Source organism: Geitlerinema calcuttense NRMC-F 0142 (assembly GCF_030285425.1).
Genome location: NZ_JASVEJ010000033.1, coordinates 1 through 44,157, shown reverse-complemented (window position 1 = coordinate 44,157; position 44,157 = coordinate 1). Strand labels below are relative to the sequence as shown.

The following is a 44,157-nucleotide window of genomic DNA, read 5'->3' as shown; positions in this document are numbered from 1 at the left end:
GGGAGTTAGGAGTTAGGGGTTGGGGAAGAAGGGAGTTTTCTACTAACTCCACACTCTTTTCCCACTCGGCACTCGGAACTCGGAACTTTGCACTTTTTTCCCCCCACCTCCCCATCTACCCATCTCCCCATCCTCTTCCCCACTCAGCACACCGCTACGCGGAAGCAAGCTACAGCACTTTACACTCAGCACTAAGTAAGGAGGGGAAACAAGCCTAAACACAGATAAACGAGTAAAGTCCAAATCCCAGACATCCATTCAAACTGCTTTCCACGTTTGCGGCGAGGGGAGTTGAGGAAAGAGACTGCAACCGTAATGCTGCCTGTGGCTAGAGCGAAGAGAACGCCAAGAGTAGGCCAAAGGAAATGGAGATGATAAGATGCGATCGCGCTTAAGATTGCCATCCCCAGACAAATTCCCAACCAGACGCGGACAGCATTGCGTTGTCCCCAGAGATAGGTATAGGTTTCGACACCCACTTCCTCATCCTTGGGAGAACGAATTTTGCGGCCCACTTCAATCATTAACCCGCCAACGAAACTCACCCCCAGAACCCAAGGAAGTCCAACCGGGGGATGCATTTGGGCCACCAACCAGTCACACGCCGTTGCATAGAAATAAATCAACGGCATCACCACCATATGACTCAGCATATAGATAATCGGATGCGCCTTAATCCAATCGCGGACAAAAAACTCCCGACTCATCAAGCCGATATACAGCCAAGTGACAACCAATGGTAAGACTAAAACAGGCAACCCCGTTTCACCATAACCGCCTAAGCCAACCGCCATCCCCAACTGAAGCACGCCGCTAGCGACTCCAACCGTCGCCAATTCTGGTAAACTGACTAAGCCGCGAGGAACCGGACGATAGGGACGAAACCGCATATCCTCCTCAAAATCCTTAAACTCATCGGCAATTCGCAGTTGCAAAAAGAAAATCAAGCAAGTTACAAAAGCTACCAGAAAACTCGCGAAACGGGGAACATTTCCATGCATTAGCGCCGAGTAACTGACAGCCGAACTGCTAAACGCTGCAACTAATAAACCATTTGTCACCAAGGGAAACCGTTCCCGCTGGTAAATCCACCATCGTAGAGGAGACTGTTGTACAGGGGTCACTTTAGTCGGACTTGAGATTAATTTCATAAAAGATAGCTAATTATTAAGCAAAACTCAGCACTTAGAATCGATTCAGCCTCTCGATCTACTGTAGAACGGGTTAGCGCAGTGTCACCCATCTTTGATAATGCGTTGTGACGGTATCGCTAAAATTTTCGATAGGGTGGTGGTAGGATGCAAAGTGCGTTAGCGAGGTTATCCGTAGGAATCGCACTTTACTCTTTGACCAAGTTCGCTTGACTTTCTGGAAAAACATTAGGCTAATCTATCGCTACACTGTTAAGTTTTGACGATGGGTTCATACTTTTAATGTACTTTTGCCAAGACGGTATGGATCGCGACATTGTGCCAAGATTTAAACTGGATACCCAAGTATAAAGGTAATGTTAGCGCGAAGCGTGCAAGTTACCCCATTTTGAGTTACCTTGTAATTGCGATCGCAACTTCAACAGCCAATAGTGCTGTTATATAGATAATCCATAGGGTAATAGCGGCCCTTCAAGCTTAATAAACTCTACTGTATTCTCAGCAGCATCAAAGATGCCGTATCTTACAAACTTTCCACCTCCACGCGAATAACCAATAGCTCCAAAAGAGACAATGTAACTATCTTGAGTGTTTAAAACAAATTTACCAGAATCAACAAAATAAGAGCAGGCTTCTCCGAACTCGTCATGCTGTGCGCCAAATAGAGCAGGAAAGTGAATATGTCCGATAAAACAGACTTGAAAACTGACCTCATCAAAAACATTCCAAGCCTCAATGCTATTGCTAATAGCACATTTCTTAAGGCGAGGAGAAATATGGGTAAAGATGTAATTATTTTCAATCAGTAAATCCGGTAATTCTTTTAACCATTTTTGATTATCCTGCTTGAGTTGACAATCATTGAATTCATCATGGTTACCTCGTACTGTTGCTATATTATTTTCTCGAATGAATTCAACAACAGCATCATTATGTTCGCCACCCTCAACCAAATCTCCGAGACAAACAATTTTATCAATACTCTGTAACTCGATATCTTGTAAAACCACTTTCAGACCTTCCCAATTTCCGTGAATATCTGAAATTATGGCGATTCTCATAACAACTCCTCAGCGAACTATATAACCACAAGTTACACCGACTAAGAACTGCTGAAATGAGCGAAACACTTACTGCGCTAACTGCTCGACAAAAGCAGTATGTTCGGGCGATATCAGACCTTCTTGCAATACAGCTAGCACTTGCCCCATATTGCCAGCCAGTAGGTGATTAACAGCTAACCACAAGCCGGGAAATACTTGACTGCGAATGATTCCCTTCTCATCAGTTGGCAGCAGAATATACTCCCCTTGTTGTAGATAAAACCAGTCTAATTTTCGCTCAAATACTTGCCAGACAATATACTCCCGGATGCCGTTGCGACGATAAGCCCGTTTTTTATCGCCTAGATCGATCGCGGCACTGCTGGCTGCAATTTCTGCAACCAATTCTGGGGCCCCTTCTATGTAATCATCCTCGCTGAGGCGTGCTTGTCCTCCAGAAGATTCGTTAATGATTAGCACTGCATCGGGTTGGGGTTCATTGTCCAAATCTAAGCGAACAGTTGGTTCAATTCCTAACTCAATACCGGGGGTTGCTACTTGATAATTACCAAGCCAAATGGTTAGATTTGCGTGAGGTTGACTATGACTTCTAAAACGCAGCGCAGCAGGCACGTAGACCACTCCTTCAATAAGTTCGGCTTTTCTGAGATGGGGGGTGGCATTGTAGCGTTGCTCAAACTGATAGCAATTTAAGCGATCGCCACTTTCAAGCGGTGGAGTGTGCTGCTGTTGCGAGGAGGTTTCGACCATTGGTTAAAGCAGTCTGTTTTTTGGATCTTCCCCAATTGTATCGGCTAGGCTCTGTAACCCCTAATGGCGATCGCCTACTTAGCACATCTGGCTAGTCGTTGATGGGCGCGGGTAAACTCACCAGAAGCCAAAGCGCCGATAATGGAGAGTTCGCCTGCTAACACCAAAGAAGCACAAACCTCAGCAAACGCCCGCGCCTTACCTGTTCCTGCTAATCCTAGAATTTCTAAACAAGCCTGTTGACTGGGTAAACCTGTCCCGCCTCCCACTGTTCCTACCATTAAATTCGGGAGAGTGACGGCTGCATATAACCCGCCAGTCTCCGTCAGTTCAAAACGGGTGACACCTACGGCTGACTCTGCAATACAGGCCACATCCTGTCCGCAAGCCAGATACAGGGCCGCTAAACCATTCGCATAATGCCCTTGAATGCCGATTGTACCGCTGAGAACACCTCCCAAGGCAGACATCCGCCAGTAATTGACCATCTGTTCTGGTGTTGCATGGAGACGCTTGCGAACGAGTTCTGAGGGAAGCGTGATTTCTGCGGTTACTTTTTTACCGCGAACGCTAATAAAGGATTGAACGCTTGCCTTTTTATCGCCGGAAAGGTTGGCTTCAACGAACGCATATTGTGGCTTAACGGGGGCAAAATCGCGAATATAGTTACAAATGGCTTCAGTGGCAATTGTCACCATATTTTGTCCGGCCGCATCGCCTGTCGTAAACTGGAAATCGAGATAAACGTGATTTCCCTCGACTGCCATCCGCATTTCTTTTAACTGACCGTAGCGGGTAGTGGCTTCTGCACAGCGCTTGAATTCATCTTGTTGGTTAACGACCCACGCCAGAAAGATTCCCACTTCTGGCAAGTTTGCAAAGGCAAATCCGGGGGTACGGTTTACGCCTTCGTTTAATACCATAGCGCTGCATCCCCCGGCTTCGGAGATCAGTTGCGCCCCTCGCGAGTAGGAAGCAACTAAAGCGGCTTCTGTGGTGGCTAGCGGGATGTAATAGTCGCCTTGGGCAAATAAGCCATTAACGCGCAAAGGGCCTGCAAGACCCACTGGAAGTTTCACCGTACCGATGAAGTTTTCGATATGGTGATGGTAGGATGCTAGGTGCGATCGCGTTTGTTCATCTAGCAAGTTTGCTTGAGTCTCTGGAGAAACCTGCAACAGTTGCCACTGTTGTTCTACGCTGGAAATGGTAAAGCGCCTCGATGTTCTCACTTTTGGGGGTAAATTCTCTGAGTTGCAGGCGAGTTGCTGGCTAAATTCATCTAAACTTTTAGTTTCTAATAAACTAGCAAGGTAATTTCTGGCTTGATGGGAGTGAGTAGACATCTTAGGATTAAGTCGTAAATTAGTATAATTGGGTTCAGTGTGTCTCGTTAAAATAAATGAGACACTCTTCTCGAAGGCACCCTGAAACAGTTAATCTCTGCCAACTGACTTATACCTTTAATGTACGTTTGCAACGACGGGAGGGATCTAAGCATTGTGCCAAGATTTAAACTGGATAAAGAGGAAATGAGTGCTGAGTTGATTAAGTTATCAAGTTTTCTATCTCTTCTTCCCCAACCCTAACTCCCAAGTCCACTTCCTTCTTCTTCCCCCATCCCCCACCCTCTTTCCCCAACTCCCAATTCCCAATAAAAACAATGTCCTCTGCAACTCCTTCTTGGTATTCAAAAATTGGCGCACAACGCGACTGGGCTTGGCGGGGTTGGCAAGTTCGCTACACTTATATTCGTTCAACTGCTGCTGCAACGAACCCGCCGTTACTGTTTTTGCATGGGTTTGGGTCGGCGTTGGGTCAGTGGCGCTATAATTTACACCCCTTAAGCGAATCTCATACGGTGTATGCAATGGATTTGTTGGGGTTTGGCGCATCGGAAAAAGCGCCAGCCGAATATGGGGTGACGCTATGGATGGAACAGGTTTATGATTTTTGGCGAACTTGGATTAGAACGCCGGTGATTTTGGTGGGTCATTCTTTGGGGGCGCTGGTGGCGATCGCAACGGCTGCGGCGTATCCTGAAATGGTAGGAGGATTGATCCTGCTGACAATTCCCGCTTCTCGTCAAGAGGTTTTACCCGCCAAATTGCAACCGCTAGTAGGGAGTTTAGAAAGCTTTTTCGCTTCCCCGCTACTGCTGCGTCCTCTATTTCAACTCATCACCCGCAAACCGGGAATTATTCGTTCTGTCCTCAAAAAGATTTATGTTAATCCGGAGGTGGTGAACGAGGAACTGGTTGCTTTGTTTACCACTCCCCCCCTCGATAGAGGGGCCGCTGGGGTGTTTTGTCGCTTATCTAAAGCGCGGACTCGGCGAGATTTTGCCCCAAATGTCAAAGATTTATTGCCCCAAATTACGTCACCCACTTTAGTCTTATGGGGTCAGCAGGATAAAGTGATTCCGATTGCTTGGGGACGACAACTCACCGAACACAGTCCCCATCTGAAGTTAGTCGAAATTGAAGATGCGGGTCACTGTCCCTACGACGAACACCCAGAACGGGTAAACCAAGAAATTGCCCATTGGTTGAAAAAGTACGGGTCTGGGGAATGCAGCTATGCGTAGCGATCGCGAATCCGTAATTACAAATTACCCTGAGTCTCAATTACAGTTTTGTAATTTTTGTCTCTATCGGCAAAATTGAGACTTGATGGAGAATCTCGATGTCTTGAATTCTGCCATTTGTGTGCTACTGTCTTAGGTAAGGCTTATTTTCGGTCATGTAATTCGTTCTAAAAACGTCTCTCCGAATCTAATTCTCTAATTCTCAAAGATGAGGCTGGTAGGAGACTTCTTGATGATGAGAAAGACGCTCATCAGCCTTAATTAATTTATTGAATAATTGACGAGGATCAATGACCCAAATTATTCTGGGTGAGAACGAAGGCATCGAGTCTGCATTGCGTCGGTTTAAACGAGAGGTTTCCAAAGCCGGAGTTTTTCCAGACTTGAGAAAAATCGTCATTTTGAAACACCGAGCGAAAAACGGAAGCGTAAGGAAATTTCTAGACACAGACAGAGTAAGAGCAGGTTTCGATACTAACTAGAATTGAGATTTAGGACTAAGTGCGATCGCCCCATGATTTCTAGGAGTCTTCTCATTATGAATATTAACGAATTCTATAGCCGATATGCCGCCGGTCAAAGAGATTTCAGGAATTTGAACTTAATGGCAGCCAATCTCAGAAACCTGAACTTAAAAGGCATTAATCTGAGTGGTGCTAATTTAACAAAAGCGAATCTGACTAGAACCAACTTAAGCCGCGCCAACCTTTCTGGAGCAATCCTAATCGGGGCAAACTTAACTGAAACAAACTTTACTCAAACGAATCTAAGAGATGCGAACTTAACGGATACAAATCTGGCTGATGCCGATTTAAGAAATGCTTATCTAAGTGTAGAGGTTTGCGAGAAGTTAAAGTGAATTTGATTTGATGTATCCCGGCGCTGAACGCAGATGACAGCGCCGGACTTTATAGTTGCGATCGCCACTTTCAAGCGGTGGGGTATGCTGCTGGTAAGTCCTTCGACTCAGCCCTTACTCGCCAGCAGATTGTCTCTAGTGGATCTCGCGCCCCCCTTCTCCGGGTCAACGTCCGCCCCCACCCGCGCCTCGGTTTATGACTCAGCAAACGGCTAGCGGGCGATGGCGCATTGGGGCCGCGACAACGCCTTTTGCTCAAGTGGCGATCGCAGTCAGCCTGAATGCTGTTACCCAAGAGATGGCGATCGTCCGCAACATCTTTGCCGTTACGATCCCAGGGGTGTTGCTGCTGGTGGCTGGAGGTGCGTGGACCATTGCTGGAAGTAGCTTATCTTCTATCCAACGCTTAACTCAGGTGGTTGCCAATGTCACCGCTAACGGTTTAGAACAGCGCGTTCCCATCGAGAGTGCCGATCTAGAATTTATTGAGTTAATTCAAGTGTTTAACCAGATGTTGGAACGCTTGGAACGCGGCTTTAAGCAAGCGTCTCGCTTTAGTGGCGATGCGGCGCACGAACTGAAAACCCCCCTCACCATTTTGCAAGGAGAACTCGAACGCACCCTGCAACAAGCCGAACCGGGTTCGGAAATTCAGCAAAGCCTGAGTCATTTACTTGATGAAGTCCGCCGCCTCAGCGAGATCGTGCGGAAGTTGTTGCTGCTATCCCTCGCCGACGCCGGACAGATGAGCTTGCATTGCACAAAGATCGATTTATCAAGCTTGCTAACTGAAATGTTAGAGGATATTGAACTGCTAGCACCCGATCTGGAGGTGCAAGCCAAGATTGCTCCGGGGTTGGATGTTTGGGGCGATCGCGATCTGCTGATTCAAGTCTTGCAAAACTTGATTAGCAATGCCATTAAATATAATCTCCCCAAGGGGTGGATTCAGATTACTGCCAACCGCCACACCCAGGGAGTTTCGATTCAGGTGAGTAATGCCTCAAACGAGATTGCTCAGAGCGATCGCAATCGGATCTTTGAGCGTTTCTATCGCGGCGACCCAGCCCGGACGCGCCAAGTGGAAGGTCTGGGTTTAGGATTGAGCCTAGCACGGGAAATTGCGCGATCGCATCAGGGAGATTTAACCCTCGATCCGCCCTTACCCGGACAAACCTGCTTCACCCTGACCCTGTTTTCTACTACACTAAAACACCGACGCACAGACTGAGGGACTAAGCTCGAAGATTCGGCGTAGGTCGCCGTACCTCTAGAATCTGCTCTATATCGGGGGAAATGAATGGCAACACACCGCGTCTCAATTTGGTCTCTCCTGTGGCAAATGCTGAGTTACGCGCCACGCTTGTACGGGACTGATACTCTTCTGTGGCTTTTCATTGCGGGATTGCCTGCTATCCCAGGCTTGATTATTCGCGAATTCTTTAATACTTTAACCGCCAAATCTGACTTTAGCCTTTCACCGTGGGTTTGGATAGCCCTATTTCTAGCAACGGGTATTGCTCGGATCGTTGCGATCTTGACCGGCCGAATTACCAAAACTCAACACCGCTTCACCATGAGTGCTTTGATTCGGCGCAACCTCTTGGCGAAATTGCTGGAACGTCCTGGGGGCGAACCTTTAATTGCAAGTGGCAAGCCAGATGCCTTGCTTTCTCCTGGAGAAGCGATCGGCTTTTTTCGGGATGATGCTACCCAAATTGAGGATACGGTGGTTGGGACAAATGAAATTTTGGGCGAAGGGCTGTTCGCGGTGGGTTCGCTGCTGCTTCTGTTGAGCGTCAATGCTCAAATTACCCTGTTTGTTTTTCTACCCCTAGCGTTCATTGCTGCGCTCGTTCACTTGCTGACCAATCGGATTAAACGCTATCGCCGCGCCAGCCGTCAAGCTACTCAGGAAGTGACGGGATTGATTGGAGAAATCTTTAGCGCGATTCAAGCAATTCAAGTTGCAGGGGCCGAACCTACGGTATTAGATCGCTTTCAGCGCTTGTGCGATCGCCGTCGCCAGTTGATGGTGCAAGATCGATTCTTTTCCACGCTCTTAGACTCCAGTTTTGAAAACTTAGTCAGCTTAGGGACTGGAGCAATTCTATTTTTTGCCGCTCGCTCGATGCAAGCTGATGCCAGTGCGCTCTCTGTGGGAGATTTTGCCCTATTTGTGTATTACCTATCCTATGTCACCTATTTTCTGGGCTTTTTGGGAAGTTTTTTAGCGCTTTCCAAACAAACAGAAGTGTCCTTTGAGCGGATGGAAGGATTCTTAGGTTGCGAGGCTGAAGCGATCGCCTCCCACCACCCCCTATACTTACCCACCCTCACGGGAAATCGACCGCAACTGAACGCCCTGCAACCCCCTCAAGCGTGCGATCGCCTGCAAGCGTTAGAGGCTCTCAACTTAACCTATCGCTACCCCGGTAGCGATCGCGGCATTACCGATGTCTGTTTGCGGCTTGAGCGCGGTAGTTTTACCGCAATTACAGGCCCCATTGGATCGGGCAAAACCACGCTATTAAAGGCGTTAATCGGTCTTTTACCGTTGCAAGCCGGAGAGATTTATTGGAACGCTCAGAAAGTCACCCATCCTCATCAATTCTTTGTTCCCCCCAGGAGCGCCTATACCCCGCAAGTTCCTCAGCTTTTTAGCGGCACGCTGCGAGATAACATTACCTTGGGGTTAAACTACACTGACGAGCAACTCCAATGGGCGATCGCGCTGGCTGTCTTCGATCGAGACTTAGCCATGATGCCCGATGGACTTGATACTGTTATTGGTTCTAAAGGAATGCGCCTGTCTGGGGGGCAACTGCAACGCGCTGCGGCGGCCCGCATGTTCCTCCGCCAGCCAGAATTACTGGTGTTTGACGATCTTTCCAGCGCCCTTGATATTGAAACCGAACAAACCCTTTGGTCGCGCCTGTTTGCTTTAACAGCAACTTGGATGCCAACTTGTTTGGTTGTTTCCCATCGTCGAACCGTTCTGCAACGCGCCGATCGCATTATTCTACTCAACAACGGCAGCGTGGAAACCATTGGACGCTTTAACGATCTGCCCTCCATCTACGTACATTGATATTCTTGACACCTTTCTCTAGTAAATGAGAACATCTAGCAACTGCTTAAACCCCTTCTTATCTAGTTTCTCAACAGAGGTCAGGCGATCGCCATGAGGATGAATCTCACCGGGCAAAACTGCAACGATTTATGGGAAGAAAGCCAACAAGCTGGCAGCCTGGTAAGTTACAACGATAGCTCGACCATCGGATGGCAAGGTTATGTTCCCCATCTAGGCAAGGTGCAAGAGTGGATCGTTTCCCTAAAAGAGGGTTTGAAACTGCGGTTTTATGAGTACGTCCCCCAGAGCAATCTCCAGTTGAGCGAACATTATGGCGAGGGCAACTGGTCAACCCTCAGTTTTTTCATTGTCGGGGATGTGAGTACAACGATCAAAGGCGTCATCGATCGGGTAGACGAACGATCGGGGCGTACCTACTTAAGCTCTTCTCCCGATACCCTAGAGATTGAAGATTGGCCCGCAGGGGAACAACTAACCCGACTTCAGGTTGCATTCGCCCCATCCTATTTTCTCAACAACTTCACCCAAGAGCAGATCGCATCGCTCCCCCTTGAAGTTCGCCAAGCCATAGAAGGCAAAATCGAGCCTTACTATTACCCAGGCAGCATCACGCCTGCCATGCGAACCGCGATTCACCAAATTCTGCATTGTCCCTACCACGGTGCCATGAAGCAACTCTATTTAGAAGGGAAAGCGTTGGAATTAATGACCCTTCAGTTTGGTCAGTTTGAGCGATCGCTTTCTCATCGACGCGAGGGCGTTTCTCTCAAAACCGACGACATCGATCGCATTCATCAAGCCAAAGATATCTTAATTCAGAATATCGCCAATCCCCCATCGCTCCTAGAATTGGCGCGTCAAGTTGCAGTGAATGATTGCAAACTCAAGCAAGGGTTTCGTCAAGTGTTTGGTACCACCGTTTTTGGCTATCTGCTGGACTATCGCCTGGAACAAGCACGACACTTGTTAGAAAGCAGCAATCTCAGCGTAGCAGAGGTGGCGCGACAAATTGGATTAAGCGATCGCAGTTACTTTGCAGCCACCTTCCGCAAAAAGTTCGGCCTCAACCCCAGCGAATACGCGCGACAACATCGAGTCACCTTAGCCGCGTTCTCTAACATCAAGTGCTGTAGCTAACAGGCATACAAAGCAGAGTTTCCCTCTTCCTCCTCCCCCACCCTCTTCTCACTCGGAACACCGCTGCTTGGTGTGCAAGCTACGGAACTCGGTACTTTGCACTCCTTTCTCCCCATCCTCTTCTCACTCGGTACTCGGTACTCGGTACTTTGCACTTGTTTCTCCCCACCCTCTTTATCCGCATAGCCGTCTAAAAACTCCAGCTAGCCATCAAACTCCAACTTTAGCGAGGGAACTTTCCCGGTATATTCTTAGGAACTGTTCTCAATTAAACAATTGCTGGCTCTGGGGATAGAGATTGCCCCAAGCAAAGCGTGGTGTCTGGAGTGGCAATAAAGATGGATTACGTTTTTCCTTCGGTACAACTCGGTCTAGTCATGGTGCTATCTAGCACGCTCCATATGGGGTGGGCGCAAGCAGTAGAGAGCGAGGAAGTTGCAGAAATTCCGCCTCTGACACTCGATACCTACACCGCAAACCAACCCGCAACCACCGTGCAAGAATGGGTGGCACAACTAGAGGCTATTGCAGTCCCCGTTACAGGCGTCAGACTGAACCAAAGCGACTCTGGCTTAGAAATTATCTTAGAGACCGCAGAAGGTCAAACCTTATCTATCGATAGTCGCCAATTTCGCACAGAAGGCGATCGCCTCATTGCGGATATTCCCAATGCAACCTTAGCGCAAGCATTCAACGCCGATAACCCAACAGCAGAAATTGCCAATATTCGCGTTGTGCAAATAGGGGCCAACACCCTTCAAGTCAGCGTCACCGGATCTAACGCCCTACCCACAGAACCCATTATTTTAAGGGCAAACGAGTTTGCTTACCGTCTCAATCCTCCTACAGATCGACCGGGAGAGGAAATTGAAATTGTAGTCACAACCGCCCAAGAAGGCTATCGCGTACCCAACGCCACCAGCGTCACGCGCACCCCTACCCCGATCCGCGATATTCCACAGTCGATTCAAGTTGTCCCTCAAGAAGTATTGCAAGATCAAAGAGCAACCAATCTGCGGGAAGCGCTCCGCAACGTCAGCGGCGTCACCTCCGGGGGGCCTGCATTTGGCACCTACGACCAACTAATTTTACGCGGTTTTCTGGGCAGCAATACAGGCAACTATCGCCGCAACGGGGTAGAATTTCCTAACTTTGTCGGATTTTCCTTAAATCCGAATACCGAGCGCGTGGAGGTGCTGAAAGGACCGGCTTCCGTGCTGTTTGGCGATTTAGCTCCCGGTGGCGTGGTGAACCTGGTAACGAAACAACCGCTATCGGTGCCTTTTGCCGAAATTGAGGCGAATGTGGGTAGCTTTGGCTATTATCGCGGGGCGGTCGATCTATCCGGCCCATTAAATCCCGAACGTACTGTTCTGTATCGCTTAAACGTCGCTTACGAGGATGCCAATAGTTTCCGCGACTTTATCAACAATCGTACCTTTTTCATTGCCCCGGTGATTAGCTGGCAAATTACCGATCGCACGCGCTGGACTGTTGAGTTAGAGTACAACCGAGACGATCGGATTACCGATGTGGGCTTATCAATTCCTGGCGTTCCGTTTTCCCGCATTCGCCAATTGCCCATTCGTCGCCTGCTGAATGAACCGGGGGATGAGTTTGAGTCTCGCTACCTCTCGATTTTGTCCACGTTGGAGCATAACTTTAGCCAGAACTGGCAAATTCGCAATGTGCTTAACTTTGTAGATGCCAGTCGTAATTTTGTCCAATACACAAACCCCGATGCTTTACGAGAGGATGGACGAACCTTAGAGCGATCGCAAAGTGCCACCGAACAAGATATCACCTACTACTTAGGTCAAATTGACGTAACGGGCAGGTTTGCTACAGGACCAGTGCGCCATGAAGTTGTCTTTGGTACCGACTATCTGTATCGCAAGTTTCCCTCAGTCAACTTTAACGGACAAGAGGAAGTCTTGTTAGATATCCTCGATCCCGACTATGGTAACGATACCGAAACCTTCACCGTTGGCAGTTCCTTCACCAACCCGGAACGCCGCTTTGGGGTCTTCGTGCAAGATACCATTTCCTTTAGCGATCGCTTCAAGCTGCTCTTAGGGGGACGTTACAATAACGCCCTGCTGCAACAAACCAACCGCCTCACCGATACCTTAATTCGCGATCAAACAGTGGAAAACTTTAGCCCTCGCCTGGGTATCGTCTATCAGCCTGCGGATTGGCTCTCATTGTACGCCAGCTACAGCCGTTCTTTTGAGATTAACTCCGGTACCGATGCAGCGGGAAATCCCTTCGATCCCACCTTTGGCACCCAGTATGAAATTGGAGCCAAAACCGAATTTTTCAATGGGGCTTTGGGCGCAACCCTCTCCCTGTTTAAGATTAAACGCGATAACGTCCTCACCCCCGATCCAGCTGATACCCGCTTCAGCGTGCAAACGGGCGAACAGGAAAGCCAGGGAATTGAGTTAGATATCAGCGGGCGCATTACCTCCAACTGGAGTATTGTTGCCTCCTACAGTTACCTAGATGCCAAAATTACCCGCGATAACCGCTTTCCCGAAGGAAATCGCCTGCCTTCAGCGGCTCCCCATCGCTTTAGCTTGTGGACGAAATATGATTTTGATGGCAGTTTGCAGGGTTTGAGCTTAGGCGGCGGGATCTTTTATGTTGGCGAACGGTGGGAAAGCTTAAACAATGTCTATCAGCTACCGAGTTACACCACCGTCGATCTATTTGCGGCTTACCGTTTTAACCCCAATCTAACCGCCCAGATTAACCTTAAAAATGCCTTCGATCGACGATACTACGAGGGGACCTTTGGGGCCGTGCATCCGGGGACCCCTCGCAGTATTACGGCAAGTGTTGTCTACCAGTTTTAGAATATGCGGCGCTGGATTAAGTTTTGCCTGTGTCTAGTTTGCACCCTTTTGGCGATCGCTGCCTGTCAGCGTCCGGCGGTGCAGGAAACGGCCTTACCCCCCAATTCTTGCCAGGTGGTGCAGCATGTTATGGGTGAAACTTGCGTTCCGCTGAACCCTCAGCGGATCGTCACCCTGGATGGATTTGGACTGGATGCGCTGCTCGCCTTGGGGGTTCAGCCGGTGGGGGCAGCCAATCCCTTTTCATCCTATCTTGACGATCGCCTGGTGGATATCCCGTTGTTGGGCCGACCGCAAGAGCCTTCCCTGGAAAGGATTGTAATGCTCAAGCCGGATCTAATTCTGGCGTTTTCCTGGTATCACCAACCCCTTTACGATCGCTTATCGCAAATTGCGCCGACGGTGGTTTATGACTTCAATCATGGGCGAGAGGTGCGAGAAATTGTGCAGTTCATCGGTCAGACTATTGGTCAACCGGAAAAGGCGACTCAGGTTCTAGCAGACTACGATCGGCGCTTGGCTGCATTGAGAGCAAACATGACGAGTCCCCCAACGGTTTCTTTAATTCGGATTCATCAACAGGGAGTGGGGTTGATGCAACGGGGTTCGTTTCCCGGTTACATCTTAGAAGAAGCCGGACTTTCTCGCCCTGCTAATCAACAACATATTGACATTCATCAGGAAAATGGGATTTGGCGGCATATTCAAATTAATATCAGTAAAGAGCAGATTGCTGAGGTTGATGCTGACGTATTATTTGTATTTAACGATGTCGATCCTTCTTCTGAGCAACGCTTACAACAGATGAAAACCGATCCGCTTTGGTCGCGATTGGATGTCGTTCAGCGCGATCGCGTCTACGAAGTGCCCGCCTATTGGGGCTGCTGCGGACTAATCGCGGCGAATCGGGTAGTTGACGATCTTTGGAAATATGTTGTGGAGCAACCCTAAAAACGATGGCAAAACACGTTATGTCAGTGTGCAAATATTGCAATGCCGTTCACTCTAAAGAGGTGAATTACGAACAGTCTGAAGGGGCAACTCTTTACCAAGAATTGACTAAATTACATCAAGATTGGGTGCATAAAAATGATTTAGAAATTCGGTCGGTTGGGTGTTTATGGACTTGCGATCGCCCTTGTTCGGTTTCCTTTTCGGCAACGGATAAAGCTACCTATGTTTTAACGCAAGTCCCCCTTTCGCAAGCGGCCGCCTTGCTGGAGTTTGGGGAACTCTACCTGAAGAGTAAGGCGGGGGATATTCCCTGGAAACAGATCCCTGAAGCATTACAAGCAGTCGATAAGGCTAAAGTTCCACCGCTATCCGCACTCACTTCTCAAGATTAGTTTAGTACCCGTTTTCAACTGAGCGACGCGCATCGCCTCAACCGTTCCTTGACTCCCCTCAATACCCGTTTTCTTGCATCTATTCGGCAGACGCGGTATGAATAATCAAGAATCTTTTTCAATAGGAGTTTAAAGCGGCATGGCGATCGCGCTTCAGCATTGCATGAGGCGATCGAAGCTGCCAGTTCCTCCCAAGGGTTGCCTTTTCCACCGCAAGTGTCGGTTGTGCGAATCTATCCCGACAGCATCAACCTCTATCTACACGATTCGTTTGTGGGGGTTATTTTACAAGATGCGGGACTGGCACGACCGGAGGTTCAAAACATTCCTGCTTCTGAAGCTCAACAACAGTTTGGCAACCCCATTCAAGTCTCGATTAGTTTGAAACGCTTAGAACAAGCCGATGGCGATGTCCTATTTGTTTGGACTGGGGAAGATACCTCACAAGCCAGTCAAGCCGCACAATCCCCTGTGGCAACAACTCAAAGCGATGCAAATGCAGCGCGTCTACCTCGTTCCCGACGATTGGATTGGGTGGGAAACAATTACCGCCAAAGCCACCCTTGATGACTTGTGCGATCGCTGGGTAGAGCCAAAACCCAAAAATTCCGTTTAGGAGTCAAAAAACTCCGGCTAGGAGCCAAAAAAGGTTTACGTCAGAGTTGGAATTTACGATATTCTGAACGTTCGGGTTATGCCGATTCCTTGCTTCTTTAGCCCCAGTTTACTGACCCATCTTCTGTTTGAGGTTGGGTATAGCTCGATTCAATTCATAACAGAAGCAAGGGTTCAGGAGTTCGATCGGGCGATTCCCCCAAGAATTGCCCCCTCCCCTCAAACCCCCTTCTGGGCTACTCAGTGGCTTACAGAACCCAAATTTTCAACAATGTCATTCAATTCCCCGCCCGGACGCATCGCTCTTTACCAGGGCAAGATTGCTGTTATGGCGTTTTTTGATTGAATGAGATACGGCTCGATCCCGCTAAATTCCCTTCGTCAAAGGCTGTACAGGGGGGAGGCGACAGTCTTAGAAGGCTTGCGGATCGGGGGTGAGGGGGATCGCTCGATCGTCAATGAGTTTCCCTCGATCGATGTTAACGCGGATTTTTTATGCAAATTCCCCTTCAGCAATATGGAGCGCTTTTAGCCAATTATCTCAAGCCACAATGGGGCGCAGTTGTGGGCTTAACGATCGCGCTTTTGACTAGCATTGCGCTGCAAATTATCAATCCGCAAATTCTCAGTTATTTTATCGATACGATCTTTACCGGAGGCGAAGCGCAATCGCTCCCTTGGGCTGCACTGGCGTTTAGCGCGATCGCGCTTCTAACGCAAGTCTTCTCACTCAGCGCCACCTATTGGGGCGAAACGGTTGCTTGGACTGCTACAAATGCGCTGCGATCTGACTTGGTTGCCCATTGTCTCCAACTCGATTTATCGTTCCATAAGGCTCACACGCCAGGAGAATTGCTAGAGCGGGTGGATGGCGATGTCAATGCTTTGTCGCGATTTTTCTCGCAGTTAGTGATTCATGTCTTCGGTAACGGTATTCTCTTAATCGGCATTCTAGTGGTTTTGTGGTTTGAGAACCCCTTTGCGGGGATGAGTCTCACCCTATTCGCCGGGGTGGCGCTGTCGGTGTTATTGGGGTTGCGTTCTGGTGCGATCGCGCCTTGGGCTGAATATCGTCAAATTAGCGCCGAATTTTATGGCACTTTAGGCGAACAAATTGCTGGACGCGAAGATATCTGTGCTAACGGTGCAGTTCCCTATGTCATGTATCGCTTTTATGCCTTGTTGCAACACTGGCTTCCGGTTTATCACCAGGCCCGGTTTGCCAGTACGGTACTGTGGTTTAGCAGCGTGGGCTTATTTACCCTGGGAAATGCGATCGCCCTCACTCTTTCTGCCTATTTGTGGCAGCAAAACGCGATTACGATTGGCACCGCTTACCTCATTTTTCACTACACCAATCTGCTCTCGCAACCCATCGAACGCATTCGCGAAGAACTCGAACAACTGCAACAGGTAGAAGCCAGCATCTATCGCATCCGCGAGTTATTGAGTATCCAGCCTCGTTTAAAGCAATCAGTGGGCGTACCGCTACCCTCAACAGCTTGTGCAGTCACCTTTGAAAACGTGTACTTTCGCTATCAGGGTCAAAACCCAGACGAGTGGACGCTACATAATGTCTCGTTTTCACTTCCCCCCGGTCAAGTCTTAGGCATTCTGGGGAGAACGGGAAGCGGTAAAAGTACGATCGCCCGTTTGCTATTGCGATTTTACGATATTCAATCGGGTGAAATTCGGTTAGGAGAGGGCGCGATCGCCAAAACTTGTCTGTCTCAACTCCGCCAGCGCGTCGGCTTAGTCACCCAAGATGTGCAGTTATTTCAAGCCAGCGTCCGAGATAATCTCACCTTTTTCGATCCGCACATTAGCGATACTGTGATTCTGGAAGCAATGGAAACGCTGTTGTTAAGTCCCTGGTTAAAGTCGCTTCCCAACGGACTCAATACGCAACTGGGTGCCGAGAGTAGCGGACTTTCCGCCGGACAAGCCCAGTTACTGGCTTTAGTGCGCGTTTTTCTCAAAAACCCCAGTTTAGTGATTTTAGATGAAGCCTCGTCTCGCCTTGACCCCCAAACGGAAGCTCTTTTAGAACGGGCTATCGATCGACTGTTGAGCAACCGGACGGGGATTATTATTGCCCATCGCTTGCAGACCTTGAAACGAGCCGATCGCATCCTAATTTTAGAGCAAGGCAAGGTTGTGGAATATGGCGATCGCCAAACCTTACTCTCTCAAAGCCAATCTCAGTTTGCCCAATTGCTCAATGCTCAAACTATTGAGCATCCTTGAGGTAGCTCATATTCTTCTGAGGATAGGTTTGGCACAGTAGAACTATCGGCTACTGGGAAACCAACCATGACTCCATCAACCCTGAACTTCCAAACCGCTAGCGCTCATCAAGTGATGGCGGCGGCGGGTAAGAAAATTTTGCGTCCGGGTGGTAAGGCTGCAACGCTTCAACTGTGCCAGTGGGCGCAATTTCAGCCGGAGGAAACTGTTTTAGAACTGGCTGCCAGTTTTGGTTATAGCGCGATCGCTCTGGCTCAACAATACGGCGTTCGGGTGGTGGGCGTTGAAAAAAATCCCGAAAGTGTCGCCCGCGCCCGTGTCAATATTCAAGCTGCGGGTTTAAGCGATCGCGTTGAAGTCATTGAGGGGGATATTTTTCATTTAGAACGCATTCCCGAACAATTTGATTGCGTGCTAGCTGAAGCGATTCTAACAATGCAATCCCCTCTAGGGAAAGCGAAGGTTTTACAAGGGATTTGCGATCGCCTCAAGCCGGGAGGACGGTTTCTTTCCCATGAGTTGCTGGCGCGTGCGAGTCAAACCGAAATTCACCAAGCCTTAGCCGCAGCCCTGCGCGTCAATTCTACTCCCCTATCGGAACAAGAGTGGATTGAGTTGTGCCAAACTGCCGGGTTTGAGGTGGTACAACGCCAAACGGGGGCGATGGAACTGCTGAACCCCACTCGCATTATCCAGGATGAAGGATGGGTAGATGCGAGTCAGTTTTTCTGGAACGTACTGACTCAACCCGGTTTGCGCGATCGCCTCTTCGCGATCCGGCGCGTCTTTAAGCAATACGAACGGGAACTAGGCTACCTGATTTTATCTGCTGAACGGAAGTCAATTTAGGAGAAAAGTTATGAATACCCCAACAGTGCGATCGCAAAGCCTCTCCCCAGGAGAATCCCTCGTTGCTCAACTCCAAGACAAAATTGAGTATGCAGAAACAGGCGTACTCAGCAAAGTCTTGCTCAAAGTTCCCGGTTGTCAATACACGCTCTTTTGTCTAGCGGCGGGTACAGATATTACCGAACACACCTCAACGCGGAATGCTGTTGTCTATGTCCTTGAAGGACAAGGAACCCTAACTCTAGAAGGAAAAGAGATACCCTTAGAACCTGGCGTATTTATCTTTATGCCCGCTAATGCCCCCCACGCCCTGAAAGCAGAGGCGAATTTAGCCTTTCTCCTCACCTTGTCTGAGGGCTAGGAGGATGGGGAAATGGGGGGATGGGAGGATGGGGGGAGGAAATGAAACTCCCCTCTTTTTCAGGGCGCAGTTCGGGAATTTAGTAACCTAACAGCAGCCAGGGTTGTGTTGGGTTTCGTACCTCAACCCAACCTACACGATTATCTTGATTGTTAGTCAACCAGGAAATCTTTTTAAATCCCCCATTTGGCGAGGGACTTTGACTCCGGTTCCCCCCTTTTGTAAGGGGGGTTAGGGGGGATCGAAACCTAGTAGAACAATACTAGAAAACCTTTGTTTCCTGTAGATTCCCAAGAATTGGGGAGTGCGTCAATATAGCTAACCCTTGGGATTTTTTCGCAGGGCTTTATGGATTTTTTTCCATTTTTCTTTTTCTACTAAAGCGGCTTTTTTGTTTTGTCGTTGATCGGCATAGTCTAACTCTTGTTGCAGCTTTTGGTAACTGGCAAAGCGTTGTTGGCTCAGAGTTCCTTCTAAGAGGGCTTGTTGGACGGCACAGCCTGGTTCTGTATCGTGTTGGCAATCGCGAAAACGACACAAATGAGCGAGTTTGTCAATATCAGAAAAGGTTTCTTGCAATCCTTCTTCACCCTGCCAAAACTGGATTTCTCGCATTCCGGGAGTATCAATTAATAAACCCCCAGAGGGAAGAACAATTAATTCCCGATGGGTGGTTGTGTGTCTCCCCCGCGCATCTTTGCGGAGGGAATTGACGGCTTGCATTTCTTGCTGGGCGAGTTGATTGGTAATCGTCGATTTGCCCACGCCAGAAGAACCGATTAAAGCGACTGTTTTCCCGAATTCTAGATAAGGCAATAAGGCTTCAAGTCCTTGTTTGTTCAAGGCGCTAATGCAAATGATGGGGACGCCTAAAGCAATTGTTTCTAGTTCTGCTTGATGTTGTTCTAAATTGGGGCATAAATCGGCTTTATTTAAGATGATGACAGGCGTTGCGCCGCTTTCCCAAATTAAGACCAAATAGCGCTCAATTCTTCTGAGGTTAAAATCTCGATCTAAGCCAGAAACGAGAAAGATGGTGTCGATGTTGGTAGCAATAATTTGCTCGTCCGTTTGAGTTCCGGCGATTTTGCGGGATAGCTTACTCTTTCTGGGCAAAATATCGTAGATTTTCGCTTGCTTCTCGCCAATAACAACCCAATCTCCTACGGCTGGAAAGGAGTTTTGGTAATGCATTCTGCCGCTAATTTCGGCGGGTATTTCTCCCGATTGGCTGGAGATGATATAGCGATTTTTCTGCTGTTGAATGACTCGACCAACGGTGTAGCCTTGTTCTTGGTACGAGCTAAAGTTATCTGCGAAAAAATGATTCCAGCCTAAAGATTCTAAGTTCACTTTTAGTTACCTCAATGCTTGCGATTGCGTGCCGCAACGCTCGCAGAGGAACGTTCTCGATCTCAGAATTGAATAAATCGAAAAACATTGGAGGTTGCGGAATTATGAAGGGATATGAGTAACGGTCTTAAGGGTGACAAGCTCTTTCATATTGTTTGCTCCTGTTAGGGCGATCGCACTTAATGTAGTATTATACTACAATTCATCGATAGATGACGATTTAATCCATAATCTTAATCTTTAGAGACATGAGGGAAACTGCGAGGAGCGAAAATCGCATCATTGCCCGGTCAAATTGTTATCATAATCTGGACTAAGGGAAAGAAAACCCATTGGACTAGGTAGATGTATTCATTAGAGTTGTCGCGCGAATCTTCGTGGGGAGCAATAGTGAACGTCCTTTTAGGCAAAGCCAGAGTAATCTTTTTCCCCAACATTCGCCGCAGCGCAGCCTATGAATAATCTATGGCGGAAAATCGAGTCAATTCAGACGAAAGGGTTGAGGCTTGCTAGCCAACAACCGACCTCCATAAATGAGTATTCTCACCCCCCCCATACCAATAGCCGGATGCTGTCCTTAAGGTGGTATTTAGTGTTACTGGTTGCCGGAACCTTAGTGCCCGTAATGTTATTCGCCGTTACAGTTGTTTATCAACTCTCGCGCCAAGAGCAAGCGGCTTCAGAACGACGCATCCTTCTCGCGGCCCGCAACCTCGCCACCGCCGTAGACCGAGAACTGTCCAGCACCACTCGGACGCTTCAGGCCCTAACCGCCTTAGAATCCCTCACCTCAAACGATCTGCAAGCCTTTCATCAGGAAGCCACGCAAGTCGTCCAGACGCAAGCCTCTTGGGTGACAATCATTCTCCTCTCCCCAGACGGTCAACAACTCGTCAACACGCTACAACCCTTCGGTCAACCTTTGCCCCAAGCCTCAGAACGAGATAGCTTGCAACAGGTGGTAACAACCAATCAGCCTGCAATTGGGAATTTTTCGCCCTCTATCCTCAAGCGCAACTTATCCGGCGTTCCCGTCCGCATTCCGGTGATCCGAGAGGGTCAGCTTCAGTATATCCTCACCGCCATCCTCAATCAGGCGGCGATCGCCCAAGTAGTACAAGCCCAAACCAGCATTGAGGGCGAGTGGACGCGCACCATCGTAGACGGCTTAGGGGTTGTCGTTGCCCGCACCCGCGAACCCGAACGCTTTGTCGGTCAACGCGGTACGCCTTCCTTTCTCCAGCGCATTACCCAATCCAAGGAGAGCATTTACCGAGATACAACCTTAGACAACATCAGCGTCTATATTGCCTTCAGTCAGATTGGCAACTCCCCTTGGACAGCAGCCGTTACAGTTCCCGTGGATGTCATTCAAAGCCCCACCCGGCAAGCAATGGGGCTAGCTGTGGGTTCGGGTTTTGCCCTGCTTTTAGTCAGCGGTATCGGCGCTTTTATCCTCTCGCGGCAAATTTCGCGCAGCATTACCTTAGCAGCCGACGCGGCGGCAGCCCTAGCGAAGGGGGAACATCCTCAAGTGAGTTCGCTATCGATCCGAGAGGTGGTCTTTCTCGGTCAGTCTCTCGAATTTGCCGCGAATCTGCTGTCGCAGCGGGAACGGGAACGGGCGGAAAACTTGCGACGGGCAGAAGCGGCTAGGGAAGAAGCGGAGGCGGCTAACCGCATTAAAGATGAGTTTTTAACGGTGTTATCCCACGAGTTGCGAACGCCTCTCAATCCGATTCTAGGGTGGTCTCAATTGCTCCGTAGAGGCAAGTTAGATGCGACCATGACTGCGACGGCGTTAGAAACGATTGAGCGTAATGCGAAGTTGCAAACCCAACTGATTGAGGATTTGTTGGATGTTTCCCGGATTTTGAAGGGGAAGCTGGCGCTGAATATGGCTCCGGTGAATTTAGCCTCGACGATTGAAGCGGCGATCGCAACGGTAGAATTGGCAGCAGAAGCCAAGTCTATCAAGGTGCAAGCGCAGTTCCCTCCGGTTGCAGTACAGGTGCTAGGGGATGCGGCGCGTCTCCAGCAAGCGATCTGGAATTTACTCAGCAATGCGGTGAAGTTTACACCCCCTGGGGGACAGGTGGAGGTGCGGTTGGGGCGCGTTGATGCGATCGCTCAAATTCGGGTTTGCGATACGGGTAAGGGCATTCACCCCGATTTTATGCCCTATGTTTTTGAGTATTTCCGCCAGCAAGATAGTACGACGACGCGCCAATTTGGGGGTTTGGGGTTGGGGTTAGCCATTGTGCGGCATTTGGTGGAACTGCATGGGGGAACGGTGCAAGCCGAGAGTTTGGGAGAGGGGCAAGGGGCAACGTTTACGGTAAGTTTGCCTCTATTGCAGGTAGAAGGGGTGCGGGAAAGGACGAATGCAGGGGAAGGAGGCGATCGCAATGGCGAATCTTTGCTTCTCAAAGACTTGCGCGTTTTGCTGGTGGATGATGATGCGGATACGCGAGATTTTTTGAGCTTTACTTTAGCGCAGAATCAGGCAATTGTGACGGGGGTGGGTTCGGCTCGCGAGGCGTTGGCAGCGATCGCGCAAGCCTCGTTTGATGTGTTAATTAGCGATATTGGGATGCCAGGGATGAATGGCTATCAATTGATACAGGCGATTCGGGCGCGGGGTTCTGCCCCTAACGCGCAACTGAAGGCGATCGCGCTGACAGCCTATGCGGGGGAGACGAACCAGGAGCAAGCGCTGCGGGCGGGCTTCGATCGTCATCTGGCGAAGCCGATAGAACCCGATCTGCTGGTCAGCGTTATTCTAGATTTAGTTTCCGCTCCCGCGCGCGATCGCCTCTAAGCCTTCCCAATCCAAAATCGTAATTTTCCCCCCGCGACGATAGGAAACGATCGGCTTGAGTTGCTTAAACAGGCGCACGCATTCCTCGTAGGTAATGCCGATACTGCGGGCAATCTCATAATAGGAAAGGGGCTGGCGCAGACAAATTCCCTGCTGAGAAACCTGCATTCCGGGAACTCCGGCGGCATATTGAATCAAGCGGGCTAACCGGACGATCGCCCTTTCGGAAACTAACCCATGCACCATTTCGTGGAGTTGCTGGAGTCGCTGGTTAAATACGGCCATCATCTGCAAGGCGATTTCAGGATTTTCTTGGATCGCCGCAAGTAAGGCAACGCGATCGACCATTAGCACTTGCACTTCGCTCTCTGCAATCACCGTTGCGGGGGCGATCGCGTTGCCAAATAGGGCGGGGGCGGCGAAGATATCGCCATTGGCGAGGGTTCGCAGAATCGTCTCTTTACCGTTGCTGGCGGTTTTGCTGACTCGCAACAATCCTGCAATTAGGGCATAGAGGCGGGGAGAGAGGCGATCGCCCTCATGGGAGATAATTTCACCCGTTTGATAGGTTTGCACCACGCTATGAGGCTGCAAGCGGGTTAGTTGTTCGGGCTGGAGTTGAGTAAAGATGGAGATTGAAGCAAGTTGATCGAGAGTCGCTTTCATGGCTAGAATCTGCTGAGAAAATCAATCGATAATTCCCCTAGGAATGCCTGCGGGAATTGCATTTTTATCAGTCCGAGGAATATACACTCTAAACCTTGTCCCTTCTCCCACATGACTGTTAACTTCAATCCTTCCCTTTTGAATTTCCACGCATTTGCTAACCACAGCCAATCCCAAACCGCTGCCTGAAATTCCCTCAACATTTTGTCCGCGATAAAAGGGGTTGAAAATATTCGCTTGTTCGTCTTCTGAAATCCCCACCCCTTGGTCTTCTACTTCAAAGACAATTTGTTCTGAATCGCCCTCAAGCTTTAATGTTACTTGGGTTCCTGACGGAGAATATTTAATCGCATTAAGTAATAAGTTACTCATAATGGAATACAATAATTTTTCATCCAGGTAAACTCGCCCAAATTCACCTTGACTGGTATTGAAGGTCATGCTGTACCGCATGAGAAGATTGAAAATCATCTAGTAAATTCAGACAAAACTCTTCAATATCTAGCCATTCGGGTTGATGTTCCAGCTTTCCTGCTTCTGCTCTCGTCAGGGTGAGCAAATCAGTAATTAACCGATTCATCAGTTTTGCTGAATTTTGAATCCGATATAAATTCTTTAACTGACTCGGTTCAATCTTAAACTCTAAAATCTCAGTTAACAGTTGAGAAGAAACTAAAATGACGCTCAACGGCGTGCGAAACTCATGAGAAATCATGGAAAACAAACGCAATTTAAGATTGCTAAGTTCCTGTTCCTGAGCCAAGGTTTTTTCCAATTCTTGAAATTGTTGTCTTCGTCGTTGTCCCCAATAAAAGACCCACACGACACCGCAAGCCACCACCACAATTAAAAGGATTCCTGCCCGTTCAATGGTAGAGCGATATTGTATATTTCGTCGGGCTTGTTTTAAAGAATCTTGCAGTTGTTGATTTTCGGTATTTTTAATTTCAGTTAATAAGCTTTGGATCTGTTCCCGGATCTGCACGCTGCGATCGGTGATTGCGTGCTGAGTTTGCATAGCTTCTAAAGAGCGATCGCGCTGATATAGTTCAATAGACTGCTCAAAGAGTACCATCCGCTGTCGGGTTAATTGCTCCAACTGCTGGAGGCGTTGCTGTTGAACCCCGTTGAGAACCGCATATTGCTGGAGTTCGCTTAACTCCACTTGCATCTCTTCTACTGCTGTCTGATGGCGGCTTAATTCCTCCTCCCGGCCCGAAAAAATATAGCCGCGCCTTCCCGACTCTGCTACGCTCATAGCAGCGTAAAAATCGGTTAGCGTTCCCAAGACATTGTAGGTCGATTGAACCTGGTTGGCGTTTTCTACCAACTCTGTTGTATTTTTAGAAGACACCAGGTTGACCAACCCTAACAGCAATAAGATTGCTGCCAAACTACAGGCGATCGCCTTCTCCTCAAGCAGCCATTTCATGAACACTAGAAATAAACCCACTTTTTAATCGTGGCATAGTCTATGCGGATTTTGATTGCTGAAGACGATGTGCAATTATCAGAGGTCTTAACAGAAGTTCTCACTCGCCGCCAGTATGTCGTAGATGTGGCGCGGGATGGACTCACGGCTTGGAACCTAACTGAAATGAGTGCCTACGATCTAATTATTCTGGATGTCACCCTCCCTAAGATGAACGGGATTCAATTTTGTCAGCAGTTGCGAATGGCAGAAACGAAAAAACACCAACACCTCAAAGGTGCAGTTCCCGTCCTGATGCTGACTGCGCGGGATACCGTTGCTGATAAAATTGTGGGTCTAGATGCAGGTGCCGATGATTATGTCACCAAACCCTTCGATCTTGAAGAGTTAATGGCCCGCGTTCGCGCCTTGCTGAGACGGGGACTTTCAACCACTGAGTTGACGCTGCATTGGGGCTGTCTCCAGTTGAATCCTAGCACCCATGAGGCAACTTACGCAGACCAACTCCTCGCCCTCACCCCCAAAGAGTACGCGCTGCTAGAGTTACTGGTTGCAAGTGGTAGGCGCATTTTAAGCCGATCGGGCATTATTGAACAATTATGGTCAGCAGATGAGTCACCCGTCGCAGAAACCGTGAATTCTCATATCCGGGGACTGCGACAAAAGCTTAAAGCTCAAGGCGCACCCGATGATTTCATTCAAACGGTACATGGGTTAGGATATCGGTTAAAGTGACCGGAAGTTTGCACTGTATCTGCACCATTTCTGCATATTTTCTGCACAAGAGATGCATAACGCTACAGTATTGTGGGTCTAGAGAAGAGCGCAATTCATTCTCTAGACAGATGCAAGCAAAGTGCTGAGTCAAAAATCAGTCAGGTTAATTTTTGAGTCCCGTTCAGCTTGTTCTAAGCGCTCTGGCTACATCTATATTGCAGAAATGTTATAAACACAATCGCTATGATCGTTGAAGAGTTCTATCACGGATGGGTCATTCAAGTTACCCAACAACCCGATGGTTATATCTTTCAATGTTGGATGTCAGAAAAACGTACAAGTGTCACTGATACTCAATCTTATCCAACAATCGATCGGGCTTTTCGGGCCGGACAGTTACGCGCAGACTTAGAAAGCGTGCGTTTGTCCTTAAGAAACTTTATTCGAGGAAAGCTGAAGCTTCTACAACTTTATCCCGATGAGCAAAACGCCTTAGAAAATTCAGTGGCTCAGTACATTGATACGGCTACTCATCAACTCAGTTAATCTTAGAGGGTTGGATAAGGCGATCTACAAGGACATGAAACTATTATGTTACATTTGTGTCCCCTAGTTCAGGGTCTCCCGTTTGGGGAGTTTTTGCAAGGAGACTGCGTTCAATATGTCGGTTCAGATTTGCGAATTCAGCAAGATTATGGCAATCAAGAGTTGCGAATTCTAGCAATCGATCGTAGCGGTATGACAGTCTGCGAAGATAAAGCAGGAAACCGTCTTGTCGGTGTTTCTTCTCATCATTTGAAACATCTTTAAGAATGGGGTTTAACCGCTTCCATAATTCCTATAAAATACTGAAATAAAACCCGAAGCCGTAGGTTGGGTTAGCGTTAGCGTAACCCAACAGCAGCCAGGTTTGTGTTGGGTTTCGTACCTCAACCCAACCTACTACGCAACTACGTAAAAGATTTGTCAGTCAACCACGGTTTTAACTGAAATGGCAACAAAAACATTAGTTTGTGTTGGGTTTCGTACCTCAACCCAACCTACGAAAAAGATTTGTCAGTTAACCACGGTTTTAACTGAAATGGCAGCAAAAACATTAGACAATTAAGGGTGGACCTTTGCCCACCCTGAGAGACTATTGTAAGCCTTCAGTTAGCTGTTTTTTGGCGATTTCTAAGGCTTCTTGAAGCTTGCTAGGATCGCGTCCGCCAGCTTGTGCTAGGTTGGGTCTACCGCCGCCGCCACCGCCGCAGAGTTTGGCAATTTGTCCGATAAATTTACCGGCTTGTAAGCCTTTTTTATTCACTTCGGGACTAAAGGCTGCAACTAAGCTAACTTTATCGGGTTCGGGGATAGAACCGAGGAAAACGGCGCTATTTCCGAGTTTTTGTTGGAGGCGTTCGGCTGCGGTTTTTAAAGAGTCGGCGTCAATGTCTAATTGTGCGATTAGGATCTTGAATTCGCCAACACTTTCAGCTTGGGTTAGTAGTTGGTCAGATTTGGCGATCGCTAACTCCTGTTTTACCTCATCTAAGGCTTTTTGCGTGGCTTTCAGTTCGCCTTGCAGGTTTGTCACCCGTTGGGGGAGTTCCTCTGGTTTTACCTTAAAGCGATCGCTCAATTCGCGCACGACCTTATCGCGCACATTCAGATAATCTAGCACGGCCGCACCCGCTACGGCTTCCACACGACGCACCCCAGAAGAGATCCCGGTTTCCGAGATAATCTTAAATACGCCAATTTCCGCCGTATTGTGAACGTGAGTTCCGCCGCACAACTCCATTGAAACGCCGGGATAGTCTACCACGCGGACTTCATCGCCGTATTTTTCGCCGAACATGGCGATCGCGCCTTTTGCTTTCGCCTCCGCGATCGGCATAACATTAACTTCAGCGTCGTGTGCTTCCGAGATCCAAGTATTCACCTGTTCCTCAACTTGCTGTATTTCTTCAGGCGTTAGGGAACGCGGTAAATTAAAGTCAAAGCGGAGACGATCGAAATCGACTAACGAACCCGCTTGAGAGATACCTGAGTCTACAATCTTTCTCAGGGCCGCTTGTAACAGGTGCGTTGCGGTATGATTAGCCTGGGCGCGACGGCGACAAGCGCGGTCAATTTGCGCCATGACAGGCATTCCCACTTCTAAGTTACCGCGTTCGATGCGACCCACATGGATAAACAGGTGGCCGTCTTTTTGCACATCTTCGATCCGAACAAGGGTAGTATCGCCGGATAGATAACCGCGATCGCCAATTTGTCCCCCCGACTCAGCATAGAATGGGGTACGGTCTAAAATTAGCTTCACTTCCGTTCCCGCTTCCGCCGATTCCACCTGTTGACCGTTGGCTAAAATTGCGGTTATGGTGGCTTGGGTCGAAAGTTGCGTGTAACCTAGGAATTCTGTATTCCCAATGGCATCTAAAGAAGCTTTCGCCGTTAAGTCAATGGTTTCATGCGCGTCTTTAGATTGTTCGCGCTGGCGATCCATTGCGACATTAAACCCTTCGACATCCACCGTCAATCCCTGTTCCTCAGCTATTTCTTGGGTGAGTTCCAAGGGGAAGCCGTAGGTATCGTAGAGGGTAAAAGCATCTTCCCCAGTAATAACCTTTCTTGATAGAGAATCCTTTTCAGAAGGGGGAGTTTCAGAAACTTTGGGTTCTGGCAATTGTACAACTGTTCCTGAAAATCCCCCTCCCGTATCATTAAGAGTTGCAGAAACTTGGTGGCCTAGGGATTTAGCGATAATCTCTTGTAAGAGTTTCTCACCCCGTTCTAGGGTTTTGCGGAAAGCGGCTTCCTCGCGTTCGAGTTCGCCTTTAATGGCGCTTTCGCGTTCTCTCACCTGGGGATAAGCGGTTTCAGAAAGGGCGATCGCAGTTTCCGCCACTTTTGTTGTAAATTCGTTTTCAATGCCAATCAAGCGCCCGTGACGCACCACTCGGCGGATTAATCGGCGCAGGATGTACCCCCGACCCATGTTAGAAGCGGTGACACCATCGGTAATTAAGTGAACCACGGCGCGGACGTGATCGCCAATCACCTTTAAAGAGACTTTAGTATTCTCGTCTGCTTTAGCGTAATCGATTCCGGCAATCTCTGCTGCGGTTTTGATAATCGGGAAAATTAAGTCCGTTTCGTAGTTGTTCGGCACCTTTTGCAGAATTTGCGCCATCCGTTCCAACCCCATCCCCGTATCAATATTTTGCTTTTCTAAGGGGGTAAGGTTGCCGTCTGCATCCCGGTTATACTGCATGAACACCAGGTTATAGAACTCGATAAACCGGGTATCGTCTTCTAAATCGATGTTATCGTCGCCCCGTTCTGGGTGAAAATCATAGTAAATCTCGGAACATGGCCCGCAAGGCCCGGTAATTCCCGATACCCAAAAGTTATCGTCTTCTCCCATCCGTTGGATGCGGTGTGCGGGAATACCAATTTGATCTCGCCAAATGGCAAAGGCTTCGTCATCTTCTCGAAAAACACTCACCACTAGCCTTTCTGGGGGTAAGCCAAAGATTTGGGTAGAGAGTTCCCAAGCGTAGGCGATCGCATTCTCTTTAAAGTAATCCCCAAAGCTGAAATTTCCCAGCATCTCAAAGAAGGTGTGATGTCTGGCAGTGCGTCCAACGTTCTCAATATCATTGGTACGGATGCACTTTTGGGAACTGGTGGCGCGAGGGACTTCTGCTTTCTTCTGTCCCAAGAAAATGGGTTTAAATGGCAGCATTCCCGCAATGGTTAGCAGTACCGTGGGGTCTTCCGGTACCAGGGAAGCGCTAGGTAGAATTTTATGACCGCGCTGTTCGTAGAATTTGAGAAAGGTCTCGCGAATTTCGCTACCGCTGAGGGGTTGGGGAGTTGAAGCCATGATCGTCTGAATTCGGGATGGGAACGGCAAATAGAGAGTGGGTCGTAATCTATTTTTACATTGGTTGCCCCTCGCTGGCAGGATTCCCCCTAGGGGAGGTGGCTTGTTTAAGCCGAACTGCAAAAAATTGAGTTAAGTAAAGACCTATCAACTTTGTTTAAACAGGGATTGCGCCTGGGGATCGAGGTGGTAACTTATAAATATAGACGCGAAAGGTTAAGCAACCAACCAAACCAGGGTTCTAGATCCAGCGTCTTCCCTCTAGCACCCAACGCAGTGAAAGCATAGCTAGCAAAATGTGGAAAGCCCCTCAAAACTGAGGAAAGCGCCAAACCTAAACCGGAAAGCGAAGACTATGTGAGATCCAACGATGGAGTTAACTGCGAAACCTGTAAACCCCTAGTAAGCAATTTCGATTTCTAACGATCTCTGATTTAATTGCTAACGATCTAATTTGAAAACTCTAACGTTTGCATACTCTTGGGTCTAGCCATCTTTGGTTAGGCCCATCGAGTTTTAAAGGGGGTTGAGGCGGTTTAGGCGATCGCAAAGTCAGTATATTGATATTTTTACCCCTCCCAAACTGTAAACTATGGTAACGAGTGTCTATAGTTTGTCCCTATGCCTGCCTTTTTATTAGAAGTTGGTACAGAAGAACTTCCCGCCGATTTTGTCAAGAGTGCCATTCAACAATGGCAAACCCGCTTACCCCAAGCGTTAGCCGAACAGTTTCTCACCCCAGAGGCGATAGAAGTCTACGGTACCCCGCGCCGTTTAGCCATTCTTCTCAAAGGCTTACCCTCTCAGCAACCGGATAGGGAAGAAGAAATTAAAGGTCCCCCAGCGGCGGCGGCGTTTAAGGATGGGAAACCCACCAAAGCGGCGGAAGGGTTCGCCAAAAAGCAAGGCGTTGAACTCGATACACTCGAAGTCCGTCCCACAGATAAGGGAGATTTTGTCTTTGTTCGCAAACAAATTGCAGGACAGTCAGCGGCGAATATTTTACAAGAATTAGTTCCCCAGTGGATTTTTAGCTTAGAAGGAAAGCGGTTTATGCGGTGGGGAGATGGCGAGTTGCGCTTTCCCCGTCCCATTCGCTGGTTAGTGGCATTGCTCGATACTGAAGTATTGCCGATTCGTTGGGATAATGGGGGGGATATTGTTGAGAGCGATCGCACTTCTCGCGGTCATCGAATCTTACACCCCGAACCTGTCACTATTCCCCAAGCCACAGACTACCTCAAAACGCTGCAATCTGCCTTTGTGCAAGTCAACCCCGCCGAACGCCAAGCCAAGATAGAACAGCAAATTCAAGAGTCTGCCAATAAGATAGGCGGATATGCATCCGTTGATGCCGACTTACTCCAAGAAGTGATTAACCTGACAGAATGGCCCACCGCCGTTGTTGGTAAATTTGACGATGACTTTTTGATGCTACCCTCAGAAGTCAATGTCATGGTGATGGAGTCTCACCAGCGCTATTTCCCCGTCCTCAAAAGCCAAGATTCTTCCGAACTGTTGCCCTACTTTATCACCATTTCCAACGGCGACCCGGCGAAGTCCGAGATTATCGCCGAAGGCAACGGTCGGGTGATTCGCGCTAGACTAGCCGATGCTCAGTTTTTCTACAAAGCCGACTTAGCCAAACCCCTAGAAAGCTTTTTACCCCAACTGGAAAAAGTCACCTTTCAAGAAGACTTAGGTTCCGTTCGCGATAAAGTCAAGCGTTTGTGTCACAACGCGAAATTGATTTCCCAACAGTTAAAACTCAGCGACGAACAAACCACCGCAGTTGAACGCGCCGCTTTGCTGTGTAAAGCTGACTTGGTGACGCAAATGGTGTACGAGTTCCCAGAGTTACAAGGGGTGATGGGACAAAAATACGCCAAAGCCAGCAACGAGTCGGAAGCCGTAGCCACCGCCATTTTTGAACATTACTTACCCCGTGGCGCAGATGATGAACTTCCCCAAACCCTTACAGGTCAAATTGTTGGACTCGCCGACCGTCTCGATACCCTGGCGAGTATCTTTAGTTTAGGGTTAATTCCCACCGGATCGTCCGATCCGTTTGCCTTGCGTCGGGCCGCCAATGCCATCATTAATATTACCTGGGGGGCAAATTTAGCGATTAACTTGCAATCCCTGCTGCAAGAAATTGCCCAAAAAGCCGATTTAGTCAAGACCCTGCAAGATTTCTTTATCCAACGCCTCCGCACGCAATTACAAGAAGAAAAAGGGGTTGACTACGATCTGGTGAATGCCGTTTTAGGAGAAAATGACCCAGAGTATACCGAACGCGCCTTACAAGATTTGCTGGATGTGCGCGATCGCGCATTATTCCTCCAACAAATCCGCGATAATGGTCAGCTAGGGACAATCTACGAAACCGTCAACCGTTCCACCCGCCTCGCCGCGCAAGGAACCCTCGATACCCGACAACTCGATCCGCAAACCGTCGTCAACCCCCAACGCTTTGAAAAAGCCTCCGAACAAGCCTTCTACGACGCCCTCGTTAACCTAGTTCCCAAAACCCAAGAAGCCCAAGCCACCCGCAACTACCAACAGTTAGTAGACTCCCTCGCTAAAATAGCCCCCACCGTTAGCCGCTTTTTCGATGGAGAAGATAGCGTCCTCGTGATGGACAAAAACCCAGAGATTCAGCAAAATCGCCTGAATATTCTCGGCTTATTACGAAATCATGCTCGCGTCCTATCAGATTTTGGTGCAATTGTCAAGTGACTCAGGGGTTTTTGAAGTGCGATCGCCAGCAACTCTGCTACATTGCTCAGAAGTCACCTGACAGCCTCACGCACTAAAATTTTCCAACTCGTTCTCCATACGGCTTTCATCAGTTAAATTGGATCGGTGGAACCCTAAGTTAAACTCATTTCAACTATGACTACTTCACCCAAAATTCTCGCCTTTGCCGGAAGCGCCCGCGAAGCCTCTCTCAACAAATACCTCGTACAAGTTGCAGCACAAGGGGCAAAAATGCCGGGGCCCAAGTCACTTATCTCGACTTCCGAGACTTACCCTTACCCTTATACGACCAAGACTTAGAGGAAAGAGAAGGTTTACCCGAAAACGTTCTCAAGCTCAAAACCTTGATGAAAGAACATCAAGGCTTCTTAATCGCCAGCCCAGAATACAACAGTTCCGTCACCCCCCTCCTCAAAAATGCCATTGACTGGGCCTCGCGACCCGAACCCGGAGAACCCCCCTTAGCCTTAACCTGCTTCAAAAACAAAGTCGCAGCCATCCTAAGTACCTCCCCTGGCGGTCTAGGCGGCTTGCGCGGTTTAGTTCACCTGCGCTCCATCCTTGGCAACATCGGCGTTTTAGTCATCCCGCAACAAAAAACAATCCCGAACGCCTTTCAAGTCTTTAACGAACAAGGTCAAATTCAAGACCCAGACTTACAAGCAGACGTTGAACAAATCGGCGCTCAACTCGCAACCCTGCTGGCAAAACTGATATAACTCAAAGGAAAGCCCAGCTCGGCAGAATTGAACTTAATATCACAGTCACAGCGATCGCTTCGGTTTAACATTTAAGTTTAGGCTAAATGTTAAACCCTTAGAAACCACAGAGAATTGATAACGAGTTGGCTTATCAGGGACAGCACTGGAGGATGAATGGGAATGGAGTTAGAAGTTGCTCGCAAACGTTGCTTAGATTGCCTGATTAATAGCATTGAGCAGCTACAGGGACGTAGCGAACCCGATCGCCTTGAGCATATCGCAGAACTGATTATTCTTTCGATGTCTGGGCCTTGGCGCTATTTCCATACGCCAGAGCATATATTTGAAGTCGGTGGCTCAATCGATCCAACTGAAGTCTTAGCCGCCCTGTTCCACGATTTGGTCTACGTTCAGGTGGATCATGGGGTGAATCTGAATATCAGCACCTATATCTCTCCCTTTGTCCAAGAACAAGACGGACAACTGACCATTCGCGAACTCGACAGCTTACCCAACTCCTCCATGTTCCAACTGGTGAGCGCTATCTTTGGCTTCTCTCCAGGACAATCGCTCTCGCCGTTTAGCGGGCAAAATGAATTTTTAAGCGCATTAATTGCGGCAAATATCCTCGAACCCTTCCTCGACATCCATCGCATTACCGAAATTGCGGCTTGTATTGAAGCAACGATTCCCTTTCGTCCTCCAACTGCATCGGGTTTAACAGCCAGTGACTTGCTCTATCAACGCCTTTTGGGCGTTAATGCTCAGTTCAACCTAGGCTGGAGCGAAGAACAATTCGTGCAGATGGTTAAACGCGCCGTTCGGTTAGCGAACCGCGATGTCGAAAACTTTGCATTTTCCAATTCAACTGACTTTCTCGATAACACCTGGAATCTGATGCCCGAAACGAATCAGGAATTGATTAACGCCAATTCCTATACAGTGGCAGGGTATCGTAAATCTCTGCAAAAGATGGAAGGGTTTATGAACTTCCTCAACCCAGAATTGGTATTTCAGCGCTTTCGAGGCGAACCGGATGAGGAAACCTATGCAGCGCTAGTTGCAAGAACGCGCAAGAATTTGGAAGTAGCAAAGCTCTATCTGGGGATTAAACTAGTTACGATCGCCATCTTAGAAGCCCTCTCCTATCGCTTGGGGCGCGATATTCCCGTCTCGACGATGATGGGCGAACTGCCAGCACCGGGAAGGAAGTCCCCAATTTTAGAGCAATTTTTACCCGATGTGCCAATGGCATCTCCTCCCAAGAATGCTTTGGAACAAGAAGTTCTGGATTTGTTGAGTAAGGGAAGAAACCGCGAGTCGGTTTACGATATCAAAAATTCCCCGGTGTCCACGTTTATTATTAAGTCGGTGGGCTTTTCGGCAATGGAACACTTGCTCAAGCGGTCTAAGGATTTCTTTGCCGGAAAAATTGAGTCGGAGACGTTTTTACGCGAATGCGATGCCACGGTGGTCAATAAAATTCTTGAAGGCGTAGCGCAACTGTTTGATAGCCGCAAAGCCGCTTTACATAAAGCCGGATAGCGTAGAAAACGCTCGTTTACTGAATTTTAGTGTTAAGAATGATACGCCTGAGTTTGAGCAGAGCCAAGAGAGCGGCAAACTCTTTACTTTCTGCTCAATCCCTTGGGGTGATTAGGTTTTTCACGCTCTTTTGATGATGTTTTTGCCCCTTTAAAATCCCGATATTGTTCAAGTTAACTCTAAACATCCTCTTTCAGAAGGGTGAGATTGTTCCGAGCCTGTTTCTAACTTCTGAAGCAGGATACTTGGCTCTAAGCTTCCTAAACTGAAAACATCAAGTCAGTTAATGCTAATTTGCAATATTTGAATTAGCTGACGGCGCTCCTAAGTCTTTTCTTAAAAACTCATCTCAAACAGGTGAGTTTTGGGTTTGTACGCTCAGTCCCCCAAAGCGATAATCTTGAGTCACTCCAAGGTTAAGTTGGGGTTTGAAAGCTGCGCGTCACTTAGGAGCTTGTTTTCAGTTCGGAGGAGCAATTTTAAATGGCTCTTAATCAATCTCGTTTTAAGCTAAACTCTTTTGGTATTCTTTCAGCAGTTGCCTTGCTGCCTGTCGCGTTGGGTTCTGTCGCTCCTGTGGCGGCTCAGACCCTGGATACTGATACAAATAACAACTGGACGCAACAGCCTGGTATGACCCAGGATAATCAACAGCAATTGGGTGCTATTGATGACCCAGACGAAATGATGCTGTTGGGTTTAGGTAGCCAAGGTTCAGAAGTAGAACAACTGCAAGGCTTTTTACAACAACAAGGTTACTATCAAGACGATATTGACGGTATTTTTGGCCCCAATACTCAGGCTGCTGTGACTGAGTTTCAAGCTGAGAATGATTTAGCTGTCGATGGACTGGTTGGGCCTGAAACCTGGAATGCTATTAGTGATTCCTTGGCGGCGTCTCCTCAACCGGGAACTCAACAACCAGGGACTCAGCCGGGAACCGGACTGCAACAACCTGGAACTCAGCCGGGAACGGGACTTCAACAACCCGGAACTCAACAACCGGGGACTCAGCCGGGAACGGGGGTTCAGCCTGGAACTCAACAACCGGGTGGTACCACTAACTTTTAATCGAGTGGTCTAAATGCGATCGCTGGGGGGACTTCCCCTCAGCGAACTTCCTTCAGATGTTAATAACCTGTTTTAGAACTTAGGAGATCCAGATGTTAAAAAGAAAACTTCAACAACTCAGTTTTTTGACAACAATTCTAGGTGGGGCGTTGCTGGCGATCGCAGCCATTCCCGGTACTGCTGCTAAAGCGCAAATTAATCCTTGTCCGAGCATTTACTACGAAGAACCTTACAATAGGGCGATCGCAGTTCCTCAAGGTTGTCCGCCCAACGCAGCCAGCCAACTTGCTCCCCAAGCTGCCAGACCCCTAACTCAACCCGGAATGCAACCCGGACAAATGGCGCAACCAGGGATGCAACAACGACCAATGGCTCAAGGAATGCAACCCGGACAGATGGCGCAACCAGGGATGCAGCAACGCCCAATGGCCCAAGGAATGCAGCAAGGTCAAATGGCTCAACCAGGGATGCAGCAAGCACAAATTCCATTTCGCGGTAATGACGTAATTGCTCGCGTTCAGCCTACCGATGGCACGGTTAACATCCGTTTAGTCAATAGCACCAATGCCAACATTACCTATGAAGCCATTGGTCATACTCAACCTCGGACATTACCGGGTCGAACGGATACCGTATTAGAAAACCTACCGGCACCTGTTACCCTGACCATGCTGCGACAAGACAATGGGTTAATTGATATTACTCCCATTCGCAATGTGGAGACAGGCGTTCTAGAAGTCTCTGTGCGCGAAGCACCGAGCTTTGATGATACCCAAGGAACGCTCGAAATTCAACAAGACGGTCGAGTCGTCGTTAACTAAAGTCTTTATTCCCATCTGCGGTTGCTCAGATGGGACTTTTTTTATTCTCGTGAAGATCGATGCCAAACCCCAGTTATTCAAAAATCTGTTATTTTCGATTTACTTACCGCTTGAGCGCTGCTCTCTTAGGGACAGGCTTATTAACGTGGTTGATGAGCGATGTCTACCTCCACGACTTGCATTTTCAAGATTCTCATCGAGGAATTTTGAGCCAAATGCGCCGAACTGTCACCCCGGTTTTGTTGCATCGGCTAGAGTCCCAGTTTCGACAGAATACGGTTTAGACGTTAAGTTAGAGTTTCCAGTAACTCCAACCAAACCCCATTTGTCCAACCAAAGCCAATTTCGTTAGAACTGTAGCCGAACTCAATTTCATCAGAGACTTGAGAGGTGCAGCGCACTACGTCATATTTTTCGACAATACAACCCCAGCGCTCAAATTCTTGAGCCACTAAGCTGATAAATTTGCAGGCGAGGCGGTTGGCTGCTGCATAGTAGCCATAACGACGCAAACCAGCCACCGCAATATGATGCAAGGGGGCCCAACCAAAGGGGGCGTCCCACTGGTTGCCACTCACATGGGTGCTGGTGAGGAGTCCGCCTGGGGCTTCAAATTTCGGCAGGTTTTCGACTAGGCGTTGGGCTTGGGTGGCGCTGGCAATTCCCGCCCACAAGGGATAGAAGGTGGTGGCAAATTCGTAGGGACGGCGCTGTTGGGTTTGGAAGTTGTAGTCAAAATAGAGTCCGGCTTGTTCGTCCCAGCAGTATTCATTGATGCGCTGGGTGCGTTGGATGGCGCGGTTTATCCAGGTTTGAGCAATTTCGGGTTGGTCTAAAATTTGATAGATTTGGGCGGTTTGTTCTTCCATTTGCTGAAGCAGGACATTGAGACAAACCGGGAGATAGTGAACAATATCGACGTTAAACGGGCCAAAGCGTTCGGAGGGGTCAAAGCCGGATTCGCGCATGGTGCGATCGCCTTTATAAAAGAGTGGTGTCAGGCAATGGCGATCGCGATCGTAAAATTGACGGACATCATAAGCTGTCACCTCATGGGTCTGATAATATGCGATCGCGCGATCGTAGTGGGTTCTCCCTTGTTCGTCTCGTTCGTCGCTGATGGCTTCTGGGGCGGGGCCTTCACCGAGTTCAAAGTAGCGCGACAGTCCGGTGGGTTCGTGGAGGTGAGGGGGACTTATCCAATCTTGATAGAGTTTTTCGATACAGCTAACGGTGGAAGCCAGCCAAGTTCGGTCTTGCGATCGCTCATACGTCGCTAAAATCATTTGAGTCAGCAACGGCGGTTGGGAACGCTGGAGATAATAGGTGCGGTTGGCGTTGAGAATCTTACCGTAATGCTGAATTTCGTAAAGTAGGTTATCGGTGAGGTTTTGGGCGAGGGATCTTTCTCCATCGCGCCACAAACCCAATTGAATAAAGTAGTTATCCCACCCGTACATCTCGTTAAACCGTCCCCCCGGTACCACATAGGGATGCGGTAAATACAGCAAGCCCGGTTCCTCAATTTGCGCTACGCTCTCAGGCAAGATACGCAGTTCAATTTTGTCCCATTCAGAAGGGGTTAGCGTGCGTTGTAAAATTTGTTCAATCCGAGGGCGGTCTGCTTTAGCAGAAAGGTAAACAGGCAAAGGATGGTTTTGGCGATGGGGAAATTTAGGATCGATGGCTGAGGCGAACAGATGTTTGTGCGATCGCGTTAAGGTATGCCAACTTTGCTGAATATAAAGGCGAATACTTGCGATCGCAGAAGGTGAAGGAAATTCTAGAGATGAGTTCACGAACGATGCCTCATACCTACCTTTTTCCACCTTAGCAAGCTTTGGCCCCGCTCGCTCAGAGCGCCCCTAGATTGATACGGGCTGTTTTAGAGAAATTCTCCGCATGCAATCAAAATCACTCGGCCGCCAACATTCACTTCTATCCCTTCTTCGCGTTTCCCGGCTTTGAGCAACAACAGAGAGGGACGTTGAATTTCATACCCCTGTTCTACAGCCACTTCAATTTCTGATTGGGCAAAATAAGCGTGTTGCACCAGATACCCTGCTAAACAACCATTAGCGCTGCCGGTAGCTGGATCTTCAGCGATGCCCAAGTAGTCAGCAAAAACCCGAACGCTGAGTTGATTTTCCGGCAAATAGGTTTCAGGAGAAAAGACCAAAATAGATTTAGCAGCCATTGTTTCTACTAGGGGAAATAGCTTTTCTCGATTCACCCGACAAGCTTTGAGGGCTGCGAGGGTTTTGAGGGGAACAATAATAAAAGGAACGCCTGTAGAAACCGATTGAACCGGATAGTTAGAATCAATTTCATCGGGAGAAATCTGCAAAACTTCAGCTAGGATTTTGGCATCAAGCGGGGGTTCAAAGCTGGGTGGATTTTGACGCATCCAAACGATTTCTTCTCCGTTCGTTTGGGCTGAAAAAGTGACTGGAATTTGACCCACTTTTAGGTTGAGATTGACCTGCTGAGTGCCAGATTGCAGCATAAGTTGGCGAATAATGTAAGCCGTTCCTAGGGTGGGATGACCTGCAAAAGGGAGTTCGGCGGCGGGGGTAAAAATTCTGACGTTATAGCCTCCCTTTTCTGGCTGTTGTGCCGTAATAAAAGTGGTTTCTGAATAATTGATTTCTTTGGCGATCGCTTGCATCTGAGTATCCGATAAGTCAGAAGCATCAGTAAATACCGCAAGTTGATTGCCCGTATACTTGTCGATTGCAAAAACATCGACAACCGCATAAGGTAGCTTGATTGCCATCAGTCAACTGTCTCCTGTAAAACATTGAGATTGCTTTTTACTTAACAGAAGTTTGTTTCTGGAGTCAACCAAGACGGCGCAAGAAAACCTCCAGTTCACCCGTCAAAGAGGGATCGCGTCCTAGGGATGATACCCTGAGCGAAAATTTCCTGATAGTCTAGATAAAGGTAGCAGAAAGCACCTGAGTCTTAGGGTAAAAAAGACTCCATCCGGGGAAGTGGGGCAAAAAGCAATCGCGATCGCCTTTCGTCTTAACGCCATCGATCCCTGGATGATTGCAATAAAATCCCTTGGGGAATTCTAACTAACAGAGAGTGCCGAGCAATAAACGCTCAACTTTAACAAACCGCAAAGAAAAATAATGGTTCGTCGCAAAAGCCCGCCTAGCAATCTTAAAACCCTCAATCGGGAAAATCTCCTGAATCGAATTACCACTCGAATTCGACAATCATTAGAACTCCAAGAGATTCTCGACACAACCGCCAGGGAAATTCGTTCCTTTTTAGAAATGGATCGGGTAAAAATTTATCGGTTTTTACCCGATGGTAACGGAGAAGTGATCGCAGAATCGCTCGTCAATGGCGCTTTACCCTCACTTTTAGGATTGTGCTTTCCCGCCAGCGACATTCCGGCCCATGCTCGCGAAATGTTTGTCAAAGTGCGCCAGCGGGTGATTGTAGATGTGGTTTCCGGTCAAAAAACGCTGCACCAACTCGACAACCCCGCCACCGGAGACAGCCTAGCCATCGAAGACGTGCGCTATGCTCCGGTCGATCCCTGCCACATTGAATATTTAACCGCAATGGGCGTTTCTTCATCCCTAGTCGTCCCCATTTTGCACCACAATCAACTCTGGGGTTTGCTGGCGTGTCACCATCGCACCCCCAAAACCCATAGCGAAACCGATCTCAAAATCGTGCAATTGTTGGTCGATCAAGTCTCGATCGCGATCGCCCAAGCCGATCTGCTGGCCCGCACCCGCCAGCAAGCCGAAGATGAAGCCAAAATTAACCAAATTAGCTATCTACTGCACGCGCCGATGGAATCCACCGAGATTCGCCAAACCGTGCTGGAAGAAGCGGTCAAAGTGTTAGAAGGATGCGGCGGGCGACTCTACATTACCGCCGATCCCACCGGGAAACCCGCCCAAATCTATACCTGTGGCAGCCAACCGAGTCTGGAAGCATCCTGCATCCTCGAAGAGACAGCCTTGTGGAAGGGAATCATTGGTTCAGTCCCTCCCCTTTCTGACTCCCAAACCCTCTTAAACTATGCCAACGCCTCTAGACTCTCGCACGAAGATTCCGGCTTCCCGCGTTCCCTACTTTTTCCTGATGTCGCCGACGATTTCGATCTGGGGGTTCCCGCAGGCCCTTATTGCTCTTTAACTAACCCCAACACGCTGCACCATCATCTGATTTCTCACCTGCACATTATTAAGGATATAGAGAGCGAACCGCAACTGAAATCGGCCCTTGCAGCGTTTCAGGATACCCACATTCGCTCCTTGTTAATCGTGCCTTTAAGCTATCAGCAACAATGCATTGGCTGTATCAGCATCTTTCGATCCGAAATTGAAACCGAAACCCTGTGGGCGGGGCGTCAAGACTGCGATCGCCGCAACTATCGCCCCCGCGCTTCCTTTGAGGCTTGGCGAGAAACCATCCGAGGACAAGCCAAACCCTGGACGGAAGATGATATCCGCCTAGCGGTGGCCATTGGCATTCACTTATATATGGCCGTGATGCAAAAGCGCGTTGAGGAGATGATTCGCCACCAAGCGTCTCACGACTTACTGACGGGTTTGCCCAACCGCATCCTATTTTGCGATCGCCTTACCCTATCTCTGGCCCGCATTCAGCGCTACGGGCAAAAGCTAGCGGTCATTTTCCTCGACTTGGATGCCTTTAAGACCATTAACGATACCCTCGGTCATGCTGAGGGCGATCGCCTCCTGAAAAGCGTTTCCCTGCGCCTCAAAAATTGTTTAGGCCCGGACGATCTCGTCGCCCGTTGGGGGGGAGATGAATTTACCATCCTTGTGAGTGCTATTAGTAGTAGCGAAGATGCGGCCAGAATTGCCCAAAAGATTCTCAATAGCCTCAGCACGCCCTTTCAATTTGAAGAAGACCAAACCCACCAAGTCACCTCGCTGCATGTTAAAGCTAGTTTAGGGATTGCGATCGCCCCTTATGATGGCGAAGATGTCGATACGCTTTTGAAAAATGCTGACGCTGCCATGTATCGGGCAAAACAACAAGGGCGCAATAATTACCAGCTTTATACCTCCGCCATTGGGACTAAGGTTCTCGAACGCTTAGTGTTAGAAAATAACTTGTACAAAGCATTAGATAGTCATGAGTTTTTGCTGCACTACCAACCGCAAATTAACCTAGAAAACGGGCAAATTGTGGGCATGGAAGCTTTAATTCGCTGGCAAAGTCAAGATTTGGGCGGACTGGTTTCGCCCTTGCAGTTTATTCCCCTAGCTGAAGAAACGGGATTAATTTCTCCAATTGGCGAATGGGTTTTACGCACAGCCTGCGCTCAAAATCGGGCGTGGCAGCTTGCCGGACTGCCGCCGCTGCCCATTGCCGTTAATCTTTCAGCGCGACAATTTCAGAATAAAAACCTCGCCAACACCATCCATCAAATCCTCAAAGAAACGGGATTAGAATCGCAATATTTAGAGATTGAAATTACTGAAAGTATCGCGATTCAGGATATGAACTTCACCATTGAAGTGTTGCATCACCTCAGAAATCAAAATATCCAGATTGCAATGGATGATTTTGGGACAGGTTACTCTTCCCTGGGGGCCTTAAAGCATTTGCCCATTAATAAATTGAAAATTGACCGCGTTTTTGTTCGCGATCTGGTCAGAGATTCTAACGATGCCGCCATTATTCGCGCGATCGTTGCCTTGGGGCATGGCTTAAACTTAAAAGTGATTGCTGAAGGGGTAGAAAACTTAGAACAACTCCAGTTTTTGAAGGCTGCTAAATGCGATGCCATGCAAGGCTATCTGTTTAGCAAACCCCTATCGGCTGAGGCTGCAACTCGCCTTTATCAATGCCAATATGCCGGGAGACTAAGACAAAATTCAGTCGCTTTTAGCTGAAATTAACCCAAGACTTCTTCTTGCCATGATTCTTGTTTTTGGTAGTATTAACCTCGATTTGGTGACTCAAGTTCAGCGGTTGCCCCAAGCAGGCGAAACCCTGTCAGGACAAGCCTTTTTTACCGTACCGGGCGGTAAAGGTGCCAATCAAGCCGTAGCTGCCGCCCGTTTGGGTATCCCGACGCAAATAGTGGGTCGAGTCGGGGGCGATCGCTTTGGGGCAGAATTATTAGCAGGGTTGCAAACCGCAGGCGTCAACACTGAAGGCATTGAAATTGACGCCTCTACCCATTCTGGCGTTGCCATTATTGCCGTCGATGCCCAGGGCGAGAACACAATTACAATTGTCGCCGGGGCAAACGGCCGTTTAGAGAACCGCGACGTGTTGCGCCTCAAAAGCCACCTCCCGCAAGCCTCAGCCCTGTTATTACAGCTAGAAATTCCCCTCCCCGTAGTGGTACAAGCCGCCCAAGCCGCCCAAGCGGTTAGGGTTCCTGTCATTCTCGATCCGGCCCCAGTTCCAGCCCAGTTTCCCCCAGAACTCTATCCCTTAGTCAAAATTTTGACGCCTAACGAAGTGGAAGCTAGCCAACTCGTCGGTTTCCCCGTCAACAGTCCAGAAACCGCCGCCCAAGCCGCTACCCTCCTCAGACAGCGGGGGGTAGAAACGGTCATCATTAAGCTAGGGCGTCAAGGCGCTTACTGTGCGACTCCTCAAGAAACTTGGATGATGCCCGCCTTTGAGGTAGAAGTAGTGGATACCGTGGCGGCCGGAGATGCCTTTAATGGGGCGTTAGCGGCTGCTCTGAATTTGGGTTTACCCTTAAAAGAGGCGATCGCGTGGGGCATAGCCAATGGCAGCCTATCCACCACCCAAGCCGGGGCGCAATCTTCCTTACCGGATCGGTACAGGTTAAAAGAGTTTTTGCTCGCCCAAGGGATTTCTTCAGGTGTGGATTCTCTGAGTTAAGCTAGCAACAAGAAAACATTTCAATTTTTTTTGATGACATTTTCTGCTGCTTTACTCTCTCCCAAAGTTGTTGCCGGGTTCCATGCCCTTTCCGATCCCTTGCGGTTGCAGGTTTTGGAATTATTGCGATCGCAAGAACTGTGCGTTTGCGAACTGTGCGAACAACTCCAGGTTCCCCAGTCCAAACTCTCCTTTCATCTCAAAGCCCTCAAAGAAGCAGAACTCGTCCGCCCGCGCCAAGAAGGACGATGGATTTATTACAGCCTCAATCTCCCTCAATTCGCCGTTTTAGAGCAATATCTAGCTGAATATCGCCGCTTTTGCGAAATCATCCCCGCCCGTCCTTGCAACGAGTAGGAAGAGGGTGGGGGGATGGGGAGGTGGGGAGATGGGGGGAAAGAGTGCTGAGTGGAAAGTGCTGAGTGCTGAGTGGGAATAGAGTGCTGAGTGTAAAGTTCCGAGTGAGAAGAGGGTGGGGGAAAGAGTGCTGAGTGGAAAGTGGCTGTTGCGCGGATTCTCTGCGAAGCAGTGTGCTGAGTTCTAAGTAGTGTCTAGAACAATACCCGATTGACCTTCACTCCCCCCAAAATCCTAACTCCCAACTCCCAATTCCC

General features: G+C 48.7%; 35 protein-coding genes and 2 pseudogenes. 26 read left to right on the top strand and 11 right to left on the bottom strand.

What is annotated here, in order from left to right; genetic code table 11:
• Positions 1-191 precede the first annotated feature (191 nt).
• The 4 genes from QQ055_RS08835 to QQ055_RS08820 all read right to left on the bottom strand — a co-directional run bounded on the left by QQ055_RS08835 (position 192) and on the right by QQ055_RS08820 (position 4,311).
• A complete protein-coding gene (locus QQ055_RS08835) occupies positions 192-1,124 on the bottom strand; it encodes a UbiA family prenyltransferase (RefSeq protein ID WP_286004585.1) in 933 nt (310 codons plus the stop codon).
• Between the two features lie 464 nt (positions 1,125-1,588).
• On the bottom strand, positions 1,589-2,212 hold the full coding sequence (locus QQ055_RS08830; RefSeq protein ID WP_286004584.1) for a metallophosphoesterase family protein: 624 nt from the start codon (positions 2,210-2,212) through the stop codon (positions 1,589-1,591).
• Positions 2,213-2,281: 69 nt separating this feature from the next.
• Positions 2,282-2,965, bottom strand: a complete 684-nt coding sequence (locus QQ055_RS08825) for a Uma2 family endonuclease (RefSeq protein ID WP_286004583.1) — start codon at positions 2,963-2,965, stop codon at positions 2,282-2,284.
• Positions 2,966-3,039: 74 nt separating this feature from the next.
• On the bottom strand, positions 3,040-4,311 hold the full coding sequence (locus QQ055_RS08820) for a hydroxymethylglutaryl-CoA reductase (protein ID WP_286004582.1): 1,272 nt from the start codon (positions 4,309-4,311) through the stop codon (positions 3,040-3,042).
• 317 nt (positions 4,312-4,628) lie between these two features.
• Between QQ055_RS08820 and QQ055_RS08815 the strand changes: the two genes are divergently transcribed.
• From QQ055_RS08815 to QQ055_RS08755, 13 genes and pseudogenes are all read left to right on the top strand, one after another.
• Positions 4,629-5,552 (top strand): alpha/beta fold hydrolase, encoded by a 924-nt coding sequence (locus QQ055_RS08815; protein ID WP_069967092.1) that lies wholly within the window; start codon positions 4,629-4,631, stop codon positions 5,550-5,552.
• A gap of 290 nt (positions 5,553-5,842) precedes the next feature.
• Positions 5,843-6,030: pseudogene (gene rpsU, locus QQ055_RS08810) on the top strand (30S ribosomal protein S21).
• A gap of 60 nt (positions 6,031-6,090) precedes the next feature.
• Positions 6,091-6,411, top strand: coding sequence for a pentapeptide repeat-containing protein (locus QQ055_RS08805; RefSeq protein ID WP_069967096.1), 321 nt, complete (start codon positions 6,091-6,093; stop codon positions 6,409-6,411).
• Between the two features lie 196 nt (positions 6,412-6,607).
• The gene (locus QQ055_RS08800; RefSeq protein WP_286004581.1) at positions 6,608-7,642 is read left to right on the top strand and encodes a sensor histidine kinase; all 1,035 of its coding nucleotides are present in this window, start codon (positions 6,608-6,610) and stop codon (positions 7,640-7,642) included.
• A 69-nt stretch (positions 7,643-7,711) separates the two neighbouring features.
• Positions 7,712-9,502, top strand: a complete 1,791-nt coding sequence (locus QQ055_RS08795) for an ABC transporter ATP-binding protein (RefSeq protein WP_286004580.1) — start codon at positions 7,712-7,714, stop codon at positions 9,500-9,502.
• Positions 9,503-9,595: 93 nt separating this feature from the next.
• Positions 9,596-10,642: a helix-turn-helix domain-containing protein gene (locus QQ055_RS08790; RefSeq protein ID WP_286004579.1), complete on the top strand. Its 1,047-nt coding sequence runs from the start codon at positions 9,596-9,598 to the stop codon at positions 10,640-10,642.
• Between the two features lie 338 nt (positions 10,643-10,980).
• Positions 10,981-13,500: a TonB-dependent siderophore receptor gene (locus QQ055_RS08785; RefSeq protein WP_286004578.1), complete on the top strand. Its 2,520-nt coding sequence runs from the start codon at positions 10,981-10,983 to the stop codon at positions 13,498-13,500.
• 3 nt (positions 13,501-13,503) lie between these two features.
• On the top strand, positions 13,504-14,451 hold the full coding sequence (locus QQ055_RS08780; RefSeq protein ID WP_286004577.1) for an ABC transporter substrate-binding protein: 948 nt from the start codon (positions 13,504-13,506) through the stop codon (positions 14,449-14,451).
• 5 nt (positions 14,452-14,456) lie between these two features.
• On the top strand, positions 14,457-14,846 hold the full coding sequence (locus QQ055_RS08775) for a DUF1636 family protein (RefSeq protein WP_286004576.1): 390 nt from the start codon (positions 14,457-14,459) through the stop codon (positions 14,844-14,846).
• A gap of 159 nt (positions 14,847-15,005) precedes the next feature.
• Positions 15,006-15,413 (top strand): TroA family protein, encoded by a 408-nt coding sequence (locus tag QQ055_RS08770; RefSeq protein ID WP_286004575.1) that lies wholly within the window; start codon positions 15,006-15,008, stop codon positions 15,411-15,413.
• A 543-nt stretch (positions 15,414-15,956) separates the two neighbouring features.
• Positions 15,957-17,708, top strand: coding sequence for an ABC transporter ATP-binding protein (locus tag QQ055_RS08765; protein WP_286004574.1), 1,752 nt, complete (start codon positions 15,957-15,959; stop codon positions 17,706-17,708).
• Between the two features lie 66 nt (positions 17,709-17,774).
• Positions 17,775-18,557, top strand: coding sequence for an SAM-dependent methyltransferase (locus tag QQ055_RS08760; RefSeq protein ID WP_286004573.1), 783 nt, complete (start codon positions 17,775-17,777; stop codon positions 18,555-18,557).
• Positions 18,558-18,567: 10 nt separating this feature from the next.
• A complete protein-coding gene (locus QQ055_RS08755; protein ID WP_286004572.1) occupies positions 18,568-18,918 on the top strand; it encodes a cupin domain-containing protein in 351 nt (116 codons plus the stop codon).
• A 318-nt stretch (positions 18,919-19,236) separates the two neighbouring features.
• On the opposite strand, the gene rsgA is transcribed toward QQ055_RS08755, so the two are convergent.
• Positions 19,237-20,271, bottom strand: a complete 1,035-nt coding sequence (gene rsgA / locus QQ055_RS08750; protein WP_286004571.1) for a ribosome small subunit-dependent GTPase A — start codon at positions 20,269-20,271, stop codon at positions 19,237-19,239.
• 454 nt (positions 20,272-20,725) lie between these two features.
• Between rsgA and QQ055_RS10835 the strand changes: the two genes are divergently transcribed.
• Positions 20,726-23,092 (top strand): hybrid sensor histidine kinase/response regulator, encoded by a 2,367-nt coding sequence (locus tag QQ055_RS10835; RefSeq protein ID WP_349775336.1) that lies wholly within the window; start codon positions 20,726-20,728, stop codon positions 23,090-23,092.
• Here QQ055_RS10835 and QQ055_RS08740 read toward each other — a convergent pair.
• The 3 genes from QQ055_RS08740 to QQ055_RS08730 are packed head-to-tail and all read right to left on the bottom strand — an operon-like array spanning position 23,060 to position 25,190.
• Complete coding sequence (locus QQ055_RS08740) at positions 23,060-23,758, bottom strand: Crp/Fnr family transcriptional regulator (RefSeq protein ID WP_283358055.1); 699 nt, start codon at positions 23,756-23,758, stop codon at positions 23,060-23,062. The genes QQ055_RS10835 and QQ055_RS08740 overlap by 33 nt on opposite strands.
• 21 nt (positions 23,759-23,779) lie before the next feature.
• Positions 23,780-24,199, bottom strand: coding sequence for a sensor histidine kinase (locus QQ055_RS08735; protein ID WP_286004570.1), 420 nt, complete (start codon positions 24,197-24,199; stop codon positions 23,780-23,782).
• Entirely contained in the window at positions 24,174-25,190 is a 1,017-nt protein-coding gene (locus QQ055_RS08730) for a sensor histidine kinase (RefSeq protein WP_286004569.1), read from the bottom strand. Before QQ055_RS08730 ends, QQ055_RS08735 begins: the two co-directional genes overlap by 26 nt.
• 42 nt (positions 25,191-25,232) lie before the next feature.
• Between QQ055_RS08730 and QQ055_RS08725 the strand changes: the two genes are divergently transcribed.
• From QQ055_RS08725 to QQ055_RS08715, 3 genes are all read left to right on the top strand, one after another.
• Positions 25,233-25,925 (top strand): response regulator transcription factor, encoded by a 693-nt coding sequence (locus tag QQ055_RS08725; RefSeq protein WP_286004568.1) that lies wholly within the window; start codon positions 25,233-25,235, stop codon positions 25,923-25,925.
• Positions 25,926-26,150: 225 nt separating this feature from the next.
• Positions 26,151-26,453 carry a hypothetical protein gene (locus tag QQ055_RS08720; protein ID WP_069967114.1) on the top strand — a complete coding sequence of 101 codons (303 nt, stop codon included), beginning with the start codon at positions 26,151-26,153 and terminating at the stop codon, positions 26,451-26,453.
• Between the two features lie 45 nt (positions 26,454-26,498).
• Positions 26,499-26,717, top strand: coding sequence for a hypothetical protein (locus tag QQ055_RS08715; RefSeq protein ID WP_286004567.1), 219 nt, complete (start codon positions 26,499-26,501; stop codon positions 26,715-26,717).
• Between the two features lie 325 nt (positions 26,718-27,042).
• Here the strand turns inward: QQ055_RS08715 and alaS are convergent, their stop codons facing one another.
• Positions 27,043-29,778 (bottom strand): alanine--tRNA ligase, encoded by a 2,736-nt coding sequence (alaS, locus tag QQ055_RS08710; protein ID WP_286004566.1) that lies wholly within the window; start codon positions 29,776-29,778, stop codon positions 27,043-27,045.
• 621 nt (positions 29,779-30,399) lie between these two features.
• Here alaS and glyS point away from each other — a divergent pair.
• The 6 genes and pseudogenes from glyS to QQ055_RS08680 all read left to right on the top strand — a co-directional run bounded on the left by glyS (position 30,400) and on the right by QQ055_RS08680 (position 36,960).
• Positions 30,400-32,517 (top strand): glycine--tRNA ligase subunit beta, encoded by a 2,118-nt coding sequence (gene glyS, locus QQ055_RS08705; protein WP_286004565.1) that lies wholly within the window; start codon positions 30,400-30,402, stop codon positions 32,515-32,517.
• Positions 32,518-32,673: 156 nt separating this feature from the next.
• A pseudogene (locus QQ055_RS08700) lies at positions 32,674-33,257 on the top strand (NADPH-dependent FMN reductase).
• Between the two features lie 162 nt (positions 33,258-33,419).
• Positions 33,420-34,784 (top strand): hypothetical protein, encoded by a 1,365-nt coding sequence (locus QQ055_RS08695; protein WP_069967279.1) that lies wholly within the window; start codon positions 33,420-33,422, stop codon positions 34,782-34,784.
• Positions 34,785-35,267: 483 nt separating this feature from the next.
• On the top strand, positions 35,268-35,855 hold the full coding sequence (locus QQ055_RS08690) for a peptidoglycan-binding domain-containing protein (RefSeq protein ID WP_286004564.1): 588 nt from the start codon (positions 35,268-35,270) through the stop codon (positions 35,853-35,855).
• 92 nt (positions 35,856-35,947) lie between these two features.
• Complete coding sequence (locus QQ055_RS08685; RefSeq protein ID WP_286004563.1) at positions 35,948-36,676, top strand: polyadenylate binding domain-containing protein; 729 nt, start codon at positions 35,948-35,950, stop codon at positions 36,674-36,676.
• Between the two features lie 110 nt (positions 36,677-36,786).
• Entirely contained in the window at positions 36,787-36,960 is a 174-nt protein-coding gene (locus QQ055_RS08680; RefSeq protein WP_286004562.1) for a hypothetical protein, read from the top strand.
• 3 nt (positions 36,961-36,963) lie between these two features.
• On the opposite strand, the gene QQ055_RS08675 is transcribed toward QQ055_RS08680, so the two are convergent.
• Positions 36,964-38,475: a trehalase family glycosidase gene (locus QQ055_RS08675; protein WP_286004561.1), complete on the bottom strand. Its 1,512-nt coding sequence runs from the start codon at positions 38,473-38,475 to the stop codon at positions 36,964-36,966.
• Positions 38,476-38,561: 86 nt separating this feature from the next.
• Entirely contained in the window at positions 38,562-39,452 is an 891-nt protein-coding gene (locus QQ055_RS08670; protein WP_286004560.1) for a PhzF family phenazine biosynthesis protein, read from the bottom strand.
• A 361-nt stretch (positions 39,453-39,813) separates the two neighbouring features.
• On the opposite strand from QQ055_RS08670, the gene QQ055_RS08665 reads away from it, so the two are divergent.
• The 3 genes from QQ055_RS08665 to QQ055_RS08655 are packed head-to-tail and all read left to right on the top strand — an operon-like array spanning position 39,814 to position 43,900.
• On the top strand, positions 39,814-42,573 hold the full coding sequence (locus QQ055_RS08665; RefSeq protein ID WP_286004559.1) for a bifunctional diguanylate cyclase/phosphodiesterase: 2,760 nt from the start codon (positions 39,814-39,816) through the stop codon (positions 42,571-42,573).
• A 25-nt stretch (positions 42,574-42,598) separates the two neighbouring features.
• On the top strand, positions 42,599-43,543 hold the full coding sequence (gene rbsK / locus QQ055_RS08660; protein WP_286004558.1) for a ribokinase: 945 nt from the start codon (positions 42,599-42,601) through the stop codon (positions 43,541-43,543).
• A gap of 33 nt (positions 43,544-43,576) precedes the next feature.
• Positions 43,577-43,900 carry an ArsR/SmtB family transcription factor gene (locus tag QQ055_RS08655; RefSeq protein WP_069967129.1) on the top strand — a complete coding sequence of 108 codons (324 nt, stop codon included), beginning with the start codon at positions 43,577-43,579 and terminating at the stop codon, positions 43,898-43,900.
• The last annotated feature ends 257 nt before the right edge of the window (positions 43,901-44,157 follow it).

What these genes read in the sequence shown, in the direction of transcription:
- QQ055_RS08830 (WP_286004584.1), bottom strand. Translation starts at nt 2,212, where the DNA reads ATGAGAATCGCCATAATTTCAGATATTCACGGAAATTGGGAAGGTCTG.
- QQ055_RS08825 (WP_286004583.1), bottom strand. Translation starts at nt 2,965, where the DNA reads ATGGTCGAAACCTCCTCGCAACAGCAGCACACTCCACCGCTTGAAAGT.
- QQ055_RS08820 (WP_286004582.1), bottom strand. Translation starts at nt 4,311, where the DNA reads ATGTCTACTCACTCCCATCAAGCCAGAAATTACCTTGCTAGTTTATTA.
- QQ055_RS08815 (WP_069967092.1), top strand. Translation starts at nt 4,629, where the DNA reads ATGTCCTCTGCAACTCCTTCTTGGTATTCAAAAATTGGCGCACAACGC.
- QQ055_RS08805 (WP_069967096.1), top strand. Translation starts at nt 6,091, where the DNA reads ATGAATATTAACGAATTCTATAGCCGATATGCCGCCGGTCAAAGAGAT.
- QQ055_RS08800 (WP_286004581.1), top strand. Translation starts at nt 6,608, where the DNA reads ATGACTCAGCAAACGGCTAGCGGGCGATGGCGCATTGGGGCCGCGACA.
- QQ055_RS08795 (WP_286004580.1), top strand. Translation starts at nt 7,712, where the DNA reads ATGGCAACACACCGCGTCTCAATTTGGTCTCTCCTGTGGCAAATGCTG.
- QQ055_RS08790 (WP_286004579.1), top strand. Translation starts at nt 9,596, where the DNA reads ATGAGGATGAATCTCACCGGGCAAAACTGCAACGATTTATGGGAAGAA.
- QQ055_RS08785 (WP_286004578.1), top strand. Translation starts at nt 10,981, where the DNA reads ATGGATTACGTTTTTCCTTCGGTACAACTCGGTCTAGTCATGGTGCTA.
- QQ055_RS08780 (WP_286004577.1), top strand. Translation starts at nt 13,504, where the DNA reads ATGCGGCGCTGGATTAAGTTTTGCCTGTGTCTAGTTTGCACCCTTTTG.
- QQ055_RS08775 (WP_286004576.1), top strand. Translation starts at nt 14,457, where the DNA reads ATGGCAAAACACGTTATGTCAGTGTGCAAATATTGCAATGCCGTTCAC.
- QQ055_RS08765 (WP_286004574.1), top strand. Translation starts at nt 15,957, where the DNA reads ATGCAAATTCCCCTTCAGCAATATGGAGCGCTTTTAGCCAATTATCTC.
- QQ055_RS08760 (WP_286004573.1), top strand. Translation starts at nt 17,775, where the DNA reads ATGACTCCATCAACCCTGAACTTCCAAACCGCTAGCGCTCATCAAGTG.
- QQ055_RS08755 (WP_286004572.1), top strand. Translation starts at nt 18,568, where the DNA reads ATGAATACCCCAACAGTGCGATCGCAAAGCCTCTCCCCAGGAGAATCC.
- QQ055_RS10835 (WP_349775336.1), top strand. Translation starts at nt 20,726, where the DNA reads ATGAATAATCTATGGCGGAAAATCGAGTCAATTCAGACGAAAGGGTTG.
- QQ055_RS08740 (WP_283358055.1), bottom strand. Translation starts at nt 23,758, where the DNA reads ATGAAAGCGACTCTCGATCAACTTGCTTCAATCTCCATCTTTACTCAA.
- QQ055_RS08735 (WP_286004570.1), bottom strand. Translation starts at nt 24,199, where the DNA reads ATGACCTTCAATACCAGTCAAGGTGAATTTGGGCGAGTTTACCTGGAT.
- QQ055_RS08730 (WP_286004569.1), bottom strand. Translation starts at nt 25,190, where the DNA reads ATGAAATGGCTGCTTGAGGAGAAGGCGATCGCCTGTAGTTTGGCAGCA.
- QQ055_RS08725 (WP_286004568.1), top strand. Translation starts at nt 25,233, where the DNA reads ATGCGGATTTTGATTGCTGAAGACGATGTGCAATTATCAGAGGTCTTA.
- QQ055_RS08720 (WP_069967114.1), top strand. Translation starts at nt 26,151, where the DNA reads ATGATCGTTGAAGAGTTCTATCACGGATGGGTCATTCAAGTTACCCAA.
- QQ055_RS08715 (WP_286004567.1), top strand. Translation starts at nt 26,499, where the DNA reads ATGTTACATTTGTGTCCCCTAGTTCAGGGTCTCCCGTTTGGGGAGTTT.
- alaS (WP_286004566.1), bottom strand. Translation starts at nt 29,778, where the DNA reads ATGGCTTCAACTCCCCAACCCCTCAGCGGTAGCGAAATTCGCGAGACC.
- glyS (WP_286004565.1), top strand. Translation starts at nt 30,400, where the DNA reads ATGCCTGCCTTTTTATTAGAAGTTGGTACAGAAGAACTTCCCGCCGAT.
- QQ055_RS08695 (WP_069967279.1), top strand. Translation starts at nt 33,420, where the DNA reads ATGGAGTTAGAAGTTGCTCGCAAACGTTGCTTAGATTGCCTGATTAAT.
- QQ055_RS08690 (WP_286004564.1), top strand. Translation starts at nt 35,268, where the DNA reads ATGGCTCTTAATCAATCTCGTTTTAAGCTAAACTCTTTTGGTATTCTT.
- QQ055_RS08685 (WP_286004563.1), top strand. Translation starts at nt 35,948, where the DNA reads ATGTTAAAAAGAAAACTTCAACAACTCAGTTTTTTGACAACAATTCTA.
- QQ055_RS08670 (WP_286004560.1), bottom strand. Translation starts at nt 39,452, where the DNA reads ATGGCAATCAAGCTACCTTATGCGGTTGTCGATGTTTTTGCAATCGAC.
- QQ055_RS08665 (WP_286004559.1), top strand. Translation starts at nt 39,814, where the DNA reads ATGGTTCGTCGCAAAAGCCCGCCTAGCAATCTTAAAACCCTCAATCGG.
- rbsK (WP_286004558.1), top strand. Translation starts at nt 42,599, where the DNA reads ATGATTCTTGTTTTTGGTAGTATTAACCTCGATTTGGTGACTCAAGTT.
- QQ055_RS08655 (WP_069967129.1), top strand. Translation starts at nt 43,577, where the DNA reads ATGACATTTTCTGCTGCTTTACTCTCTCCCAAAGTTGTTGCCGGGTTC.